This window comes from Kribbella pratensis (assembly GCF_004366075.1).
GTDB lineage: Bacteria > Actinomycetota > Actinomycetes > Propionibacteriales > Kribbellaceae > Kribbella > Kribbella pratensis.
Map to the genome: position 1 here is coordinate 395701 of NZ_SODU01000002.1, position 57671 is coordinate 453371.

At 67.5% G+C, this 57671-nt stretch carries 56 protein-coding genes and 1 pseudogene (2 of these 57 only partly in view); 24 read left to right on the forward strand and 33 right to left on the reverse strand.

The features are described from left to right. On the forward strand, positions 1 to 176 hold the 3' portion of the coding sequence (locus EV137_RS16895; RefSeq protein ID WP_134129938.1) for a DUF4188 domain-containing protein. It extends 307 nt beyond the left edge of the window; 176 of the gene's 483 nt are visible here — the last part of the coding sequence; its start codon lies off the left edge, out of view; it ends in the stop codon at positions 174 to 176. Positions 177 to 203: 27 nt separating this feature from the next. Here EV137_RS16895 and EV137_RS40580 read toward each other — a convergent pair whose 3' ends face one another. The 3 genes from EV137_RS40580 to EV137_RS16910 all read right to left on the reverse strand — a co-directional run bounded on the left by EV137_RS40580 (position 204) and on the right by EV137_RS16910 (position 3824). Beyond that, entirely contained in the window at positions 204 to 977 is a 774-nt protein-coding gene (locus EV137_RS40580) for a 5'-methylthioadenosine/S-adenosylhomocysteine nucleosidase family protein (RefSeq protein WP_166679911.1), read from the reverse strand. Positions 978 to 2046: 1069 nt separating this feature from the next. Continuing rightward, positions 2047 to 2511 carry a DUF7768 domain-containing protein gene (locus EV137_RS16905; RefSeq protein WP_134129940.1) on the reverse strand — a complete coding sequence of 155 codons (465 nt, stop codon included), beginning with the start codon at positions 2509 to 2511 and terminating at the stop codon, positions 2047 to 2049. Continuing rightward, entirely contained in the window at positions 2508 to 3824 is a 1317-nt protein-coding gene (locus EV137_RS16910; protein WP_134129941.1) for an NAD(P)-binding protein, read from the reverse strand. The genes EV137_RS16905 and EV137_RS16910 overlap by 4 nt, the downstream gene beginning before the upstream one ends. Positions 3825 to 4007: 183 nt before the next feature. On the opposite strand from EV137_RS16910, the gene EV137_RS16915 reads away from it, so the two are divergent. Both EV137_RS16915 and EV137_RS16920 read left to right on the forward strand, forming a co-directional pair. Further along, positions 4008 to 4505 carry a hypothetical protein gene (locus EV137_RS16915; protein ID WP_134129942.1) on the forward strand — a complete coding sequence of 166 codons (498 nt, stop codon included), beginning with the start codon at positions 4008 to 4010 and terminating at the stop codon, positions 4503 to 4505. Between the two features lie 117 nt (positions 4506 to 4622). Then, complete coding sequence (locus tag EV137_RS16920; RefSeq protein WP_238175516.1) at positions 4623 to 5963, forward strand: MFS transporter; 1341 nt, start codon at positions 4623 to 4625, stop codon at positions 5961 to 5963. On the opposite strand, the gene EV137_RS16925 is transcribed toward EV137_RS16920, so the two are convergent. The 4 genes from EV137_RS16925 to EV137_RS16940 form a co-directional block, all read right to left on the reverse strand. Further along, entirely contained in the window at positions 5865 to 7052 is a 1188-nt protein-coding gene (locus EV137_RS16925) for an ABC transporter permease (RefSeq protein ID WP_238175378.1), read from the reverse strand. The two genes, EV137_RS16920 and EV137_RS16925, sit on opposite strands and share 99 nt — an antisense overlap. A 74-nt stretch (positions 7053 to 7126) precedes the next feature. After that, a complete protein-coding gene (locus EV137_RS16930) occupies positions 7127 to 7816 on the reverse strand; it encodes an ABC transporter ATP-binding protein (RefSeq protein WP_133996415.1) in 690 nt (229 codons plus the stop codon). After that, the gene (locus tag EV137_RS16935; protein ID WP_134129945.1) at positions 7813 to 9108 is read right to left on the reverse strand and encodes a peptidoglycan-binding protein; all 1296 of its coding nucleotides are present in this window, start codon (positions 9106 to 9108) and stop codon (positions 7813 to 7815) included. The genes EV137_RS16930 and EV137_RS16935 overlap by 4 nt, the downstream gene beginning before the upstream one ends. Beyond that, positions 9105 to 10154 (reverse strand): hypothetical protein, encoded by a 1050-nt coding sequence (locus EV137_RS16940; RefSeq protein ID WP_134129946.1) that lies wholly within the window; start codon positions 10152 to 10154, stop codon positions 9105 to 9107. Before EV137_RS16940 ends, EV137_RS16935 begins: the two co-directional genes overlap by 4 nt. Before the next feature lie 113 nt (positions 10155 to 10267). On the opposite strand from EV137_RS16940, the gene EV137_RS16945 reads away from it, so the two are divergent. From EV137_RS16945 to EV137_RS16960, 4 genes are read left to right on the forward strand one after another with little or no spacing between them, the layout of a single operon-like run. Further along, positions 10268 to 10966 carry a response regulator transcription factor gene (locus EV137_RS16945; protein ID WP_133996424.1) on the forward strand — a complete coding sequence of 233 codons (699 nt, stop codon included), beginning with the start codon at positions 10268 to 10270 and terminating at the stop codon, positions 10964 to 10966. After that, positions 10956 to 12842, forward strand: a complete 1887-nt coding sequence (locus tag EV137_RS16950; RefSeq protein WP_134129947.1) for a sensor histidine kinase — start codon at positions 10956 to 10958, stop codon at positions 12840 to 12842. Before EV137_RS16945 ends, EV137_RS16950 begins: the two co-directional genes overlap by 11 nt. After that, positions 12839 to 13567, forward strand: a complete 729-nt coding sequence (locus tag EV137_RS41050) for a hypothetical protein (protein WP_202871022.1) — start codon at positions 12839 to 12841, stop codon at positions 13565 to 13567. Before EV137_RS16950 ends, EV137_RS41050 begins: the two co-directional genes overlap by 4 nt. A gap of 20 nt (positions 13568 to 13587) precedes the next feature. Continuing rightward, positions 13588 to 14010, forward strand: a complete 423-nt coding sequence (locus tag EV137_RS16960) for an MmcQ/YjbR family DNA-binding protein (RefSeq protein ID WP_134129948.1) — start codon at positions 13588 to 13590, stop codon at positions 14008 to 14010. On the opposite strand, the gene EV137_RS41055 is transcribed toward EV137_RS16960, so the two are convergent. The 6 genes from EV137_RS41055 to EV137_RS16990 are packed head-to-tail and all read right to left on the reverse strand — an operon-like array spanning position 14007 to position 19475. Continuing rightward, complete coding sequence (locus tag EV137_RS41055) at positions 14007 to 14957, reverse strand: LLM class F420-dependent oxidoreductase (RefSeq protein WP_134129949.1); 951 nt, start codon at positions 14955 to 14957, stop codon at positions 14007 to 14009. The two genes, EV137_RS16960 and EV137_RS41055, sit on opposite strands and share 4 nt — an antisense overlap. Next, the gene (locus EV137_RS41060; protein ID WP_134129950.1) at positions 14958 to 15701 is read right to left on the reverse strand and encodes an SDR family oxidoreductase; all 744 of its coding nucleotides are present in this window, start codon (positions 15699 to 15701) and stop codon (positions 14958 to 14960) included. Between the two features lie 8 nt (positions 15702 to 15709). Next, positions 15710 to 16363, reverse strand: coding sequence for a histidine phosphatase family protein (locus EV137_RS16975; protein WP_133996442.1), 654 nt, complete (start codon positions 16361 to 16363; stop codon positions 15710 to 15712). Further along, positions 16364 to 17413 (reverse strand): phosphotransferase family protein, encoded by a 1050-nt coding sequence (locus EV137_RS16980; RefSeq protein ID WP_166679912.1) that lies wholly within the window; start codon positions 17411 to 17413, stop codon positions 16364 to 16366. A 5-nt stretch (positions 17414 to 17418) separates the two neighbouring features. Next, complete coding sequence (locus EV137_RS16985) at positions 17419 to 18237, reverse strand: SDR family NAD(P)-dependent oxidoreductase (RefSeq protein ID WP_134129952.1); 819 nt, start codon at positions 18235 to 18237, stop codon at positions 17419 to 17421. After that, positions 18234 to 19475, reverse strand: a complete 1242-nt coding sequence (locus EV137_RS16990) for an acyl-CoA dehydrogenase family protein (RefSeq protein WP_134129953.1) — start codon at positions 19473 to 19475, stop codon at positions 18234 to 18236. The genes EV137_RS16985 and EV137_RS16990 overlap by 4 nt, the downstream gene beginning before the upstream one ends. A gap of 57 nt (positions 19476 to 19532) precedes the next feature. Between EV137_RS16990 and EV137_RS16995 the strand changes: the two genes are divergently transcribed. After that, positions 19533 to 20120, forward strand: coding sequence for a TetR/AcrR family transcriptional regulator (locus tag EV137_RS16995; protein WP_238175379.1), 588 nt, complete (start codon positions 19533 to 19535; stop codon positions 20118 to 20120). Positions 20121 to 20193: 73 nt separating this feature from the next. Here EV137_RS16995 and EV137_RS17000 read toward each other — a convergent pair whose 3' ends face one another. Then, entirely contained in the window at positions 20194 to 21654 is a 1461-nt protein-coding gene (locus EV137_RS17000) for a M81 family metallopeptidase (RefSeq protein WP_134129954.1), read from the reverse strand. A 39-nt stretch (positions 21655 to 21693) separates the two neighbouring features. Continuing rightward, positions 21694 to 22722: a LacI family DNA-binding transcriptional regulator gene (locus EV137_RS17005; RefSeq protein ID WP_134129955.1), complete on the reverse strand. Its 1029-nt coding sequence runs from the start codon at positions 22720 to 22722 to the stop codon at positions 21694 to 21696. Between the two features lie 114 nt (positions 22723 to 22836). Between EV137_RS17005 and EV137_RS17010 the strand changes: the two genes are divergently transcribed. Then, positions 22837 to 24732, forward strand: coding sequence for a discoidin domain-containing protein (locus EV137_RS17010; RefSeq protein ID WP_134129956.1), 1896 nt, complete (start codon positions 22837 to 22839; stop codon positions 24730 to 24732). Here the strand turns inward: EV137_RS17010 and EV137_RS17015 are convergent. Continuing rightward, positions 24723 to 25949 (reverse strand): amidase, encoded by a 1227-nt coding sequence (locus EV137_RS17015; protein WP_134129957.1) that lies wholly within the window; start codon positions 25947 to 25949, stop codon positions 24723 to 24725. The genes EV137_RS17010 and EV137_RS17015 overlap by 10 nt on opposite strands. 68 nt (positions 25950 to 26017) lie before the next feature. On the opposite strand from EV137_RS17015, the gene EV137_RS17020 reads away from it, so the two are divergent. Next, positions 26018 to 26467: a GNAT family N-acetyltransferase gene (locus tag EV137_RS17020; protein WP_166679913.1), complete on the forward strand. Its 450-nt coding sequence runs from the start codon at positions 26018 to 26020 to the stop codon at positions 26465 to 26467. Here the strand turns inward: EV137_RS17020 and EV137_RS17025 are convergent. Further along, positions 26464 to 27075 carry a YgjV family protein gene (locus tag EV137_RS17025; RefSeq protein WP_134129959.1) on the reverse strand — a complete coding sequence of 204 codons (612 nt, stop codon included), beginning with the start codon at positions 27073 to 27075 and terminating at the stop codon, positions 26464 to 26466. The genes EV137_RS17020 and EV137_RS17025 overlap by 4 nt on opposite strands. 18 nt (positions 27076 to 27093) lie before the next feature. Here EV137_RS17025 and EV137_RS17030 point away from each other — a divergent pair, with 18 nt between their 5' ends. Beyond that, positions 27094 to 27867: an aminotransferase class IV gene (locus tag EV137_RS17030; RefSeq protein WP_166679914.1), complete on the forward strand. Its 774-nt coding sequence runs from the start codon at positions 27094 to 27096 to the stop codon at positions 27865 to 27867. Between the two features lie 9 nt (positions 27868 to 27876). On the opposite strand, the gene EV137_RS17035 is transcribed toward EV137_RS17030, so the two are convergent. Beyond that, positions 27877 to 29337 (reverse strand): CCA tRNA nucleotidyltransferase, encoded by a 1461-nt coding sequence (locus EV137_RS17035; RefSeq protein WP_370341980.1) that lies wholly within the window; start codon positions 29335 to 29337, stop codon positions 27877 to 27879. Between the two features lie 24 nt (positions 29338 to 29361). Here EV137_RS17035 and EV137_RS41065 point away from each other — a divergent pair, with 24 nt between their 5' ends. The 8 genes from EV137_RS41065 (at position 29362) to EV137_RS17075 (ending at position 39290) form a co-directional block, all read left to right on the forward strand. Continuing rightward, positions 29362 to 31668, forward strand: coding sequence for a DUF6049 family protein (locus EV137_RS41065; RefSeq protein WP_202871023.1), 2307 nt, complete (start codon positions 29362 to 29364; stop codon positions 31666 to 31668). Continuing rightward, positions 31661 to 33307: a murein biosynthesis integral membrane protein MurJ gene (murJ, locus tag EV137_RS17045; protein WP_134129961.1), complete on the forward strand. Its 1647-nt coding sequence runs from the start codon at positions 31661 to 31663 to the stop codon at positions 33305 to 33307. Before EV137_RS41065 ends, murJ begins: the two co-directional genes overlap by 8 nt. A gap of 102 nt (positions 33308 to 33409) precedes the next feature. Beyond that, positions 33410 to 35068, forward strand: coding sequence for a protein kinase family protein (locus EV137_RS17050; RefSeq protein WP_134129962.1), 1659 nt, complete (start codon positions 33410 to 33412; stop codon positions 35066 to 35068). Then, positions 35065 to 35793, forward strand: coding sequence for an RNA polymerase sigma factor SigM (sigM, locus tag EV137_RS17055; RefSeq protein WP_238175380.1), 729 nt, complete (start codon positions 35065 to 35067; stop codon positions 35791 to 35793). Before EV137_RS17050 ends, sigM begins: the two co-directional genes overlap by 4 nt. 114 nt (positions 35794 to 35907) lie before the next feature. Continuing rightward, on the forward strand, positions 35908 to 36669 hold the full coding sequence (locus EV137_RS17060) for an anti-sigma factor family protein (RefSeq protein ID WP_133996488.1): 762 nt from the start codon (positions 35908 to 35910) through the stop codon (positions 36667 to 36669). A 119-nt stretch (positions 36670 to 36788) separates the two neighbouring features. Then, the gene (gene trxB, locus EV137_RS17065; RefSeq protein ID WP_134129963.1) at positions 36789 to 37772 is read left to right on the forward strand and encodes a thioredoxin-disulfide reductase; all 984 of its coding nucleotides are present in this window, start codon (positions 36789 to 36791) and stop codon (positions 37770 to 37772) included. Positions 37773 to 37815: 43 nt separating this feature from the next. Further along, entirely contained in the window at positions 37816 to 38133 is a 318-nt protein-coding gene (trxA, locus tag EV137_RS17070; RefSeq protein WP_166658562.1) for a thioredoxin, read from the forward strand. A 32-nt stretch (positions 38134 to 38165) separates the two neighbouring features. Beyond that, complete coding sequence (locus tag EV137_RS17075) at positions 38166 to 39290, forward strand: N-acetylmuramoyl-L-alanine amidase (protein WP_134129964.1); 1125 nt, start codon at positions 38166 to 38168, stop codon at positions 39288 to 39290. A 333-nt stretch (positions 39291 to 39623) separates the two neighbouring features. Here EV137_RS17075 and EV137_RS17080 read toward each other — a convergent pair whose 3' ends face one another. Next, positions 39624 to 41753, reverse strand: coding sequence for an MMPL family transporter (locus EV137_RS17080; protein ID WP_134129965.1), 2130 nt, complete (start codon positions 41751 to 41753; stop codon positions 39624 to 39626). Positions 41754 to 41826: 73 nt separating this feature from the next. Here EV137_RS17080 and EV137_RS17085 point away from each other — a divergent pair, with 73 nt between their 5' ends. Then, positions 41827 to 42153 (forward strand): PadR family transcriptional regulator, encoded by a 327-nt coding sequence (locus tag EV137_RS17085; protein ID WP_134129966.1) that lies wholly within the window; start codon positions 41827 to 41829, stop codon positions 42151 to 42153. Here the strand turns inward: EV137_RS17085 and EV137_RS17090 are convergent. Genes EV137_RS17090 through EV137_RS17105 form a run of 4 tightly spaced genes read right to left on the reverse strand, consistent with a single transcriptional unit; the run spans position 42133 to position 44099 of the window. Beyond that, positions 42133 to 42771, reverse strand: a complete 639-nt coding sequence (locus tag EV137_RS17090; protein WP_133996505.1) for a permease prefix domain 1-containing protein — start codon at positions 42769 to 42771, stop codon at positions 42133 to 42135. The two genes, EV137_RS17085 and EV137_RS17090, sit on opposite strands and share 21 nt — an antisense overlap. Positions 42772 to 42800: 29 nt before the next feature. Continuing rightward, positions 42801 to 43190 (reverse strand): DUF2784 domain-containing protein, encoded by a 390-nt coding sequence (locus tag EV137_RS17095; protein ID WP_134129967.1) that lies wholly within the window; start codon positions 43188 to 43190, stop codon positions 42801 to 42803. Positions 43191 to 43193: 3 nt separating this feature from the next. After that, a complete protein-coding gene (locus tag EV137_RS17100) occupies positions 43194 to 43847 on the reverse strand; it encodes a GNAT family N-acetyltransferase (protein WP_133996511.1) in 654 nt (217 codons plus the stop codon). Positions 43848 to 43898: 51 nt separating this feature from the next. Further along, positions 43899 to 44099: a hypothetical protein gene (locus EV137_RS17105; RefSeq protein ID WP_133996514.1), complete on the reverse strand. Its 201-nt coding sequence runs from the start codon at positions 44097 to 44099 to the stop codon at positions 43899 to 43901. A 194-nt stretch (positions 44100 to 44293) separates the two neighbouring features. Here EV137_RS17105 and EV137_RS17110 point away from each other — a divergent pair, with 194 nt between their 5' ends. From EV137_RS17110 to EV137_RS17125, 4 genes are all read left to right on the forward strand, one after another. Further along, positions 44294 to 45604: an aminotransferase-like domain-containing protein gene (locus tag EV137_RS17110; RefSeq protein ID WP_133996517.1), complete on the forward strand. Its 1311-nt coding sequence runs from the start codon at positions 44294 to 44296 to the stop codon at positions 45602 to 45604. Between the two features lie 134 nt (positions 45605 to 45738). Further along, entirely contained in the window at positions 45739 to 46686 is a 948-nt protein-coding gene (locus EV137_RS17115) for a D-alanine--D-alanine ligase family protein (protein WP_133996521.1), read from the forward strand. Positions 46687 to 47093: 407 nt separating this feature from the next. Continuing rightward, on the forward strand, positions 47094 to 47945 hold the full coding sequence (locus EV137_RS17120; protein ID WP_238175381.1) for an SURF1 family protein: 852 nt from the start codon (positions 47094 to 47096) through the stop codon (positions 47943 to 47945). Further along, the gene (locus tag EV137_RS17125) at positions 47942 to 48295 is read left to right on the forward strand and encodes a DUF3817 domain-containing protein (protein ID WP_133996524.1); all 354 of its coding nucleotides are present in this window, start codon (positions 47942 to 47944) and stop codon (positions 48293 to 48295) included. The genes EV137_RS17120 and EV137_RS17125 overlap by 4 nt, the downstream gene beginning before the upstream one ends. 1027 nt (positions 48296 to 49322) lie before the next feature. On the opposite strand, the gene EV137_RS17130 is transcribed toward EV137_RS17125, so the two are convergent. From EV137_RS17130 to EV137_RS40590, 10 genes and pseudogenes are all read right to left on the reverse strand, one after another. Then, entirely contained in the window at positions 49323 to 50108 is a 786-nt protein-coding gene (locus EV137_RS17130) for a RibD family protein (protein ID WP_166679915.1), read from the reverse strand. Between the two features lie 100 nt (positions 50109 to 50208). Beyond that, a complete protein-coding gene (locus EV137_RS17135) occupies positions 50209 to 51174 on the reverse strand; it encodes a ParB/RepB/Spo0J family partition protein (protein ID WP_133996530.1) in 966 nt (321 codons plus the stop codon). Between the two features lie 114 nt (positions 51175 to 51288). Continuing rightward, the gene (locus EV137_RS17140; RefSeq protein ID WP_305000158.1) at positions 51289 to 52224 is read right to left on the reverse strand and encodes a ParA family protein; all 936 of its coding nucleotides are present in this window, start codon (positions 52222 to 52224) and stop codon (positions 51289 to 51291) included. 500 nt (positions 52225 to 52724) lie between these two features. Next, on the reverse strand, positions 52725 to 53396 hold the full coding sequence (gene rsmG / locus EV137_RS17145; RefSeq protein ID WP_134129969.1) for a 16S rRNA (guanine(527)-N(7))-methyltransferase RsmG: 672 nt from the start codon (positions 53394 to 53396) through the stop codon (positions 52725 to 52727). 10 nt (positions 53397 to 53406) lie between these two features. Continuing rightward, positions 53407 to 53928 (reverse strand): Jag family protein, encoded by a 522-nt coding sequence (locus tag EV137_RS17150; RefSeq protein ID WP_445991793.1) that lies wholly within the window; start codon positions 53926 to 53928, stop codon positions 53407 to 53409. Positions 53929 to 54239: 311 nt separating this feature from the next. Further along, a pseudogene (yidC, locus tag EV137_RS17155) lies at positions 54240 to 55220 on the reverse strand (membrane protein insertase YidC); the annotation flags it as partial. A 9-nt stretch (positions 55221 to 55229) separates the two neighbouring features. After that, positions 55230 to 55544, reverse strand: a complete 315-nt coding sequence (gene yidD, locus EV137_RS17160) for a membrane protein insertion efficiency factor YidD (RefSeq protein ID WP_311136377.1) — start codon at positions 55542 to 55544, stop codon at positions 55230 to 55232. Continuing rightward, on the reverse strand, positions 55541 to 55882 hold the full coding sequence (rnpA, locus tag EV137_RS17165) for a ribonuclease P protein component (protein WP_133996540.1): 342 nt from the start codon (positions 55880 to 55882) through the stop codon (positions 55541 to 55543). The genes yidD and rnpA overlap by 4 nt, the downstream gene beginning before the upstream one ends. Positions 55883 to 55908: 26 nt before the next feature. Further along, entirely contained in the window at positions 55909 to 56046 is a 138-nt protein-coding gene (rpmH, locus tag EV137_RS17170) for a 50S ribosomal protein L34 (protein ID WP_130386492.1), read from the reverse strand. 1238 nt (positions 56047 to 57284) lie between these two features. Continuing rightward, positions 57285 to 57671: the 3' portion of a hypothetical protein gene (locus EV137_RS40590; protein ID WP_166679917.1), read on the reverse strand. It continues 42 nt past the right edge of the window; the window shows 387 of its 429 coding nt (coding positions 43-429); the start codon falls outside the window, past its right edge; the stop codon is at positions 57285 to 57287.

Sequence of the window (57671 nt, forward strand, 5' to 3'; positions counted from 1 at the left end):
CGTTCAAGAGCGGCGCGGTCGGCATCTGGCACGAGACGTACGTCGTACCGGCCGGCAACACCGAAACCATCTACGGCAACATGCCCCTCCTCGGCCTCGGCTGGGTGAAGAGCGTCGAGCCGGTGAACAAGCGAACCGAAACCGCGGCCGATCGCCTCCATCACAGAGAAGATTGACGCACGCAATATTGCCGGCTGCGTGATCTACAACCCTTTTCGCAATCCACCCTGACTTATCACATGCACGACCGCCCGAGCGGCGGAATCTGCAGCTACCGCCTGCCGCTTGATCTTATCTGAGCTTTTACCAAACGCATAATCACAAACGGCCTTGACGACTAGCCACTGCGTTCCCTCTCGGTCCGCTGCCGCCTGAATTCCGGCACCTTCCATCTCACCGCCAATTGCTTCCGGAAAGCGCTTAGCGAGCGCCTCGCGAAAATCCAGATTATCGACGAGCTTATCTCCGGAAACTACCTGTCCGAATTGGACATCGAATCCGTGTTCCGCAAGCGAGGCTGCCAGGAATCGCCCAAGGATTCGCGGATGGGCATCGACTCTCGAGCCTCGCTCGATTACCTGAAGACGTCTTCCGACCGTGCCGACTCTTTGTAACTCGTAGTCGGCCAACTGGCGAGAAATGAGGACCTGACCGATAGGCTGCGACTCCTTCATGCCGAACGCAACTCCTACCCCGATCACATATGCCGGCCGAAGATCATCGATAGCCTCCTGGACCGTCAGGGTCGATCCGCTCATTCCACGGCTGCTCATTCCTGATCTGACGGCTGCCACAACGGAGCCAGCAACGCCGGTGTAAATTTGGTATGTGTTATTGGCGTAGAAGACGGTTCGACTCCTGAAACCGACTTCTTGAAGGGCAACGGTGAGCGCACTGGTCTCGGCGTCATTTACCGTCACGAGCAACACATCGACCTGCTCCACGGCCTGCCCCCAATGAGTCTGTTCGTAGATCATCCGAAGGTCCGGGTGGCGGTCGCCAAGCACACGCGCCAACCGAGCAACTCCGTCAGTTATATGTGCTCCAACGGCCTCCGGTTGCGGTGGGGCATCGAGAGGCATCACTCCAGTTGCTCGCGCCGCGTACTGCAAGATTGCACGTAATCGTGCTCGCATGACGCCCTGACCGGGCGTCGGCTCGACGACACCAGTCGGCGATCGAGAACTCACACTCCATCGACTCAGACCATCGATCAGCCAACGCACGCCCGCTCCCGCAGAGTTGAGATGTACTCCACGTCGACTCAGAATCAGTGGCTCGAATGCATCTAGCGGTGTCGCCTGCAAGTCTATGAGATCCGAGCAACCCAGGATGTACGAGAGATATCCCAAAACGGGTGCATCATATATCGGAAACGTAGTAGACAAGTTATCAAAGAACTGAAGACCAGGGATTCCGGTGACTATATCACCGTTACCGACCTGCATATAATCCTTGGTGAACGCCTCACTGATCTTCCGGCGAACCCGATACTCCACGGAGGGTTTCTGGGCTAAATCCCCCAATTCGGGACGGAAATACGAAAAGGTAATGGCCTGCCCTTCCCGCCGCCGCAAAGCGTCGCCGACTGGACCAGCAAGCCCTAGCGCGACTGGCTGCCACTTTCCGTTCGTTCTCGGTAATTCGTCTGCCCAAGTCGTGAGCTCCCGATGGAGGGGTGCTGTGCTTCCCAGACGCTTCCACCTTGTCGGCGCAAAGAGTGGGACTGAATCGCGTGTTGAGAAGTAGTTCGGGTATCGTTCCGCATCATGCTCATAGGCAATGCGCCGAGACTCTAAGAACTCATCCCGACCCAACTCGTGGCTGAAAGCTGCCAGGTTGCCGGTGCGGGTCAGCAACTCCAGCTCGCGTAGCACGGGTCCATCAACGGCGTCATTCTCATATAGCGCGGACAAACCACAGTAGAAGTCTGCATCAGTGAGTAGCGACAGAAGTCTCAGGAGGCGCACGATCTCCGTTCGGGCGGGTCGCCACGATGCAGCCTGGGCTAGCTCACGATCCAGGAAATGCAGATAGAGGGCATTCTCATACAGCGCCCGGCACCTCGGCTCTGCGACCCAGAGCCGTGGCAACGAACTCCGTCGATCCATTGAGGAGATACTTCAGGATCTCCTGCCGGCCCATGCCACTGGTCGAATAGACCTCGCGCTCGAAATCCAGACGATTTGGCGCCAATTCCCGAATACAATCAGCACGATTGTCAACTGAGAAGTATCGTATAGGCATCTTGGCATGTTCTGCCTGTGCGATCTCAATCAGAACGCCGTCTGCAAGCGTTTCACCGAACACCCATACTTCATCACTCAGGCTGAGCAGGGCATGGTTCGCATCACGTACCGCGTCCCGCGGAACCCGGTCGGACAGAAAGTAGTCGAAAGCTCGGAATGGATTGAGCGGAACTCCACCCTTCTGAAACACAAACTCACAGATAGCATCTCGGCAATAGAAGTACTGCTTCGACTGTGCTGTGTAGACAACAGGGCCACTCATTCGTCTACCCCATCTGACGGCCTTAACACTGCATTACCCACAACGTATCCGCTGATCAACGCTGCAGTGAGACCTCTAAAGTCCCCTGCCGAATCGCCCGCCACCCAGAGTCCTGGCAGCGGAGTCTTCAGTCGTGAATCGTGTCGAAGATACATTCCCACGCCCTCCACGGTCGGTCCAGCGATGGATGCCTGTTCGAGCCGCCCCTCTGGGAAGTCTTGCACCAGTGCAGCAAGTCCCGCGGACAGGCGCGCCGACATCGCTCGCCCTAGCACTTCGGCGAGCATAGCGGTTTCAGACGGTAACCGGGTACGTTCATCTAGTAACGATCCCAACTTCGATTGCACAGGCGCATGCGTGCGAGTCAAGCGCTCGCGCATGCGGGGCCATTCAGCCTCGATCGACCGCCTATCCAGAATACGGACGTTGAATCCAACGTTTGAATGTGCGGTTGGAGGCCCATCGGCATGACCCGAGACACTCTCAATGCCATACGACCGCCCGGTCACAACTGCGCCATTTCTACAACAACAGAACGTTCGCCATTCAATCGAGCGATCGCTACTTCGATAAATCAGCTTCGGATCAAGTCTCGGATGGTTCTTCAGGAAGAAATGCTCGGCAGGCTGCTCAATTCTGACACCCACCTCAACCCTGATTGGTGTTTGAGCCCTCTGTGGCAAGCAGTCCTGAACGAGAAGGGAACCATATCGACCGGCGGCAATTACGAGGTTCTTGCAGATGACTCTCAATCCATCACCATGCGTCTCACCATGGAGCATCCATCCAGGCGAACGAGCAGCGATGCGGCTGACGCGCGAGGCGGTCAGGATATCAACGCCGCTGGATAGTTCCGATATCATCCGGGCCCGGACGTCCAGCGGCACGTAAATCGACGGATAGTGTTTGTCAAAACGAGTATGCATGATCGTCGTCGGCAATATGCTAGCGGTGGCGTCGCCGATCGAGGCTACGTCGATGCCATGCCGAGTAAGTAGACCGTCGAGTGATCGACGAGCCTTATCAAGTAGACGCGGATCTAGTTCCCAGACAACCGTGGCGGACGGCCAGAAGGAAAACTTGCCGTCCGAGTACAAGCCCGCACCCCCCACCCCTTCAAGCAAAGTCGCTGGATCCTCCTGCGACCTGTCGCCGACCACCGGCCCTGCCTCGAGGACCAGAACGTCTGCACCTCGAAGCACCTGAGCGGCGGCCAGACCGGCTGGCCCAGCACCTATGATCGCCGTTTCCACAGACACCTGTTGCATCCCGATTCCCCCCATCGAGCAGACCATGTCCGACGTCAGTGACACGTCTGTGCGAACTCTGGTCCGACCGTAACGCGACGCTGCCTTCTACAACAGGGTTCAAAGGGGTTCGATGGGAGCAACAACCACTGGCAGCACGATCGACCAACCGATTGGATTTCGATGCGATTCACCAGCCGGCCTCGCCGTCCTCGGAACCCCCTCTTGAACAGTGCGGAGTATTCCGCTTTGAAGAGCGAACAGCTTGAGCGGATAAAGCAGCGTGACAGCTTCTTGAATCTGAATGTCGTCGCGATCGGTCTGACAGCGTCGCTGGCGATTCAACTCGAAGGGCGTCAGCATGCGTGGCTGCTGATTCCATGGATCACGACAATTCTTGGATGGGCGTATCTATCCAACGACGACAAAGTCACCGCAATTGCGCGACACCTAGAGCAGAATGCCGGGATTTCCGAATCCTTGGGATTATGGGAGTCGAGCACCAAAGGTTTAACTCCCAGCGCTCTACGGCGCACGGCGGAGATCGTCGTGTTCCTAATCGCGTTCGTGGCCCCAACACCGGTCTCCGTGGCTTTGTACCTCAGCTCCTCTCATGCAGATCCAATCAGACCTCTCTCGTGGATTTTGATCGGGTCCGGATCCCTCCTGACGGCCGGACTCGCGCTGACCTACTCTTCGTCACTGGTTGGGAGGTGGCGTTCGAAACTTCCTCCCTTGGTGTCCTGAATCCTAAATCTCCATTCGACTGTTTTCGCACGGGCGCGGTCCGAGACCCGGGGCGTATCGTGGTTCCCAGCGCGCCGTTGGCGCGGTTGCCTGCATTACAGTGCAGTCGTGCGGTTCATGCGGGACTTGCGGAGGCTGTTGCGGCGGCGTGATTTCCGGCGGTTGTTTGCGGTTCGGCTGACGTCTCAGTGTGGGGACGGGGTCTTCCAGGTCGCGTTGGCGTCGTACGTGCTGTTCTCGCCGGAACGGGCGCCGGATGCGGCTGCGATCGCGGGTCTGTTCGCGGTCTCGCTGCTGCCGTACTCGATCCTCGGACCGTTCACCGGCGTACTGCTGGACCGCTGGTCGCGCCGCCAGATCCTGTTCGCCGCGAACCTGACCCGGGCCGCGCTCGTCATCGGCGTCGGCGCGATCGTCGCGGCCGGGAACGCGGGCGTGCTGTTCTACCTCGCCGTACTGCTCACCCTCGGCGTCAACCGCTTCCTGCTCTCCGGCCTCTCCGCCGGCCTCCCGCACGTGGTCGAACGCGACGAACTGGTGATGGCCAACGCGGTCACTCCAACGAGTGGTACGGCGTCCTTCCTGATCGGCGGCGGGATCGGCGCCGGAGTGAAGCTGCTAGTCGACTCCGACCTGATCGTCCTCGGGCTGACGGTCGTCATCTACACGGCCGCCGCCTTCCTCGCTCTCCGGCTCCGGCGCGACCAGCTCGGCCCGGACCTGAACGGCGACGAGCCCGGCATCGCCGAAGCACTCCGCACGATCGCGACCGGCCTCGTCGACGGCGGGCGGCACCTCCGCGAGCGCCCGCAGCCCGCACTCGGCCTCGCCGCGATCGGATCGCTGCGGTTCTTCTTCGGGTTGATGACGGTCGCGATGATCCTGCTGTACCGCAACTACTTCTACGGGCCCGGCCAGCTCGATCAGGCCTTCGGTGCGCTCGCGATCGCGACGGGTGCGGTCGGTGCCGGCCTGTTCGTCGCCGCACTGGTCACGCCGTGGGGCACTCGGGTGATGGCGCTGCGGCAGTGGATCACGGTGCTGTTCGCGGCCGCCGCGGTGGTGAGCGCCGTACCGATCGGGCTCTACACGAAGCCGGCGATGGTGATCGGCGGGTTCCTGACCGGGTTCTGCGCGCAGGGCATCAAGATCAGCGTCGACACCCTCGTCCAGACGGGTGTCGACGACGTGTACCGCGGGCGGGTGTTCTCGCTGTACGACATGATCTTCAACGTCGGGCAGGTCTCCGCGGCCGCACTCGGCGCGGCGATCCTGCCCGACAGCGGGAAGTCCTACCCGGTGCTCGCGCTGATCGTGGTCGGCTTCGCGGTGAGCTCCCTGGTGTACGGGCGCCTCAGTTCACGTGCCGCGCAGCGCGGTGATCGGCTGGATGGCGGAGGCCTTCCAGGCGGGATAGGTGCCGGCGACCAGACCGATGAACGCACCCAGCAGGGGTGAACCGAACGCCAGCCGGTTGTCCAGGATCGGCGTCCAGTCGCGGACCCAGGACACCCCGACGGTCAGGATGACGCCGACCGCCGTACCGAGCAGACCGCCGAGGAAGCCGACGATCACGCTCTCCACCAGGAACTGGACCGCGATGTGTCTTCGGGCCGCGCCGAGTGCCCTGCGCAGACCGATCTCCGAGATGCGTTCCAGGACGGACAGCAGAGTCACGTTGGCGATGCCGAGTCCACCGACCAGGAGCGCGACCGCACCGAGCAGCAGGAACAACGCGTTCAGGTCGGACTCCACACCCTTGCGTACGGCGCCCTGCTTCGGCGGAGCGTCCACGGTCAAGGTGCTCGGGTTGTTCGGCTCGATCGCGATCGGAGCCTGCTCCGCGATCAGTTGCGCGGCGCCGACCGCCGTACGGATCTCGACCGCGTCCGGGGACTCGAGGTTGTAGGCCTCCTTCGCCGTACCGTTCGGCATGATCACCGCGTCGTTGAGGTCGGCGCGGCCGGTGACCGAGTCGAGGATGCCGATCACCGTGTACGGCTCGTCGCCGATGAACACTGCCGGCTGCGAGTCGACCCGGTTGATGCCGAGCCGCTCCGCCGCGTGTTTGCCCAGGACAACCACCTTGTCGGCACGCTGGTCGTGACCGTCGTCGAAGAACCGGCCGGTCTTGAGCACCCCGCGTACGGCGTCCCAGAGGCCGGAGGATCCGGCCATCACCTGGAGCGCCTTGCCCGTACCGCCGTTCAGGCCGGTGACGTTCTCGACCAGGTCGTCACCGATCTGCAGGCTGCTGACGGTCCCGACTGCTTCGACACCGTTCAGCCGCTTGATCCGGTCCGGCGCGTCCCACGGCAGTTGTGTCGCCGCCTCTCCTTCCTGCCCACCCTTGTCGTCCGGCTGCACTACGACTCTCGTCGCTGCGGCCAGGTCGAACCGCTGCGTGATCTGCCCGGCCGCCGTCTGCCCGAGCCCGACCGTTCCCACCAGCGCAGCGACGCCGAGCACGGTGCCGAGGGTGGTGAGAATCAGCCGAGTCGGCCGGGCGGCAACACCCGCCAGCGCTTCGTCGAGCAGGTCCCGCACTGCGGGACGAGATCTGAGCCGGCGTCGCCGGGACGTGGACGGCCCGCCGGTCGGGTCCGGGGGGCCTGCTTGGGTTACCACTTGAGGGTTCCGTCGACGATGCGGACCTGGCGTTGCGCCCGGCGGCTCACGTGGTCGTCGTGGGTGATGACGGCCAGCGTCATACCCTCGGAGTGCAATTCGTCGAACACCTGCAAGATCGCCTCCGCGTTCGCACTGTCCAGGTTTCCGGTCGGTTCGTCCGCGAGCAGCAGACTGGGTTCCGCGACGAGCGCCCGCGCGATCGCGACGCGCTGGCGCTCACCACCGGAGAGCGTGGTCGGGGCGAACTCCATCCGGTGCGACAGCCCGACCCGTTCCAGCGCCACCCGCGCCCGCGCCATCCGTTGCCGTCGCGGCACTCCGACGTACACCATCGAGAGCGCCACGTTCTCCAGGACGGTGCGATGGTCGAGCAGATGGAACGACTGGAACACGAACCCGATCCGCTCCCCCCGCAGTACGGCGCGCCGTCGCTCGCGCAGGCTCATCGTGTCCACGCCGTCGAGCCGGTAGACACCGTCCGTTGGGTTGTCCAACAACCCGAGCAGGTGCAGCAACGTCGACTTCCCGGACCCGGACGGCCCGACGATCGACAGGTACTCCCCCTGCCCGATGGTCAGGTCGATCCCGTTGATCGCCTGTACTTCGGGCGGCCCCGGGAAGAACCGTCGTACGCCGATCATCTCGACGACCGGCGCCGGCAACGCGACAGCGGTACTCATCGCCCGACCACCACCTGGTCGCCTTCGGACAACTTGGCGTCGCCCTTCGGCGTGACCTGCGCGAACCCGTCCGCGGTGAGCCCGACCGTGACCGGGATCAGCTCCACCTTCCCGTTCCGCAGTACCTCGACCCGCGACGCACCATCGGATCCGGACGACAGGGCAGCCACCGGTACGGCGAGCACCTTGCCGCTGGTGCTCTTGATCGGGATCGTCACCCGCACGTTCGCGTCCCGCAGCAGCGCCAGCTGACTCGCCGTCAGCGTGTTCGGCGCGACCACCACGTCGTACTGGTTCCCGTTCTTCGTGACTCGACGGACCTTCCCGGCGACGGACACGCTGTCACCGAGATCGAGCGTCGCCGCCATGCCTGCCTTCAGCCGCTGAGCGGTCTCTGCGTCGACCTTGACCGTGACAACCAACGAGGCACCGCTGGCCGACATCACTACACCACTCACCGTCCCGCCACGCTCGACCTTCACGTCGTCGACACGGCGCGGCAGCGTCTTCACGTAGACGACTTCGGACACGGGCAACGGCGTACCGGCCTTGAACTCGGCCTCGTTCTGCGCTTCCTGCGCGTCCGCGAGGTTCTCCTCCGCGTCGTCGACAGCGCCTTGCTGCACCGACGTGTCCTTCGCCTTCGCATCCTTGGCGGCCTTGAGCTGCGACTGGGCCTGGCGGAGCTGCTTCTTCGCCGCGTCGACCTGCTGCTTCGACTGGTCGACGGCCTGCGTGAACTTCTCGTCCGGCTCCGGAGCTTCGTATCCGGCGTTCTCGTACAACTCCTCCACCGCGGCCGACGTGTCCAGCGTGTACTCGTCGTCGACCGTCCCCGGGTCGTATCCAAGCCGGTCGAGCGTCTGCTCCAGCTGCAGCACGTCCGGACCCTTGGACCCCGGCGAGAGCGTCCGGTACATCGGGAGTACGCCGGCCAGTCCGATCACCGGCCGCCCGGTGATCTCGAGCAGGGCCTTGCCCTCGGTGATCGTCGACCCGACCGCGGGCACCTTCCCCGTGACGATCGGCGGTGTCGTCAGCCCGCTGGTCTCGACCCGGATGTTCACCGCGCCGTCGAACGACGCGTCACCCCGGCCGACCACCTTGCTGGACAGCGCCTTCTTCGCCACCGGCACGGTGATCTGGGACGCCTTCGGTGCCGCGGTCTTCGCGGCGGCGTCCTCCGGCGAGCTGATCCGGCTGCCGACCCCGACCCCGACTCCGAGCGAGACGGTCGCGACCGCGGACACCCCGACCAGCACCCGGCGGCGGGACTTGGGCGAAGCGGTCACCGGTTCGCCGTCTCGTCGCGGTACGCCTCGAGCTCGGCCTTGTGCTGCTCGACGAACTCCTTCTCGGCGGCGTACTGCACCTTCTTGTACGCGTCGTCGTACCCACTGGCCTTGCACTTCTGGTCCGCCACCGCGAGCGCGATCTCCGACTTGCGCAGCTCGGACAGCTTCGCCGAGTCGACCTTGTCGAACGACGGCGGGCCGGTGATCGTCTTGGACGGACCGCTCTTCGCGGGCGGCTTGTTCCCGGTCAGCGTGTCCAGTTTCTGCTGGATCTGCTCACGCGGGTCGTCGACCTTCGTGAACCCGGAGTGCCCGGCGTCCGCCATGCAGTCGGCCCACGCGCTGGTGGCGTCCACCACCCGCTGGTCGGTGTCGATCCGCTTCTGCAGCGCCTGGATGTCCTTGAACAGGCTCTCGAACTTCTTGAAGTCCATGCCACGGTCCTGGCCGTACACCTCCTTGATCGCCTTGCCGCGACAGCCGAGCTCCTGCTGACCGCTCGAGCTCGGGCCGTCCTTGCCGCCCTCGATGACGATCGCCCCGTTGCCGGTCGCGTTCGGTCCGTTCAGCGCCTTGTCGTACGCCTTCTGTGCGGCCGTCGACAGCGCACTGCGGATCTTGGTGTTCGGGTTCGAGTCGTCGTCCCCGCCGGCCTTGGACCAGTCGATCGTGCTGATCCCGTACCCGTACTGCTCGGCGAACTTGTCCGGCGGCAGGTTGAACGCTTCGCTGAACTTGCTCTTCGCGTTCTGCTCCGGCGGTACGGCGACGTACTCGAATCCGGCCGTCTTCATACAGGCGGCGGTGGCGTCCTCGACCTTGCGCTGCTTCGCCAGATCCTCCTCGGACGGTTGCCGCGCGCCGCCGGCCCGGACCGCCATCTTGAACCCGCCGCCGGACGAACTGACGAAGCCGTCTCCCATGTACTCCGCGAGCGGACTCTTGTCGCTCTGCTGATCGGACGCGACCGGCGCCTTGTCGTTCCCGCAGCCGGCGAGTGCCAGTACCGCCATCATCGCGAGCGCTGTTCGTGAGGTCTTCATGGCAGTGGAGCGTGCCGTCGCGGCCGTGAAGAACCTGTGAAGGTCCCGTTTGCACCTGATGCTCTCAGCCGATCTTCATCGGATTCTCATCAACTTCGGGGACATTGAGGACTATGCCAGCGCGGATCCTGGTCGCCGAAGACGACCTCAAGCAGGCGGAGTTGATCCGGCGGTACCTCGAACGGGAAGGGCACCTGACCGTCGTCGTGCACGACGGCCGGGAAGCGATCGACGAGGCCCGCCGGCGCAGTCCTGACCTGCTGGTGCTCGACGTGATGATGCCGAAGGTCGACGGTCTCGACGTCTGCCGGGTGCTGCGCGCAGATGGCGACATCCCCATCATCATGCTCACCGCCCGCTCGACCGAGGACGACCTGCTGCTCGGGCTCGACCTGGGCGCGGACGACTACCTGACCAAGCCGTACAACCCGCGCGAACTGGTCGCGCGGGTCCGATCGGTACTGCGCCGGACCCGGAGTAGAGCAGAAGGCGAGGTGTACCGCGTCGGGGAGCTCGAGATCGACCCGGCCCGGCACGAGGTCCGGTTGAGCGGGAAGCTGATCGAGCTGACACCTGCCGAGTTCAAGATCCTCGCCTGTCTGGCGGCGTCGCCGGGGCGGGCGTTCTCGCGGCAGCAGTTGCTCGAGCACGCGTTCGGCTTCGACCACTACGTGTTCGACCGGACTGTCGACGTACACGTGATGAATTTGCGGAAGAAGATCGAGCCGTCATCGGGCGCACCGGCGTACCTGAAGACCGTGTACGGCGTGGGGTACAAACTCGCGGACAAGGCGGTGAGTCATGCGTCGTAGCGTGCTGGTCAGGTTCCTCGGGCTGTCGCTCGCCGTCGCGCTCGGGGCCGTGATCGCCACCGCGGTGATCGCGACGTACAGCACGACGGAGAAGCTGCAGGGCGAGATCGACGCGAACACGGGACAGCTGCAGGTCGACGGTGAGATCTACGGCGAGTTGTCGAAGTACGCCGCGGATCATCCGACCTGGTCCGGTGTGGACAAACTGGTGCACGAGCTGGCCGACAAACTCGGGCGCCGGGTCGCGGTCACCGCCGACGACGGCTCGGTGATCGCGGACTCGGCGCGGATGCTCGGCGCCGCGCCGGAACTCCCGTCGGTGCCGGCGGCAACCATCGACGTCCGGAAGTCCAGTGGTGCCAAGCTGGCCGGGATCTCGAGCGCGTTGAACGTGTACACCGCCCGCAAGACGGTTGCGGCCGGGGCGGCGAACGGGTTCGTCACGACCGCGACCACGATCCCGCCGTTCGTGGGCGCCCTCGAGTGGGGGTTGACCGAGGAGGAGCAGCGGAACAAGGCGAAGCTCGCCCAGCAGGCAGCCGACTGCTACACCGCGAAGGGCAGGCCCGCGACCGTCGCGCAGATCAGCGGGGCGGTCCCGCAGGTGATGATCGAGTCGACGCAGTCGGTCGCCGGCGCGCGCGTGATGGAAAAGCCCGGGGTCGCGTCGAAGAACGACACCTGTATCCCGCCCGGCCTGTACGCCCCGAGCGCCAAGGCCAAGATCGTCAACGACGACGAGATCCGGCGCGCGATCGCCTGCCTCGATACGGCCGGCATCAAGTACCAGATCAACGATTTCGGGGGACTGAAGTCGGTCGAGCCCCTGGCCAAGGGTGACTTCACCGACAAGTTCATCGACTGCAGCAACCAGGCCCGCGTGCAGGCTTTGACGCCGTACGTCGCTCCGCCCGCGAAGCTGTATCTCGGGGCGAAGAGCACGTTCAACGTCTTCTCCGGTGAGGGACTGTTGCGGACGGCCGCGACCGCGCTCGGTGTGCTGCTGATCGCGGCATTGGTGATGTTCTTCGCCGGGCGTCGACTGATCCGGCCGATCGTGGCGTTGACCGGTGCGACGCAGCGGATGCGGAACGGAGACCATGCGGCGCGGGTGCCGGTGAGCGGGAAGGACGAGGTGGCGCGGCTCGGACATGCGTTCAACGACATGGCCGAGTCGATTCAGCGACACGACTTCCAGCGCAAGGCGATGGTCAGCGACGTGGCACATGAGCTGCGGACGCCGCTGGCGAACATCAAGGGGTATCTGGTTGCGTCCGAGGACGGCGTCGTACCGCTCGATCAGTCGCTGGTCACGTCGCTGCTCGAAGAGACCGGGTTGCTCGAGCACTTGGTCGCCGACCTGCAGGACCTCGCCCTCGCGGACGCCGGCATGCTCCGGCTGCACCCGGCATCACGCGACCTCTCTGAGGTGGTCCAGCAGGTCGTCTCTGCGCATGGGCCCGCCGCGGAGACAGCCGGGGTCTCTCTCACCGCTTCGGTCGCCGGCCCGTGTCTTGCCATGGTCGACAGCGCACGCATTCGCCAGGCCCTCGGAAACCTGGTCTCGAACGCTATCCGCTACACGCCACCCGGCGGCCAGGTGATCGTCGGCGTACGACAGGTCGACGGCGGCTACAACCTGACCGTCACGGACAACGGCGCCGGCATCGCCGCGGACCACCTGCCGCACGTCTTCGACCGCTTCTACCGCGCCGAACACTCCCGCAGCCGCACCACCGGCGGCAGCGGCCTCGGCCTCGCGATCACCAAACACCTCGCCGAGGCTCACGGCGGCCGGATCACGGTCACCAGCCGCCTCGGCTCCGGCTCGACCTTCACGATCTGGATCCCTGGAGCTGCCAAACTGTCGCCGTGACGCAGCCCCCGAACCCCTACGGCCCCCCAAACAACGGCTGGCAACAACAACCCGTCCAGCCCACGTACGGCGCCCCGGGCCCAGCGGCCCCCGGCCCCGGACCGAGCTACGGACCGGGTGGACCGGGCTATGGGCCGGGCTACGGACCGGGTGGACCGGGCTACGGGCCGGGCGGTTACGGGCCTGGCGGGCCGCGGCGGCCGCGGACGCTGCTGTACGTCGTGATCGCGGTCGTCGGCGTCTTCGTGCTGCTCGGCGCCGTCGCCCTGATCGTCCCGGGGCTCATCGGCAGCGACGACGACCAGGGTGGCCCGACTGCGCCGTCCCCTGCCTTGAGCCAACCAGCAGGCTCGCCGCAGCCCACCTCCGAACCGTCGCCAGCAACCTCGTCCGCACCGTCCACGCCCGGACCGCGCCTCACCGAGGCCAGCACGCTCGCCACCAGATTCCTCGCGTTCCTCAATGCGAACGACCAGACGCACGCGGTGGCACTCGGTTGCGCGGACAGCAGGAACCTGCTGGCCGGCCAACTAATCGTCATGGTCGACCCACCGACGAAGCTGTCGGTCAGCGGACCCGCAGCCTCGGTGAGCAGCTACTACCCGCGGATCTCGGTACCGTTCTCGGGCACCACGAAGGGCGGCGCGCCGCTGGCCGGTACCGTTGACATCATGGACGTGCCGTCCGAACCGCTCTGCGTGCGCCTGACGTCGCTCGCGCGCTGATCGGCCCTGGACTGATTCGGATGGCACCGCGAAAGGCCCGCGTGGCCGACGTCCACGAGATCGCGTCGGCGATGCCGCACGTCACCAAGTGGGAGCGTGACGACGGGACGGATCGACCTGTGTACCAGGTGGGTGGGAAGTCCTTCGTGTTCTTCCGTACGCCGCGACCCGACGCGGTGGATCCGGTGAGTGGGGACAAGTACGACGACGTGATCATGATCTGGGTCGAGTCCGAGAACGAGAAGCTCGCACTGCTGTCGGACGACTCGAACCCGTTCTTCTCCACTCCGCACTTCGACGGCCACCCGTCGGTCCTCGTCCGAGCCAGCCGACTGGGCGAACTCACCAAGCAGGAACTCACCGAGATCATCCAGGACGCGTGGCTCTCCAGAGTCTCCAACCGCCGCGCAACGACGTGGCTACGAGAACACCGATTGAGCTAGCTCTGTGGCGCGAGGGAGCGGGCGGTTTCCAGTAGGTTGGTGCCGGTGGGGAGGGTGGCGATGATGGGGGTGTCGAGGCCGTTCTCTACGTAGCGGTTGATGTGGGCGCGGCATTCGGTGGCGGTGCCGTGCACTATCAGGGCGTCGATGAGGTCTTCGGGGATGGTGGCCATGGCGGCGTTGCGGTCGCCGTTCGCCCAGGCGTCGCGCATCGGCTTCATGATGTCGCCGCGGCCGAGCCAGTCGTGGAAGGCGGCGTACCCGGGCACGGTCAGGTACGTCGCGATCAGGAAGCGACCGATGTTGCGGGCCATCTCGGCGTCCTCGGTGACGCAGACGAAGATGCGGGCGGCGAGTTCCTTGTCCGGACCGAGTTCCTCGCGGACCCGGCGTACGTCGTCGGCCGACAACCAGTTCGTGATCGCACCGTCGGCCTCGCGCGCGGCCAGTCGCAGCATCTGCGGACGGAGCGCGGCGAGCATGATCGCGGGCGGTACGTCGGGTGCCTTCTCCAGCCGGAACCGCCGGATCGTGAAGCTGTCGAACTCCCCGTCGACCTTCTCCCCCGCGAACGCCTGCCGCAGGAACCGCAGTACGTCGCGGGTCCGCGCCAGCGGCGGGTCGTACGCGATCCCGTTCCACCCGGTCACGATCGTCTCCGACGAGGCCCCGATCCCGAGCACGAACCGCCCCGGCGCGAGATCCGCCAACGCCGCCGCGCTCATCGCCAGCGCAGCCGGACCGCGCGTGTGCACCGGTACGACCGCCGTCCCCAACCGCAACGCAGAGTCCCACTCGGACGCAAGCACCAGCGGCGTGAACGCATCCGCGCCGGCGACCTCCGCCGACCACAGATCCGTGTACCCCAACTCGTGCAGCTCCGAGATCAGCGCACGGTGATCACGCAGCGGTACGCCGGTCAGCGGAACGGTCAGACCCCAGCGCATTCAGATCATCCTCTTCAGCAACGGCAGCGGCGCGAACCGCATGACCTGGGCGAGCGGCCACCACGGCCGCGCCGGCACGTACGCCTTCGCCTTCTCCGCCTCGATCGCGGCGACCATCGCGCGCACCCCCGGCTCGGTGTCGACGATGAACGGCGCGTGCGCCACCCGCTCGTTCATCTCGGACCGGATGTAGCCGGGGTAGATCGTGCTGACCTTGATCGGCTTGCCGAGGAGCTCGAGCCGCAGCCCTTCTCCGAGCGAGGCGAGCCCGGCCTTCGTCGCGGCGTACGTCGTGACCGTTTTCGGGAATCCGCGCAGTGCGGAGATCGACGCGATCAGCACGAGGTGGCCGGCGTTCCGCGCCCGGAACAACTCCATCGCCGCCTCGGCCTGGGCGAGCGCGCCGACGAAGTTGGTCAGTGCGGTGTCGCGGTTGGCGTCGAACCGGCCGGTGCCGAGCGGTGCGCCCTTGCCGAGTCCGGCGTTCACGACGATCCGGTCCAGCGGCAGTTCGGCGTCGACCTCCCGGAACACCTTGAACACCTGGTCGTGGTCGGTCACGTCAAGGCTGTGGATAGCCACCTTGATCTGTGGATAACTGGCGGTCAGTTCGGCGCGCAGCGCCTCCAGCCGCTCGGTACGCCGGGCAGTCAGCGCGAGGTCATGCCCCTTCGCCGCGAACTGCCTGGCCATCTCCGCACCGAGCCCGGAGCTGGCGCCGGTGATCAGGATGTTCCGTCGCATCGGGAGTCCTATCTGTACGTGAGCAGGTCGGCACCGACGTGGACATGCTCGTTGTAGCTCACCACAGTCAGCCCGCTGCGGCCGGACACGACCTTGGTGATCGCGGTGTTGATCGTCACCGGGTTCAGCTTCGCCCACAGCCCGTCGCCACCCGACAGCAGCCGGCTCACCACGGCCGCGATCGGCCCGCCGGATGTGAAGACGAGCGCCGCCTCACTCTTCCCGAGTCGCTCGGCGGTCCGTCGTACCGCCGCCTCGGACCTGTCGCAGAACGCCTGGAACGTCTCGGTGTACCCGTCGCCACCGTCGATCCACCGCTGGGTCGCCGCGGTGAACACGTCCTGGAAGGCACGCTTCGGATTTCCGGTGCGCGCGAGGTCGGCCACCATCACCGTGTGCCGCCTGTACGCCGGTTTGTGCGCGACGAGCACCTCCTGGTGGTCGAACTCGTCGAAGCCCGGATCCACCTCCGCGGTGAATCCCGCCAGCGACGCGGTCTGCTGGTGCCGGTGCATCGAGCCGGACATCACGAGCTGCGGCTGGACCTCCGCCAGTGTCTGCCCGAGCCGCTTCGCCTGCTGCTCGCCCAACTCTGACAGCTTGTCGTAGTTGCGTGCACCGAACGATGCCTGCGCGTGCCGAATCAGGTAGATGACCGCCACTCACGCCTGCCGGATGATCTTGCGGCAGCGCCGCTCGAGGAGATTCACCGGCAGCCAGAAGTTCTTGAACCGCGGGTTGCGGGTCTGCTTGTGGTGATAGCGGTAGTAGATCTGCTGCGCGATCACCGCCAGCCGGAACAGCCCGAACACCTCGTAGAACGCCCAGTTGTCCGCCTCGAGCCCGGACCGCTTCACGTAGTACTCCACGATCTCGTCCCGCGTGAGCATGCCCGGTGCGTCCGACGGCTGTAGCCGGAACCGGCGGAACGCCCAGTCGTCGTCGGCCTGCACCCAGTACGCGAGCGCACTCCCGAGATCCATCAACGGATCCCCTAGCGTTGCTAGCTCCCAATCGAGTACGCCGACCACGCGGAGCGGATCGTCCGGCGCCAACACGACGTTGTCGAGCCGGAAGTCGTTGTGGATAACGCAGGTGCGGACGTCGGCCGGCTGATGAGCGGCGAGCCACTCCATCACGCGCTCGTAGCTCGGTACGTTCCACGTCTTCGCCTTGCGATAACGCTCGGACCAGCCGGTGACCTGGCGTTCGACGTACCCCGCACCCCGGCCGAGGTCGGACAGCCCGGCCGCCGCGGGGTCGACCGCGTGCAGTTCGGCGAGCGTGTCGATCAAGGTGAAACCCAACTGCCGGGTCTGCTCCGGAGTGAGGTCGACGCCCAGCGCGTGATGCCCGGGGATCGTCCCGACCACCCGCTCCATCACGTAGAACTCGGAGCCGACAATCGTCTCGTCCTTGCAGTGGGCAACCATCTCCGGCACGTACCGGAACACCGGCTTCAGACCGGCCTGGATGCGGTACTCGCGGCCCATGTCGTGCGCGCTCCTCGCCTTCGTCCCCGCCGGTGGACGGCGCAGGATCAGATCGTGGCCGGGATAGCTCAACAAGTACGTCAGGTTCGACGCGCCGCCGGAGAACTGCTTCACCTCCGGCAACCCGTCCGGAACCGAGGCGTGCTGCCGCAACCACGCGTCGACCGCAGGTACGTCGAAGGTGTCCTCGTCGCGCACAGCGCGAGCGCCGTCCGCCACCCCTGTCACCGCCCGTCCGGCGGACGGGTCTCCACCCCAGCCGCTCCGCTGGCACGCTCCGCCCGTTCACGCGCGCGAGCGGCGATCTTGCGCATCTGCCGGTCGTACAGCGGCCGCGCGAAACGCTTGGTGCGCCACGCCAGTGCGGCCGGCCGGTCGGGGATGATCAGGAACCGCTTCTTCTTGATTCCGTCCAGGACCGCGGCGGCGATGTCGTCCGCGGACCGCGGTGACTTCTCGATCAGCTGGCGCGCGGTCGCACCCATCGCGCTGTCCGCGCCGCGGATCGAGTCCGCGAGGTTGGTCCGGAAGAACGACGGGCAGGCCACCGACACGTTCACGCCGTACGGATGCAACTCGTGCGAGAGCGTCTCGGAGAGCGCGACGACGCCGGCCTTCACCGTGTTGTACGAGCTCATCATCGGCGGGTGGACGAGGCCGGCCGCGGACGCGGTGTTGACGATCTGACCGGAGCCCTGCCGTTTGAACAGCGGTACGAACGCGCGGCAGCCGCGGACCACGCCCATCAAGTTGATGTCGACGACCCGGTCCCATTCGTCGAGCGTCTCGACGTCGATCCGCCCGCCGGTCGCGATCCCGGCGTTGTTCACCAGGATGTCAAGGCCGCCCCAGTTCTGCTCGCACCACGCGACCGCGGCGTCCCAGTCGTCCGGGCTGCGCACATCGAGCTTGAGGTACGCCGTACCGCCGTCGAAGTCCTCGGCCATGTCCGTGCTGAGCACCTGGTGGCCGTCAGCAACGAATCGCGCGACCAGCGCGGCACCGAGCCCACTGGCCGCGCCGGTAACGAGGACCCGGCTCACTTGGCCTCCTGAACCGCCGAGAGGTACGACGCGAGTTCGATCCTCGCGATCACCCCACGATGCACCTCGTCGGGCCCGTCGGCCAGCCGCAACGCGCGGGCGCTCGTCCACGCCGCCGCGAGCGGGAAGTCGTCGGACAGCCCACCGCCGCCGTGCAACTGGATCGCCATGTCGATGACGTCCTGCGCCATCCGCGGTACGGCGACCTTGATCTGACTGACCTCGCTCAACGCGCCGGCGAGTCCCTGCGTGTCCAGCAGGTACGCCGTCTGCAGCACGAGCAACCGTGCCTGGTTGATCGCGATCCGCGCGTCCGCAATCCGCTCGCGGTTGCCGCCGAGGTTGACGAGCGGCTTGCCGAACGCGGTCCGGCTGGTGCCACGCTGCAGGGCGAGCTCGAGTGCCTTCTCGGCCAGGCCGATCAGCCGCATGCAGTGGTGCACGCGGCCCGGTCCGAGCCGGCCCTGGGCGATCTCGAACGCCTTGCCCGGTCCGATCAGGATGTTCGCGGCCGGCACGCGCACTTCGGTGAACGACACCTCGCCGTGGCCGTGCGGCTCGTCGTACCTGCTCATCGCGGGAAGCAGGCGCTCGACCTTCACACCCGGGGTGTCCCGCGGGACCAGGACCATCGTGTGGCGTGCATACCGGTGGGCGTCGGGATCGGTCAGGCCCATGAAGATCAGCAGTTGGCAGTCGGGGTGGCCGACGCCCGTGCTCCACCACTTGCGGCCGTTGATCACGACCTCGTCGCCGTCGAGGACGGCAGTCGCCTGCATGTTGGTGGCGTCGGAGGACGCGACGTCCGGCTCGGTCATGCAGAACGCGGAGCGGATCGTCCCGTCCAGCAGCGGTTCGAGCCAGCGCTTCTTCTGGTCGTCGTTGCCGTACCGGAGCAGGACCTCCATGTTCCCGGTGTCCGGCGCGTTGCAGTTGAAGATGTACGGCGCGATGAACGAGCGGCCGGTCAGCTCCGCGATCGGGGCGTAGTCGAGGTTGCTGAGGCCTTCGCCGTACTGCTCGTTCCCCGGCTCGGCCGGTGGGAGGAACAGGTTCCACAGGCCTGCGTCACGGGCTTTCGCCTGCAGGTCCTTGATCATCGGTTGCGGCTGCCACGGGTCACCGGCGGTGCGGATCGCGGTGTGCAGTTCTGCCTCGACCGGCTCGATCTCGCTGCGCAGGAAGGTATCCACGCGGGCGATCAGATCCTGAGCCCGGGCCGAAGGTTCGAACCCCATCAAGACTCCTCCCTCTCGCCTTGACCGTAGCTCAGCTTCTAAGCAATGCTCAATGGCATGGATCACCGGCTGTCAGCGGAGGACCGCAAGAAGCAACTGGTCAAGATCGGCCTGATGATGCTTCGCGACCAACCGATCCATGAGCTGTCCGTCGACGCGATCGCCGCCGAGGCCGGGATCTCCCGCGGGCTGCTGTTCCACTACTTCCCGAGCAAGCGTGACTACTACCTCGCCGTCATCGCCGCGGCCGGTCGACGCCTGCTCCGGGTCACGAAACCGGCCGAGACGCTGGCGCCGGAGGAGCAGCTCCACGAGATGCTGGTCCAGTTCGTTGCCTTCATCGCTCGTCGGCGTACGGCCTATATCTCGTTCGTCCGCGGTGCCGCCGGCGGCGACGACTTCGCGGTCGAGGTGTACGACGAGACGCGCGCGGGCCTGACGAAGCGCATCCTCACCTACCTCGGCACCCCCGAGGTCGCCGACGAACCCGCGTCCCGCGAATACCTCCGCATCCACGCGTGGCTGTCGTACGTCGAGGACCTCGCGATCGAATGGTCCGGCCTCCCCGAGTCCGACCGCCCGTACACCGCCAACGAACTCGTCGACCACTCGATCGAGGCCCTGTACCTCCTCCGCAAGCTGTAACGCGGTGGGTTGGGGAGGATTGTTGCCCGATCCGGGTAGAAAACCCTCCCCAACCGCCCATTCCGAGGCGCGATCAGGCCGGCGGGAGTAGCTCTACCGTCAGTTCTGGGTCGGTCATGTCTGGGTCGAAGGGGAAGAGGGGGCGGCGTACGGCGTGGTGGCCCAGGCGGAGGAGGTCTTGGTCTACGCCCCCGGGGGTGAGCGCGAGGAGCCAGTCGGCGGCGAGGTTGTAGAGCTCTGGTTCCAGGTAGCCGATCTTGACGATGACCAGGTCGGTGGCCGCGGGGTCGAGGCCGAGGAGGGTGAAGTCGGCGAGGTGGTGGTACGGCTTGCGGCGGGTCGTGAGGATCGAGTGCAGCCCACCGACCTGCACGACCGCGACGGTGCCGCCGACGGGATCCTCGGAGATCGAGAACACGGTGCCGGACAGTGCGACCGGACCAGCGGGACCCGAGTCGACCTTGCCGCCGGCGGTGACCTCGACCGGATTCCCGACACCCGCCGCGACACAGGCGTCGACCGCCGCGGCGTCGGCGATGCTGGCGTGGATCGCGGTGGCCTTGCCGGAGGTCAGTTCTTCGATCGTGAGCAGCTGACCGAGCGTCCATGACGTGTCACCCGCGCCACCGGCGGTCGGGTTGTCACCCGAGTCGCTGATCAAGAACGGACGGGCATCACTCGCGAGCCCGGCAGTGACGCACTCGTGCAGCGTTCCGGTCGGCGCGACGAAGGCGAAGCCGTCACGGGCGTCCCAGTAGGCCTTGGCCAGCTCGGCGGCGTGCTCCGTGATCAGCGCATGATCGTCGCCCGTCACAACCACGGCCGCACGACACCGCGGCTCGTCGGCCCACGCGTATCCGACCCATACAGCGGCATCCAGTACGCCGGGCTCGTCCGCGATCTCGCCCACGCGCCGATAGATCGACTTGGCCGGCTCGAGTCGCGTCGACGTCTTCTCGCCCGGCAGCAGCACCGGCACCTGGACCCAAGCCTTCCCGGGCTTCCCGAGTCCGGACCGCAGCCGCTCCACCAGGTTGCGCAGCGCCCGCTCGCGGCTCTCCATCGCGTCCTCGTGCGGCGCCATCCGGTAGCACGTGATCAAATCGACCGCCGTACCGAGCTCGCGGGACACGTTCCCGTGCAGGTCCATCGACGCCGACACGAGGACGTCGGGACCGAGCACGGAACGGATCCGCGTCGCCAGGTCGGCCTCCGCGTCCTGCCGCCCGACGACGCTCATCGCGCCGTGGATGTCGAAGAACAACCCGTCCAAAGGCCCGGCGCCCTCGAGGCGCGTGATGATCTCGGCGGATAGGTCGTCGTACACCTCCGGCAGCACCGCGCCGCCGGGGAGGGACCGCGCGTGCAGCAGCGGGACCCACTCGATGCCCTGCGCCCAGTCCTTGCCGAGGAAGTCGTACCGCTCCAGCAGGTGGTCACCGCGCCGTACGTCGAAATCGGCCAGGCCGGCCCGGTGGGGCGAGAACGTGCTGGACTCGATGGCGATCCCGGCAATGCCGATCCGAAGGTTCATGTCTAAAACCTGCCACAACCGAGCCGTTTTGCGCACGGTCTAACTGTCGATTGTGGACACTCTCGGACCGGTGGATCCTCGAACGACGAGCTCGGTGGCCAGTTCTACGTGGAGGGCCTCGACCTCGTGGCGGTCCAGCAAGCGGATCAGCAGGCTGACCGCCATCCGGCCCATCTCCTGCAGCGGCTGGCGGACGGTGGTGAGCTGGGGAGTGGTCACGCGCGAAAGGTCGAGATCGTCGAAACCCGCGATCGAAACATCGGTGGGTACCGAGAGGCCGCGCTCGCGAGCGGCTTGCAACGCACCGATGGCGGCCTTGTCGTTGAACGCGACCAGCGCGGTCGGCGGTGGATCTAGGTCGAGCAGCTCACCTGCGGCTCGGTACCCGTGCTGCGTCGTCGGCTGGTCGTGCCGGACCAGCGACGGGTCGGGCAGGATGCCGACGTCCGCGAGCGCAGCCGAGTGACCGCTCAGCCGCGCGTCGGCAGCGAGCCACTCACGCGGACCGGCAATCACACCGATGCGCGTGTGCCCGAGCCCGGTCAGGTACGCCGTGAGTTGCCGAGCGCCGGAGTGGTGAGCCGCGGACACCGAGGGGATGTCACGAGGCAGCGCCGTCCGCGGATCGACGACAACGAAGGGGAAGCGCCGCGAACTCAGCCGGACCAGGTCCTCGCTCGGCTCCGGCGGAAGGATCAGGATCGCGCCGCCGATCTCGCGACGGGCCGGCAGGCTCGCGAGCGCCGGGTCCTGCTGCGTGGACTCGCCGGCGTTGAGGACGACCTGCCGGCCGTGGCGGTCCAGCGTCTCCGCGATCGACGACACGATCAGCCCGAAGTAGTCCGTCAGCACGTACGGACAGCGCACGTAGACGGCTCCGTCGACGGGTTTCGCCGTACCGCCACGGGGTGCGGGCGCGCGCAGGCCGAGATTCTCGACCGCCTGCTCGACGAGCTGCCGTGTCTCGGGCGCCACGCTGCCCTGCTGGTTGAGCACGCGGGACACCGTCGCGATCGACACCCCGGTAGCGGCCGCGACGTCCCGCACGGTCGCTCTACCGCGCGGCATTTGTTACATCCCGATGTTTCACGCTCAGCACTCTAGTCCCACGCTCCCAGACCTTGACAGTCCTCAGCACCGAGCGTTCTCTGAGGACGTTTGTTTCATCAAGAGGAGTGAGCGATGAGAACACCCGCCCTCGGCGTCGCCCTTGCTCTCGCGGCGACATCACTCAGCGGTCCCGCCCAGGCCCATCCCCCGACGACTCAGGTCAACGTCTGGGTCACCACGCCCGACCGGGCCGAGCTGCTCCACGAGCGCGCGCGCGTCTCGTTCCAGGACGGCGCGAGCGATCGGACCACGATCACGGTCGACCCGCGCACGACGTACCAGACCATGGACGGCTTCGGTGCCTCGATCACCGACTCGTCCGCCGCCGTGCTGTACCGCCTCAGCCCGGCCGACCGCGAGCAGACGCTGCGCAAACTGTTCGACCCGCAGCAGGGCATCGGCGTCAGCTTCCTGCGGCAGCCGGTCGGCTCGTCCGACTTCACGGCCGCGGCCGAGCACTACACGTACGACGACGTACCCACCGGCCAGACCGACTTCAGGCTGCGGAACTTCAGCATCGCGCACGACGAGCAACAGGTGCTGCCACTGCTCCGCCGCGCGAAGCAGCTCAACCCGGCGCTCAAGGTGATGGCGACGCCGTGGAGCCCGCCCGCCTGGATGAAGACCGGCGACTCACTCGTCGGCGGACGGCTGAAGGACGACCCCCAGGTGTACGACGCGTACGCGCGCTACCTGGTGAAGTTCGTCCAGGCGTACACGCGGGCCGGCGTACCGGTCGACTTCCTGTCGATCCAGAACGAACCGCAGAATCGCAAGCCGAGCGCGTACCCGGGCACGGACCTGCCCGTCCGCCAGGAAGCCGCAGTAATCACCGCCCTGGGTCCGCTGCTGCAGAAGGTCAGCCCGCGGACGAAGATCCTCGGGTACGACCACAACTGGACCACCCATCCCGGTGACATCGCCTCCACCCCGCCTGGTGAGGATCCGGAGACCGACTACCCGTACAAGCTGCTGCAAACCTCGGCCGCGAAGTGGATCGCGGGTACGGCGTACCACTGCTACTCCGGCGACCCGTCCAAGCAGACCGACCTGCACAAGGCGTTCCCCTCGAAGGGAATCTGGTTCACCGAGTGCTCCGGCTCGCACGGGCCGAACGACACCCCGCCACAGATCTTCCGCGGCACGCTCACCTGGCACGCACGCACGCTGATGCTCGGCACGACGCGCAATTGGGCGAGGTCGGTCGTCAACTGGAACATCGCCCTCGACTCGACCGGCGGCCCGCACCTCGGCGGCTGCGACACCTGCACCGGCCTCGTCACGCTGCAGCCGGACGGGACGGTGTCGACGGATGCGGAGTACTACACGATCGGCCACCTGTCGAAGTTCGTGAAGCCGGGTGCGGTGCGGATCGGGAGTACGTCGTACGGGACGACGGGATGGAACGGGCAACTGATGTCGGCCGCGTTCCGCAATCCCGACGGTACGACGGCGCTCGTGGTGCACAACGAGAACGACGCGCCGCGGTCATTCGCGGTGGCGGTCGGGGACAAGTCCTTCGAGTACGAGCTGTCGGGTGGGTCGATCGCGACGTACACCTGGGGACCGACTTCGGCGGACGTGCCGCACGAGCTCTCGGCTGTGAGCGCGACCGCGAGCGTCAACGGAGCCGTTGCCGGCCTGCTGGTCGACGCGGACGGGTCGACCGTGTGGCAGAGCAAGGCGGCGCAGGCCCCCGGTCAGTGGGTGCAGGTCGACCTCGGAAAAGCGCAGACGTTCCGGCAGGTCGCGTTGGACAGCGGCGGGAACCTCGGCGACTACGCTCACGGTCAGTCGGTTGCTGTCAGCAACGACGGGAGCAGCTGGCGGACGGTCTCCGACGGTAGGTCGAGCAGTCAGTTGACGACGATCGACCTACCGCCGACGCGGGCGCGTTACATCCGGATCACGCAGACCGGCAGTTCCGGCAATTGGTGGAGCCTGGCCGACCTGCGGATCTACCGCTGAGCCTCGATCCAGCACGCGACCGCAGCCGCCTGTTCGTTGCTTGCAGCAATGACCTGGAGGCCGACGGGAAGGCCGTCAGCCGGAATCGGCAGGCTGACGGCCGCGTGCCTGGTGAGGTTCGCGAGGCGCGTGTTGTTGAGGAGCTGCCGGCGTACGTCGACATCGGCCGCGGTCAGCGGCGGCGCGGTGGTGAGAACTGTCGGGGTGAGTACGGCGTCGACGTGCTGGAAGACCGCATCGAGCTCGGCGGTGATACTCGCGGCGTCTTCTTGTGCACGTCGATAGTCAGCCGGTTTCACCTGTGCCGCTTCGATCAGACGCTGACGTACGTCGGGTTGGTATCGGTCCTGTGAGCGGCCGCGGTGGTTGGCCACCGCTTCGGGTCCTTGGATGTTGGCTGCGGTCGAGAAGCTGTGCGACCAGTCCGGGAGCCGCACGTCGAGGGTATCGAGTCCCTCCAGCGCAGCAGTCCATGCACTGCGGGCCTCAGGACTCAGTTGCAGGTACTCGGGGTTCGTCGGCACTCCGAGGCGGGGTCTGCGAGTAGTCACAGATCCCATGCCTGCCAGCACACTCAGGGCGTAGGCAGCATCTGCTGCGGTGCGAGTCAAAACGCCTACGTGGTCGAGGCTCTGGGACAACGGGAAGACCCGATCGGTCGGCAAGGTGTCGTACGACGGTTTGAAGCCGACGACCCCGCACAACGCCGCAGGGATCCGCACCGAGCCCGCCGTGTCCGTCCCGAGCGCCAGCGGCACCACGCCGGCCGCGACAGCAGCAGCCGAGCCCGAACTCGATCCACCGGTCATCCGCGACGGGTCGTGCGGATTCCGGCACGGTCCGACGCGGTTCGACGTACCCGTGCAGCCGTAGGCGAACTCGTGCGTGTGGCTCAGCCCGATCACGATCGCGCCGGCAGCACGCAACCGGCGTACGACTTCCGCGTCCTGTTGCCCGATCTCGTCCATGGACGCGGACCCGCAGCGGTACGGCAGGCCTTCGACCTCGATGATCTCCTTCACCAGCACAGGTACGCCGGCCAGCGCACCGGTCCGGGCGTGTGCGGCGGCCGCCTTCCGCGCACCGTCGACGTCCAGGTGCACGATCGCGTTCAGGTCCGCCGTGTCGGCGGCCCGCGCCAGCGCGTCCTCGACCAACTGCACCGGATCCAGCGCACCGTCCCGTACGCCGGCCGCGATCTCCTCCAACGTCCTCACTCCCCCATCAGACCACGGAGAGAAGACGGAAACAGGAGCGTCATGCCATGTTGCTACCGTCCGATGGCATGGTGATCGACGGAGTGGAACTGCGGCCGGCGCCGCCGACCGACGCGGATGTGCTGGCCCTGACCACCGCGCAACAGGCCGAACTGGCAGCGATGTACGGCGATGACCAGCCGCTCGTCGGCCTGCATCCTGACATCACGTTCACGGTCCTGACGCTGGAAGGAACACCGGTCGGCTGCGTCGGCCTCCAGCCGGTCGGGCCTGGGCTGGGCGAGATCAAGCGGATGTACGTCGTACCGTCGGCCCGCGGCTGGGGCCTGTCACGCATGCTCCTCGAGGTCGTCGAACAGCAGGCCCGCACAGCAGGCCTCACCAGACTCCGCCTTGAAACCGGCACCAAGCAGGTCGAAGCGATCGCCCTCTATACCAACCACGGCTACCAACCGACCCCGCCGTACCCACCCTTCGAAAACGAGATCGTCTCCCTCTGCTACGCCAAGGATCTCTAGAGGTTCAGCACCAGGTCTTCGCCTTCGCGGTGGAAGCCCAGGTTTTCGAGGTACGGCGTGGAGTCGCGCATTCGGGGTGGGGCGATGACCTGGTGGAAGCCCTGATCGGTGAAGACATCGCTGCGGCGGTAGACGAACTCTCCGGGCGTGAAGTCGCGGTACTTCGGCACCACGTAGTCGAGGTCGATCTGTGCGCGGCCGGTGCCCGCGTCGTGGGCAAGGACGACGCCGACGGTGCGGTCGCCGTGCTGGACCAGGAACGCGTACGGGCTGGTGGCGAGCGTGAAGCCGGGGTTGAACCGGGTGATGTCCTTCTGGTGCCGCTCGAGGATGTAGCCGAGGTACGCGTCGGCCGAGTTCACCGGGAGCACCTGGTACTCAGCCTCGTCGTGCCGGTGCCGGAGCAGTCGCCAGAGATGTACGACGTTGATGACCGCGAGGACCGCGTTCATACCGACCATCGGCCACACGCCGACGGCCGCGTTGAACCCGACCAGGATCACGCAGCCGATCAGGTTCAGGATCCGCAACCGAAGGATCCGGGTCTGCAGCAACGACCACACGACCAGCGCGGATCCGCCCCACCCGATGATGCTCCACACGTCCACACCGCGAGACTAGTGTGCGTGAACGATTTCCTGTTGCTGGACGGCGCCCTGTTACGGCTGGTCGACCCGAGGTTGCTGCGAGCAACGTCGTACGGTCACTTCACCTCGATGCAGGTGCGCGACGGACAGGTCGACGGGTTGGACCTGCACTTCGAGCGGCTGGACCGCAGTACGCGGGAGGTCTTCGGCCGGCCGCTCCCCGAGGACCGTGTCCGCGCCGACCTGCGCGCAGCGCTCGACCAGGCGGGCTCCGGCGACCTCTCGATCCGCGTCAACGTCTTCGCCGACGACGAACTCCACCTACTGACCCGCGTCGGCCCGCCGATGGCTCCTGGCACCCAACCGCTCCGCCTGCTCGCCTATCAACACGAACGCGCCGTCCCGCACCTCAAGCACACCGGCACGTTCGACCTCACCTACTACGCCCGCGCCGCCAAGCAGGCCGGGTACGACGACGCCGTCTTCCACACGGCAACAGGCGAACTCTCCGAAGCCTCCATCTGGAACATCTGCTTCGCCCGCGGCCCGCACCTCGTCTTCCCCGCCGCGCCGACCCTCCCCGGCATCCGCCAGCAGGTCCTCCAACGCGGCCTGGAGTCCTTCGACACAGCCCCGATCCCCCTCGCCGACCTCCCGACGTACGACGCCGCCTACCTGACGAACTCCATCGACCCCGCACTCCCCGTCGCGTCGATCACGACAGCCGCCGGCACCACGACATACGCCCCGCACTCACCCTCAGCGACCACCATCACCAAGGCCTACGCAAGCCTCCCCGCCCAACCCATCTGACCGAAACGGCTAGGTGCGGTCGGCCCACCAGCGGAGGAGGGCTTCGCGGGCCTGGTCTTCGCCGAGGGGGCCCTGGTCGAGGCGGAGTTCCATGAGGAACTTGTAGGCCTCGCCTACTTCGCGGCCGGGGGAGATGCCGAGGATCTGCATGATCTGGTTGCCGTCGAGGTCGGGGCGGAGAGCGTCGAGTTCCTCCTGCTCCTGGAGGCGCTCGATGCGGGATTCCAGGTCGTCGTACGCGGCCCGGAGCGACTCCGCCTTGCGGCGGTTGCGGGTCGTGCAGTCGGCGCGGGTCAGGATGTGCAGCCGCTCGAGCTGGTCACCCGCGTCCCGGACGTAGCGGCGTACGGCGGAATCCGTCCACTCGCCGTCGCCGTACCCGTGGAAGCGCAGGTGCAGCTCGATCAGCTTGCTCACCTGCTCGATCTGCTCGTTGCTGAACCGCAGCGCCTTCATCCGCTTCCGCGCCAGCTTTGCCCCGACCACGTCGTGGTGGTGGAACGTCACCTTCCGCGCACCCTCGAACTTCAGCGTCTTCGGTTTCCCGATGTCGTGGATGAGTGCCGCGAACCGAACGACGAAATCCGGCGTCGGAACAGACAGACGAGATTCCAGGTCGATCGCCTGATCGAGGACGGTGAGTGAGTGCTCGTACACATCCTTGTGCCGATGGTGCTCGTCCTTCATCAGCTGCAGCGCCGGCAGCTCGGGCAGCACGTGCTCGGCCAGCCCGGTCGAGACCAGCAGGTCGAGCCCGATCCGGGGGTGGTCGGCGCAGATCAGCTTCTCCAGCTCGTCACGGACCCGTTCGGCGGACACGATCGTGATCCGGTCGGCCATCGCGGTCATCGCCGTCACCACGGCCGGGTCGGGCGTGAAGCCGAGCTGCGCCGCGAACCGGGCCGCCCGCATCATCCGCAGCGGGTCGTCCGAGAACGAGTCCTCCGGCGTACCGGGGGTCCGGATCCGCTGGTGCGCGACGTCCTCCATCCCGCCGTACGGGTCGACGAACTGCCGCGACGGCAGTCGGACCGCCATCGCGTTCATCGCGAAGTCCCGGCGGGCCAGGTCCCCCTCCAGGCTGTCGCCGTACGCCACCTCCGGCTTGCGCGAGGTGGGATCGTAGGTCTCCGACCTGTACGTCGTGATCTCCAGGACCCACTCGCCCTTCCGACAACCGATGGTGCCGAACGCCTTGCCGATGTCCCAGACATGGTCCGCCCAGCCGGACAGCAGCCGCTCGATCACGTCCGGGTGCGCTGACGTGGTGAAGTCGAGATCCTTGCTCCCCCGGCCGAGGAGAATGTCCCGGACAGGACCGCCGACCAGCGCGATCTCGTGGCCTGCGTCGGCGAACCGGTGGCCGAGTTCGTCGACCACCGGGGCGAGTTCCAGCAGGGCCTGGACTGCTCGTCGCTGTACGGCGGGCAACGATCCGGCGGAGGCTGACTGGTCGGCAAAGGGTGACACGGGGATCTAGGTTACGGTGACGGCGTGTTCAGACGGCGACTGAGGCTCTCCGCGGTGGCGGGCGCCTGCCTTGTGGTTGCTGCCTCGGCAGCGACTCTGGGCGCTCCCGCCGAGGCGGAGGCGGCGCCCACCGACGAGCCGGCCGTCCAGGTCACCATCGATTCGTTCGGCCCGACCGCGCCGAAACCCGGCCAGCCGGTCGTGATCAAGGGCCGGGTGACGAACACCAGCTCGGTGACGTTCGAGGAACCGCAGGCCCTCGCCTGTATCGACCGGACCCGCCTGGCCAGTACGTCGGCGCTGGACGCGATCTCGACCGAGCAGAACATCCCGATGAGCGAGCGCGACAGCTGCCGCAACCTGACCAACGACGAGCAGACCTTCCAGCCGTTCGATCAGCCGCTCGCGCCGAAGGAAACCGTCGACTTCACGCTCACGGTGCCGTGGAAGGAATGGCGGATCAACGACCAGACCGGCGTGTACGTCGTCGGCGTGGCGTTCCGGGGGCAGCCGCCGAACAGCTCGCGGATCATGGCCGGCCGAGCCCGCACCCTGATGCCGGTGCTCGGCAAGGAGCCGCTGACCCGTCCGGTCAACACCGCTCTCGTCGTACCGCTGCGGCATCGCCCGACCCAGCTCGGAGGCAAGAACTTCGCCAACGACTCACTGGCAACGTCGCTGGCTCCGGCCGGATCACTCGGCCGGCTGCTCGCCCTCGGCCGGCAGCACCAGGTCACCTGGCTGGTGGACCCGGCGATGCTCGACGAGATCCGGCAGCTGGCGAAGGGGTACGTCGTCGTCGGCGAGAACGGCCAGACCACGATCGGGACCGGACAGACTGTCGCGACCACCTGGCTCAAGGAGTTCGACGCCGGGCGGGCCCGCGGCAACCAGGTCGTGCTGCTGCCGTACGGCGACCCGGACGTAGCCGGTCTCCTGGACTCTGGTGAGCCGCTGAAGAAGCTCGTCGCGCAGGCCCGCACGAAGACCGAACGGTCCGGTGGCGAACTGGCCCCGGGCTTCACCAACGGGCTGTCGCTCGAGGGCGGCGCGGCCGCCGGCCGCTACCTGGCCGCGGCATCCGGCGGTTTCACCGGCGCCACCACCGACGATCTGAACCTGGTCAGCAGCTCGTCGTGGTCGGCCTCAACCCGCCCGGTGCTGACCAGCACCCCCGTGTACGACGTACTGACGCCCGAAGGCCCTGATCAGATCGTCCGCACGGTGATCGCCAACTCGTCCCTGACCACTGGCGGCCCGGATCCGGAGACCGCCGAGAGCCCGCTGCAGGTCCGGCAACGGTTCGCGGCCGTGACCGCGCTGATCGCGGCCGGCGGCAAGGGCGCCGCGTCGGTGGTCGTCGCGCCGCCGCGCGGCTGGGACAGCGACGGCCGCGCAACCGCTGCGCTCGCGGGAAGTCTGTCGCTTCCGTGGATCAAGGCCACCGACGTGGCCGACGTGGTGGCTGCCAATCCGAAACCGCTGACCACCAAGGCACCGGCCGCGGCGAAGACGAACGGCGTACTGACCGAAACGCAGCTGGACGGCATCAGGCAGCTCGACGACGCGACCACCACGATGCAGAACCTGCTCGTCGACGGGAACGCGTTGCCGGAGGTGATGACGCAGGCGCTGCTGCGGTCCACGTCGTCCGGCTGGAACGGGCACCCGGAAGAGGCTCGCCGCTTCAGCGCGATCGAGCTCGGCTCGGCCAACCAGCAGCTCGGCAAGGTGCACCTGGTCAACGCGAGCGTGGATCGCGGTCTGCGCAAGGAGATCAAGGTCAACCTGGCCGGCAGCAAGGGCACGTTCCCGCTGACGATCACCAACGACACCGACTGGTCGGTCCGGGTCGGCATCGTGGTCAGCTCGGCGAACCGGTCCGACCTGAAGATCAAGCGGCTGCCGACCGCCGTCCTCGGACCCGGTCAGAAGTGGACGCCCAGGATCACCGCGAGCGCCGAACAGAACGGTCTGATCCGGGCCACCGCGCAGGTGACCAACGCGGACGGCAAGCCGGTCGGCAAGTCCCAGGAGCTGCTGATCCAGGCCAGCCAGTACGGCAGCGTCGGCTGGATCCTGGTCGGCGCCGCCTGCGCCCTGCTGTTCGGTACGTCGTTCGTCCGCATCTACCGCCGGGTCCGCACCGAGCGCCGCAACACGGCCGCCGCGACCACCGCCGCCACCACCGACAGCAGCACCGACGGCAGCACCGACAGCAGCACCGACGGCACGACCGCTGATCCCGCCCACGATCGCCCCGAGGCGAACGGCGTACCCGAAGCTCCGGATGCGTCCCTGAAAGAAGGAGTCGGTTCGAAGGATGGCTGACCGCACCCTGCGCTCCGCGGCGGTGATGGCAGCCGGAACGGTGCTGTCCCGCCTGCTCGGATTCATCCGGATCGCCCTGCTCGCGGCCGCCATCGGTACGGCGCTGCGCGGCGACATCTTCACCGCCGCGAACACGATCCCGAACAGCCTGTACATCCTGCTGGCCGGCGGCGTCTTCAACACCGTGCTGGTCCCGCAGCTGGTGCGCGCGATCAAGAACCACGACGACGGCGGCCAGGACTTCACGAACCGGATCCTGACCTTCGGTTTCGTCGTCCTCGCGATCGTCACGGTGGCCTGTGTACTGCTGGCGCCGGCGATCGCCGAGCTGTACCTGCCGAAGGAGCTGCACGACCCGTCCCGGGTGACCGAGAAGGCGAACATGATCATGTTCGTACGGCTCTGCCTGCCGCAGATCTTCTTCTACGGCGCGTTCGTCCTGGTCGGGCAGGTGCTGAACGCGCGTCGCCGGTTCGGTCCGATGATGTGGGCGCCGATCGCGAACAACATCGTCGCGTGCGCATCGATCGTGGTCTTCCTGCTGATCTACCGGGTCGGCGACAACCCGCCGACGTACAGCCACGGCGAGGAGCTGCTGCTCGGGCTCGGGCACACGGTGGGCATCGCCGTACAACTGCTGGTGCTGCTGCCCTATCTGAAGGCGAGCGGGCACACCTACAAGCCGAAGTTCGGCCTCCGCGGAACCGGTCTGGGACACACTGCCCGATTGGGCATCTGGACAGTTCTCTTCGTCGCCGTGAACCAGGTGACGCTGGTCGTCGTCACCCAGCTCGCGATCGCCGGTAGCGCCTCGAGTGATCCCGGCGCGAAGGCCGGTCTGTTCGCGTACAGCACCGCGATGCTAATCATCCTGGTGCCGCACGGCATCGTCACGGTGTCGCTCGCGACCGCGGCCCTGCCGCAGATGTCGGCGCTGGCGGCCGACGGGGACACCGCCGAGGTGGGGCGGATGTCCGCCCGGTCGATCCGGCAGACGCTCGCGATCGTCGTACCGGCGGCCGCCGCGATGATCGCGTTCGCCTATCCGATCGTGACGATCATCGCCGGGTACGGCTCGGGTAAGAACAACCTGACGCTGATGTCGTACACGTTGATGACGCTGGCGCTCGGGATCGTGCCGTTCACCGTGCAGTACTTCCAGCTCCGCACGTTCTACGCCTTCGAGGACACCCGTACGCCGTTCTTCCTGCAGTGTGTGATCGCGGCCACGAACATCGCGGCAGCCGTGATCGGGGTCCGGGTCCTGCTGGACCAGGCGCACCTGCGGTTCAGCGGTGTGGTGCTCGGCGGGGCGTACGCGCTGGCGTACCTGGTCGCCGTACTGATCTCGCGGCCGGTCCTGCGGCGCAGGGTGCCGCGGGTCCCGGGCGCCGGGATCGGGCTGCCGCTGCTCGCGATGGTGATCGCCGCGGTGGCCGGCGCGGGTGCGGGCCGCGTGGTGCTCTGGCTGCTGAGCCTCGCGATCGACTGGTCCGGACCCCTCGGCGCCGTCCTCCAACTGGCCGCTGCGGCGGCCGTGATGCTGCCGGTGTACGCCGCCGTGTCACGGGTACTCCGTATTCACGAGGTCAACGACGTGGTGTCCATGGTCACATCGAAGTTGCCGATCCGCCGCTGATCCGGACCGCTTGTGCGTTAGTGCACCACCCGTCCGGTCGGTGGGGCACTAACATGGGGCCTGCGATCAGGCCGCTGGGCATCAAGGAGGGCGAGAGACACCGTGTCGAACCAGACCGTGAGTCCTGGTGCCCTCTTGGCCGGGCGGTACCGGATCGCCGAGTTGCTCGCGGAGATCGACGGTGCCCGGGTATGGCGTGCCGTGGACGAGGTTCTCAGCCGCGCGGTCGTCGTCGACGTCCTGCCGGTCGGTGACCCCCGGACCAATCTGCTCTTCGACGCCGCCCGCCGGGCCGCCGCGGCGAACGACCCGCGGTTCCTGCGGGTGCTCGACTGCGACATGCACGACGGCGTGACGTACTGCGTTCGCGAGTGGGCGGGCGGCCGGACGCTGGAGCGGATGCTCGACAGCGGACCGCTCACCGGACAGCAGGCCGGGTGGCTGGCCCGCGAGGTGTCCGAGGCCCTCGAGAACCTGCACCGCACCGGTTACGCGCACGGTGCGATCAGCCCGGCGACCGTGGTGATCACGGACGCGGGCGCGATCAAGGTCATCGGTGTCGCCACCGAGGCGGCGCTGCGGTCGTCCGGTGCCGGTTCGCCCGAGGAGGACGTGCATTCCCTCGGCCAACTGCTCTACGCGTCGCTGACCGGCCGCTGGCCCGGTCCGGCGCCGGCCTGGGGCATGCAGCCCGCGCCCGTCGAGCACGGCCGGCTGTTGAGCCCGCGCCAGGTGCGCGCCGGCGTACCGCGCTCCCTGGACGACATCTGCGACCGCCTGCTCGGTGACCCGCCGCGGCACCACGCGCCGCCGATCACCAGCGCGGCCGGCCTGTCCGCGGCGCTGTCCGGTGTCGTCGGCAGCTCGCACGAGCCGCCGAACCAGATGGACGAGACCGTCCAGGTCGCCCGGCAGAACGGCAGCGTCGACGACGCCACCCAGGTGGTGCCGCAGGCCCCGCCGCCGGCGATCGACCCCTCCCCGCAACCGGCGTATGAGGCGGAGCAGAACGGCTATCAGCCCTCACAGGCGGCGTACAACCCGGCCACCGACACCCGTCCGATACGCCGGCAGCCACCGCCGCCCGCGAACGGGAACGGCCGGCGCCGGCACGAGGAGCCGAAGGCCAAGGGCGGCTGGGGCGGCCGGATCCTGATCCTGCTCGCGATCCTGGCCCTGCTGTCGGTGATCGCGATGGCGCAGTTCCTGCTCAAGGGCGCGATGAACAACGACCAGGGCGGCGACGGCGGCACGAAGAGCAGTGCCCCGCCGCAGACCAGCACCACCCCGTCGGCGACCACCGGCGGGAAGGCGACGATCGCGAGCGCCAAGGACTTCGACCCGGACGGCAACGGCAACGAGCATCCGGACGACGTTGCGAACACCTACGACGGCAAGGCCACGACGACCTGGACGACGATGTCGTACAGCCGGGCGAACCTCGGCGGCGAGAAGCCCGGTGTCGGTATCTACTACGACCTGGGCTCGCCCACGAACGTGTCGAAGGTGCAGGTCGCGCTGAAGGGCGACGGCACCAGCGTCCAGCTGATGGTCCCGAAGAACGACGGCGGCGCGGCGCCGACGGCGACCGACGGCTGGAAGCCGGTTGCCACCCAGGAGAACCAGCCTGAGGGTACGGTGACTCTGACGCCCTCGGCACCGACCGAGACGCAGTACGTGCTCGTCTGGCTGACGAAGCTTCCGAAGGAAGACGGCGGCAAGTACCGGGGCACGATCTCGGAGGTCACGATCCAGAAATGACCGCTCACGTGGACTCGGGCAATCCGCCGCCCCGGCCGGACGTCCCGCGCATCGGCGCGGACGAGCCGGTCCCGCAGGGCGCGGCGCAGCCTGCCCCAGCGAGCGGACCGGTGAGCTACGACCAACTGGACGACCACGAGCTGCTGCGGATGCACGTGTCCGGCAACCCGGACACATTCGGGTTCCTGGTCAAGCGGCACAGGGACCGGATGTGGGCGGTTGCGATCCGTACCCTCGGTGAGCCCGAAGAAGCCGCGGACGCGCTCCAGGAGGCGTTCATCTCGGCGTTCCGCCGGGCCGACTCGTTCCGCGGGGACGCGAAGGTGACCACCTGGCTGCACCGGATCGTGGTGAACGCCTGCCTGGACCGGATCCGCCGCCGCCAGGTGCGTGCCGCCGACCCGCTGCCCGAGGACGAGGACCGCGCCGCCGAGCTGGCCGGGCCGGCCGAGGACGACCCGGCCGAGGTCCGGGAGCGCCGGCTGGACGTGCTGAACGCGCTCAAGCAGATCAACGAGGACCAGCGCGCCGCACTGGTCCTGGTCGACATGGAGGGGTACTCGATCGAGGAGGCGGCCGCGATCCTCGACTGTGCCCCCGGCACGGTCAAGTCGCGCTGCGCCCGCGGTCGCGCCAAGCTGCTCCCGCTGCTGCGTCACTGGCAGACGACCCGGCAGTCCGACGTACCGGAGAAATCCGCCGCGGAAGCGGTGGGAACCGAATGACCCGGTTCCCCGTCCTAGCGAAGTCGCCTGCCTCTGGCGACCGGACGACTGACGCCTTCGACCGGAGCTTCATATGACCACCCCGCGCACCTCCCGTGAGGAGGCGAGCCCCTGATGACCGATCCCGGTCTGCCGACCAGTGAGCACCTCGAGCACCTGGACACGGACACGATCGCCGACCTGATCGAGAACCTGTTGCCTGCCCCCGAGGCGCATCGCGCTCGTGAGCATGTGAAGGCATGCCCGGAGTGCCAGCAGACGTACGACGCCCTTCTGCAACTGACCACCGACCTGGCCGAGGAAGGCCGCAGCGACATCCCGATGCCGACCGCCGTCGCCGAGCACCTCGACTCCGTGATCGTGTCCGAGTCGGTGCTGCGCGCGTCCACCGTCGGGGTGCACTCGCTGGCCCAGATCCGCGAGGAGCCGCGCCGGCACCTGCCGAAGCTGCTCGGCGCCGCGGCCGGTGTGGTGCTGATCGCCGCGCTCGGCGTCGGCGTGGTGATCGCCACCAAGGACCAGGCGAAGGAGGGCGCCGCCTCCGCCGACCCGAATACCCCACCGGCCGACGCGGTGGCGGTCAGCACGAAGGACATCGGTCCGTCGACCCAGCGGTGGCTGGACCACACCCCGAATTCGATCCTGCACGGCTCGGCCGACGAGCAGTCGTGCGCCCGGTCGTTCGCGGTCGCCCAAGCGAGTTCGAACGTGCGGCTGGTCCAGCCCGCCAAGATCGACGGCAAGCGGGCCACGATCATCGGGTTGCAGGGTTCGGGGCCGGGTGAGATCCAGGTCTTCGCGGTCACCGGATGTAGCGTCCCCGGCGGTGTAGCGAGCTCGTTCTTCGAGACCACGGTCACGCTGCGCAACCGCTAAGTCCACACGCCGTACGGCGATGCGGTACGGCGGCCCGCCGATGGGTACCGTGGGAATGGTCGGCCTCTAGGATCCGTTGAGTACGACGTCACTGTCTCGACGACACGAGGAACGCCTGCATGAGCGACACAGTTCGCAACGTCATCATCGTCGGCTCCGGCCCGGCCGGTTACACCGCAGCGGTGTACGCCGCCCGCGCGGCACTGGAGCCGTTGGTCTTCGAGGGCTCCGTCACCGCTGGTGGCGCCCTGATGAACACCACCGAGGTGGAGAACTTCCCTGGCTTCTCGCAGGGCATCATGGGCCCGGCGCTGATGGACGAGATGCGCACGCAGGCCGAGCGTTTCGGCGCCGAACTGGTGGCCGACGACGTGACCAAGGTCGACCTGACCGGCGAGATCAAGGTCGTCACCGACTCGGCCGGTACCGAGCACCGCGCCAAGGCCGTGATCCTCGCGATGGGTTCCGGCTACCGCAAGCTGGGCCTGCCCGACGAGGACCGGATGTCCGGGCACGGTGTGTCCTGGTGTGCGACCTGTGACGGCTTCTTCTTCCGTGACCACGAGATCGCGGTCGTCGGCGGCGGCGACTCCGCCGTCGAGGAGGCCACCTTCCTGACCAAGTTCGCGAAGAAGGTGCACCTGGTGCACCGCCGTGACGAGCTGCGGGCCTCGAAGATCATGGCCGACCGGGCGTACGCCAACGACAAGATCGAGTTCCACTGGAACTCCGCGGTCGACAAGATCCACGGTGACGAGAAGCTCACCCACCTGACGTTGAAGGACACCGTCAGCGGCGAGACCCGGGAGCTGCCGGCGACCGGTCTGTTCATCGCGATCGGCCACGACCCGCGCTCGGAGCTGGTCAAGGGCCAGGTCGAGCTGGACGCGGAGGGGTATGTGCTGGTCAAGCCGAACAGCACCGAGACCAACCTGCCCGGCGTGTTCGCCGCCGGCGACCTGGTGGACCACACCTACCGGCAGGCGATCACCGCGGCCGGCACCGGCTGTGCGGCCGCCCTGGACGCCGAGCGCTTCCTGGCCACCCTCGAGGACGCGGCGACCGCTGCCGCCGCGGCGGCCACCCAGCCCGTCTCTGTCTGACCTGACACCACCACCTGAAGGAGATACGCCCGTGGGCGAGAAGATGAACGCTGTCACCGACGCCGAGTTCGACGCTACGGTGCTGAAGAGCGACAAGCCGGTCCTGGTCGACTTCTGGGCCGAGTGGTGTGGCCCGTGCCGCCAGGTTTCCCCCATCCTGGAAGAGCTGGCGCAGGACCACAGCGACAAGATCACGTTCCTGAAGATGAACGTGGACGAGAACCCGGTTACCCCGAGCAACTACCGGGTTACCGGTATCCCTACCATCAACGTCTACGTGAACGGTGAGCTGGCCAAGTCCATCGTCGGCGCCAAGCCGAAGGCGGCACTGCTGAAGGAGCTCGCCGACTTCACCGCCTGAAAGTCCGCCACACCGGCAAGGAGTCACATCTGATGGAATCCCCGCACGGCGTCTACCGGATCGGAGACAGCGGTGAGGCCGTCGCCGAGATCGTCGGCAAGCTGCAACGGCTCGGGCTGCTGACCGGCGGCCACGACGTCTACGACGAAGCGACCGCGAACGCCGTCCGGGGATTCCAGCAGGAACGTGGGTTGATGATCGACGGGATCGTCGGCCCACAGACGTACCGGGCGATCGACGACGCGCGCTGGCGGCTGGGCGACCGGTTGCTGACGTACGTCCCGTCGCACCCGATGAGTGGTGACGACGTCCTGAGCCTGCAGGCGAAACTGCAGGAGCTCGGGTTCGCGGTCGCCCGGATCGACGGGATCTTCGCCGCGGACACGCAGCGCGCGGTGACCGAGTTCCAGCGCAACATGGGTCTGCCGGCCGACGGCACGTGTGGGCCGTCGACGTTCAAGGCACTGCAGCGGATCCGGCCGATGGCCACCGGCGGCCGTCCGGACGCACTGCGCGCGAGAGAGGCTGTCCGCGCCGCCGGCCCGCGACTGTCCGGGAAGACCGTGGTGATCGACCCGGGTCACGGCGGCTTCGACTACGGCTGGGAGGGCTACGGCCTGCGCGAGTCCGACATCGCGTACGACCTTGCTGCCCGGATCGAGGGTCGCCTCGGCGCCACCGGCGTACGGGCGTATTTGTCGCGTGGGCGCGATCAAGGGCCGGACGAGTTGGCCCGGGCCGCGTTCGCGAACGAGACGGACGCGAACCTGTGCGTCTCCCTGCACACCGACGGGTCGATGAACCCGGCCGCGCAGGGCGTCGCGACGTACTTCTACGGCAACGACCTGCACGGCGCCACGTCGAGCGTCGGCGAGCAGTTCGCCGGCCTGGTGCAGCGCGAGATCGTCGCCCGCACCGACCTGCTGAACTGCCACACCCACGCCAAGACCTGGGATCTGCTGCGCCGGACCAAGATGCCCGCGGTGCGCCTCGAGATCGGGTACGTCACGAACCCGCACGACTCCGCCCGCCTGGCCGACCCGGCCTTCCGCGACGTGATCGCCGAAGCGATCGTGGTCGCCATCCAGCGCGTCTACCTCCCCCCGGACCAGGACGCCGCCACCGGCATGCTCCGCTTCGGCCAACTCACGGTCTAGCTATTCGGCCCTCCTGTCCCCACCCACCAACTCCTGTCTCCGGTCCCCATCGCCCCGCACCCACACCCCATTTGCCTGGCAGACCCACCAACTCGGGGCTTCTACACCCGGAATTCGGCTCACGAACCCCCGAACTGATGGGTCTGCCAGCGAAATGGGGTAGGGGCTGGTACGCCGGCGTCGCACAGGTGCCACCAGGCGGGCTCATCCTTGCGGGACGGAGGGGAGCGGGGAGGATGCCTGCCCGATCCGGGGAGCAGATCCGCCCCAGTCCCCCATCCCTGGCTCCCCGAGCAGTGCCGAGATCTGCAAGGCCCGCGTCTGGAGTTCGCGCTATGAGTGATCCTCGAGTTTGATCTTGGGGAGGGCGCGGTCGAGGCTGCTCGGTAGCCACCAGGCGTGGTTGCCGAGTAGCCGGAGTACTGCTGGGACGATGACGCAGCGGATCAGGAGGGCGTCGAGCAGCACGGCGGTCGCCAGGCCCAGGCCGAACTGCTTCAGCATCCGGTCCGGGCTCAGCAGGAACGCGCCGAAGACCACGATCATGATCGCGGCCGCCGCCGTGATCACGCTGCCTGTCGTCGCCAGCCCTTCCCGTACCGCGACCTGTGCATCGCCCGTACGCCGCCACTCCTCGTGGATCCGGGACACCAGGAAGACCTCGTAGTCCATCGACAACCCGAACACGATCGCGAAGATCATCACCGGCACGAACGCCTCGATCGGTCCGGACTGCGCACCGAACCAGCCCTGCTGGAACACCAGCGTGATCACCCCGAGTGAGGCGCCGATGCTGAGCAGATTGAGTACGGCGGCCTTCAACGGGATCAGCACCGACCGGAACACGGCCATCAGCAGCAACGCGGACAAGCCCACCACGACCAGCACGAAGATCGGCAGCCGCTTGCTCACTGCGGCAGCAAAGTCGTCCGCAGCCGCCGTCGACCCACCGACCAGGTACGTCGCATTGGTCCGTGACTCCAACGCAGGCAAGGTGTCGTCGCGCAACCGCTGCACGAGGTCGCTCGTCGCCGCGTCCTGCGGAGCCGACCTCGGGAACGCCAGCACCGTGGCGATCTTGCCGTCCGGCGTCATCTGCGGCGGCGTCACTGCGGCGATCCCGGGATCAGCGGCCAACGTCTGGCCGAGTGCCTGGGCCGCGGCCTGATCCCCCTCGGACACCACGACCAACGGACCGTTGAACCCGGGCCCGAAGCCTTCCGCCAACAGGTCGTACGCCTTCCGGCTCGTCTTCGCCGGATCGTCCGTTCCCGCGTCCGCGAACCCGAGCCGCATCCCCAACGCCGGAAGCGACAACGCCACCAGCGCGAGAACGCCGAGCACCAACGGCACCCACGCCCCACGCTGCACAACGCCGGCCAGCTTCCGCCAACCGTCGCCAGGCGTCCGCCGCTGCTTCGCGGCATGCTTGCGCACGCTCCGCTCGATCCGCTTCCCGAACAGCGTCAGCAACGACGGCAGCAACGTCACTGCCGCGAGCATCGTCATCAGCACCGTCAACGTGACGCCGAGCGCCACGCCCTGCAATGAACCGAGTCCCAACGCCAGCAGGCCGAGCAGCGCGATGACGACGGTACATCCGGCGAACATCACCGACCGGCCCGCGGTGTCCAGGGCCACGACCTTCGCGTCGGCCTCGCCGTTCAGCAACTCGTGGCGATAACGCGAGAAGATCAGCAACGCGTAGTCGATGCCGACACCGAGCCCGACCAGCATCATCACCGGCGTCGTGTACTCCGGCACCGTGAACAGGTGCGACGCGAGCATCAGCAACGCGACCGTGCTGCCGACCGCGAACACCGCGGTCAGCAGCGGAAGCGTTGCCGCAAGCAACGACCCGAAGAGGAACACCAGGATCACCAGCGCAGCCAGGATTCCCGCACCCTCGGACGCGCCTCCCGAACTCTCGGCAGCGTTCCGGGCCAGATCTCCGCCGGCCTCGACCTGGAGCCCCGGCCGCGCGAAGTCCTGCGCCCGATGGATGATCGTCCGGACGTCGTCCACCGGCATGTCCGCCACCGCGACATCCAGTCCGACCGTCGCATACGCCGTACGTCGATCTGTCGACATGGCACCCGGACCGGCGAACGGGTCGGCGACCGAGACGACGTGCGGGAGCCCGCGGACCACCGCCAGCATCGACGCGACCCGCGACTTCTCCGCGTCGAGGCCGCCGTCGGCCCGGAAGACGAGCTGGACCGAGGCCGTGTCCCCCTTCGGCTGGTGCGCCGTGAAGATGTCCGTCACCCGCTGGGAGTCGGTGCCGGGCAACGAGTTGTCGTTCTTGTAGTTGGCGCCGACCACCGTCGCCGCCGCGGTGACCGCGGCCAGCACGAGCACCCAGAGCAGGAGCGCCAGGCCGGCGTGCCACATCGCCCACCCGGAGACCCGGTGCAGCAGACCGGGCCGGGTGGCTTGTCGGATCTCGGTGTCCATGGTCATGGTGAATCCTTGATAAGTAGAATGGCTACATGTTGCCTCTCGACAGTAACAGGTATATGAGTAGACTGGCTACATGAAGGCGGATGCGCTGCGTGGACACCTGGACCCGATGATCCTGGCGGTCGTCGAGCACGAACCGCTGCACGGCTACGCGATCATGGAGGCGTTGCTGGAGCGCAGCGGCGGCGAGCTCGATCTGCCCACCGGCACGCTCTACCCGGCGCTCCGGCGGCTCGAGCGGGCCGGTTACCTGGCCAGCGAGTGGAGCACGGTCGGCGGGCGGAAACGCCGTACGTATCAGCTCACCAGCGCCGGTACGAAGATGCTTGCCTCAGGCAAGCAGGAGTGGTTGACGTTCCGCGCAGTGGTGGAAGGCGTGCTACGCCCGGGCCAGGCGTAGGCAGCGTCGCGCGTGCAACGCCACCAGGAACAGCGGCAGGACGACAAAGCCGACGACCACGGTGAGATCGAGTGATCCGACCGGGCTCTGGCTGCTCACCGGCATCGCGAGACTGATGAGGCCGACCGCCGTCGCACTGACGAGCGCGAAGATCCCGGTGACGCGGCTGACATGGTCCCGGACGACCGGGTGCCGCATCCCGATGCCGGCCGCGAGGACAGCCAGCACCGCGCCCACGATGACCACGGATCCGACGCCGCGGACAAGTTCCTGGAGGAAGTCGTTCAGCGGGGACCTGCCCGGCGCGTCCTGGCTCCAGGCCCAGACTCCTTGCCGCCAGATGAGCGGCTGGACGATCAATGACGCGAACAGCAGCATCGCGGTTCGCCGGCCCTGGCTGACCGCCAGCTCGGCCCGATAGCCCGGAGCGACCTCCTCGAGCGTCCCGAACTCGGCCACCGCGTGCTTCTCCGCGTCGTACCTGTCCAGCCCGTCGGCCTCGAAGGCCTCGGTGGCGTCGGTCAGGTGGTCGCGGGCCTCGGCCAGCAGGTCCGCCTTGCGGCGCCGAGGCCCCCAGAGTTCCTTGCTCAGGGCAGCCAGGTACTCGTCGATGGGCACCCCTCCAGTATGGGGACGACGCCGGGGTTTCACGTCCGGGGTCCCACTGACTCGCCCCTGAGCTTCGTCGTACGGCGCCGTACGACGAAGAATCCGGCGTACCCGATCACCACCAGGACGAACCCGACCTTCTCCGCGACAGGCGTCGCACCGTCGGGCCACAGCCGGCCGTCGACGTAGTGCTGGATGTATCCGCCCGCGTACACACTCTCGCCGCCTTCGCGGCGGAAGAACTTCTCGGTCGCCGTCACCGGGCAGCCGAAGTCGACCAGCACGATCACCAAGTTCCACGCCACGATGCCGAGGTGGATCCAGATCAGCCTCGGCCAGCGCCACGCGAGGAACGCGCCGACCGCGAAGAACAGCAGCAAGGCACCGTGCACGATCATCACCACGTCGGCCAGCGCCCGCCAGATCATGGGCTACTCCGGGCCTGATCTCAGGGCGTCACGAACCGTCACTGGTCCCGGCGGGGCCGGCTCCGGCCTGATCGCGCCCATGAGGCGTTCGACGGCGGCCTCCATCTCGCGGCGCCAAGTGATCGCTGAACGCAGGTCCAGCCGCAGCCGCGGATTGCGCGGGTGCTCTCGTACCACCGTGAAGCCCACCGCGCACAGGAAGTCGGTCGGCCAGACACAGCCGGGCCCGTCCCACCGCGAGTCCCCGAACGCCTCCACGGCCCGGAAGCCGCGCTTCAGGACGTCCTTGGCGACAGCCTGGACCAGGATCTTCCCGAGCCCGAGGCCCAGGTACCGCGGGAGGATTCGGCCGGTCGCGAGGACGACGGCGTCCGGGCTGACGGGCGCGGTCGGAAACGCCTGAATCCGGGGCAGGTACGTCGCCGGCGCGTACACCGCGAACCCGGCCGGCTCGTCGTCGACGTACAACACGATCCCGGCGGTTCCCCAGTCGAGCAGCAACTGGGACAGCCAGGCTTCCTTCTCCAGCGCGGTGTCACCGTCCCGGGCGGCCTGGCGCGCGGCCACCGGGTCCAGTTGCCAGAACACACAGTCACGGCAGGGCACCGGAAGCTCGCCGAGATTGGCGAGCGTCAGCGGTTCCACCCGTCGGGCCATCAGCGCATCCGATCGGCAATACAGGCTGTTAGCTTCGTCACGGTCCGTATGTCATCGGGCGGCTGGCTCGGCCGCGGGTTCGGGGACGGGGGACGGAGTCCGCGCGTCCGTGGTGCGGGTCGCCTCAGGGGCGACGTACCGCTGCTGCACCTTCCCTGCGGGTTGCCGCCTGAACAGCTCGCCCGCGAACCCGGCCAGCACGCCCACCGCCAAACCACCGAGCGTCCAGCCGGCTGTCCTGCCCACGCTCATCCTTGATCCGCCTTCCGAGTCCACCTCTCAGGCCGCACCATCCCGGCCGGCTGTCTCAGCAGCCAGATTCCGGCATGGTCGAACCTGCCCCTATAAGGCATGGTAGTGAGAGGTCACGCCGATCCCCAGCCCCGACCGGGGTCTGTCGACGTAACCTGGTGACTTCCCCCTCGATCACCGTTGGAGTGGCCCCCGTGAGTGCTGACGTGCCCGATGTCCGGCAGACCCGACTCGACAACTACGTCGAGGCGTACGCAGCCCGGACCAAGGGCATGACCGCATCGGAGATCAGAGCGCTGTTCTCGGTCGCCAGTCGGCCGGAGGTGGTGTCGCTCGCCGGCGGCATGCCGAACATCGGCGGTCTGCCGCTCGACGTGGTCGGCGGCGCGGTGCGCGACCTGGTGACCGACAACGGCGCCACCGCCATGCAGTACGGCTCCGGCCAGGGCGACCCGACGCTCCGCGACCAGATCTGCGACATCATGCGGCTGGAGGGCATCGAGGCCCATCCGGACGACGTCGTGGTCACGGTCGGCAGCCAGCAGGCGGTCGACCTGGTGACGCGGGTGTTCTGCGATCCCGGCGACGTGGTGATCTGCGAGGCGCCGTCGTACGTCGGCGCGCTCGGCGTCTTCCGGGCGTACCAGTGTGAGGTCGTGCACGTCGCGATGGACGACGACGGCGTCGTACCGGAGGCGCTGGAGCAGGCGATCGCGTCGGTGCGCGCGGCCGGCAAGCGGATCAAGTTCTTCTACACGATCCCGAACTTCCACAACCCGGCCGGGGTTTCGCTGTCCGACGAGCGGCGGGCGCGGGTGCTGGAGATCTGTCAGCAGGCCCAGCTGCTGATCCTCGAGGACAACCCGTACGGGTTGCTCGGGTTCGAGGGCGAGCCGCAGAAGGCGCTGCGGGCGGCGGATCGCGAAGGCGTCATCTACCTCGGGTCGTTCTCGAAGACGTTCGCCCCCGGGTTCCGGGTCGGCTGGGCCGTCGCGCCGCACGCCGTACGGGAGAAACTCGTGCTGGCGCAGGAGTCCGCGACGCTGTGCCCGCCGACGTTCAGTCAGCTCGCGATCTCGTCGTACCTGGTCCGGCACGACTGGATGGGGCAGGTGAAGCAGTTCCGGGAGATGTACCGCGAGCGCCGCGACGCGATGCTCGCGGCGTTGACGGAAAAGATGCCAGCGGCAACCACCTGGACCCGGCCGCGGGGTGGGTTCTACGTCTGGCTGACGTTGCCGGAAGGGCTGGACGCGAAGGCGATGCTGCCCCGGGCGGTCACGGCGCGGGTCGCGTACGTGCCCGGAACGGCGTTCTTCGCCGACGGTTTCGGCTCCCAGTGCATGCGACTGTCGTACTGTCATCCGACGCCGGAGCGCATCACCGAAGGCGTCGGCAGGCTCGCCGCGGTGATCAACGAGGAGCTCGAACTCCGGCAGACGTTCGGCCCGCTGACACCAGGCGCCGGCCACGGCTACGACGCCCCAGGACCGGAACTGAGCTAGGTTCCGGTTCGCAAAGGTTGCGCAAGGGACCTACGGGCGGGCGGGGGTCCAGGATGCGGTAGGGGTACCGTTCGAGTGGGCCTCGGGACCGGCGACCGTGCCGGAGTCGCCCACGAGTGATCGGGATATTTGTGATGAGTGATCTGGGTCGAGTGCTGGTACTGGCAGGTGGACTGTCGCACGAGCGGGACGTCTCGCTGAGGTCCGGGCGCCGAGTGGCGGACGCCCTGCGCAGTGTCGGCGTGGAGGTCGAGCAGCGCGACGTCGACGCCTCCCTGGTCGATCGTCTGCGCCAGGATCCCCCGGACGCGGTCTTCCCCGTCCTGCACGGCGTCACCGGCGAGGACGGCGCACTCCGCCAGGTCCTCGACCTGTACGGCGTTCCGTATGTCGGAGCCGACGCGGCAGCGTGCCGTACGGCGTTCGACAAGCCCGTGGCCGCGACGGTCGTCGGCGCTGCGGGACTGCACACGCCTGCATCGGTTGTGCTCGGGCATGACACGTTCCGCGAGCTGGGTGCCGCTGCGCTGATGGAGGCGGTGATCCAGCAGATCGGTCTGCCGCTGGTCGTGAAGCCGGCGCGGGGCGGTTCGGCGCTGGGTGCGTCGATCGTGCGGTCTGCCGAGGAACTGCCGTCGGCGATGGTGAACTGCTACGCGTACGGTCCGGTCGCGTTGATCGAGCAGTACATCGACGGGACCGAGGTGGCCGTGACGGTCGTCGACGTCGGCGACGGTCCGCGGGCGCTGCCTGCTGTGGAGATCCGGCCGGACTCGGGGTTCTACGACTACGAGGCGCGCTACACGGCTGGGGCGACGCAGTTCGTCGTACCTGCGCGACTGGAGCCTGAAGCCGCCGGTGCGTGCGCTGCAGCCGCTGTGCAGGCGCACCAGGCGCTGTGCCTGCGTGACCTGTCCAGGACGGACCTCGTGGTGGACGCGGCCGGTGTGCCGTGGTTCCTCGAGGTGAACGTGGCACCCGGAATGACCGAGACGTCACTCGTCCCGCTGGCCGCCGAGGCAGCCGGGATCGAGCTCGGCGTCCTCTGCCGCGACCTCCTCGCCACCGCAGCAGCCCGCTGAGAAGTACCTCAATGCCCGACCCCCACGATCCGCCCTCCACCGACCCCGCCACCCTGACCGATGCCGGGATCCCCAGCACGACAGATGTCGCTGGCTCCGGCGCAGCGGGTCCCAGGAAGTCCGACACCGCGGCTGGTGGGAGCTCCGGCGCCGCGGATAGTGCGAGCTCCGACACGGCGGGTAGAGGGAGCTCCGACACCGCGGGTGGCGGGAACTCCGATGCCGCGGGTGGTCCGAGCTCCGACGCAGCGGGTAGTGGGAGTTCCGACGCGGGTAGTGGGAGCTCCGACGCGGGTAGTGGGAGCTCTGGCGCTGCGGGTGGTGCGGGCTCCGATGCCGCGGGTGGTGGGAGTTCTGCTCGGCCGTTGTGGCGGACGGCGTTGGCGCCTCGGTGGGTCGGTCTTCTCGTGCTCGCCTTGGCGCTCGCATCGGTCATGACGGTCATGGGCGTGTGGCAACTAGGTGTGTATCAGTCGAAGACGGCCGACGCCACCGCCCAGCGCGCTGCCGCGCCTCCGGTCCCGCTGCAGTCGTTGTTCTCGATCGACGAGGGCCTCCCATCGAAGGCTGTCGGCCGTCGAGTGACCGTGGACGGCACCTGGGGCCCGGCCGCGGACCAGGTCCTCGTCGCCGACCGCCTGCAGGACGGGCGAGCTGGACTGTGGGTCGTTTCGCCGTTGAAGCTCTCCAGCACCGACGCGGTGATGATCGTCCGCGGGTGGGTTGCCTCACCTTCTGACCCAGCCGTCACGCCCCCCTCAGGACCGGTGCGGTTGAGTGGCTCCGTGGTGGCCTCCGAAGCTGAGGACTCGTCGGACGATGCCGCCAAGGGACGAGTGCTGTCGTCGCTGCGGATCCCGACGATCGTGCACCTGGTGAACTACCGGGTGTACGACGCATTCGTCGTACAGTCCGCTGTGGACTCAGGCGTCGTACCCTCCCCCGCACCCGCGGTCGTCGCACCACCCCCGCCCCCCACAGACCACGCCGGCCTGCGCAACGTCGCATACGCCGTCCAGTGGTGGATCTTCGCCGCCTTCACCCTCTGGATGTGGGCCCGCATGGTCCTGGACGCCCACCGCGACCCGAAAGACCCCACGACAACCACCTCCGCCCCAGGCGCCCCCGGGACAGATGACTCTGGGCCAGGCACCTCCGGGACGGGTGGCCCCGCGACAACCGCCTCCGGGCCAGGCGCCTCCCCGACGGGTGACCGTGTCGGGGAGGCTGTGGAGTCAAGCGGTACCGTTTCAGCGTGACTTCCTCTGCCGACCCCGCCACCTCCGCCGGCGCGCAGCCGCTCACACCGGCCGTCCGCGGCGCGCTGACCCGCTACCGCGTGATCGCGTACGTCGTCGGCGTGATGCTGCTCCTGCTGCTGTTCGTCGCGATGCCGCTGAAGTACCTGGGTGACAACCCCGGCGCGATGAACGTGATCGGCCCCCTGCACGGCTTCCTGTACGTCGTGTACCTGCTCGGCACGTTCGACCTGTTCCGCCGAGTCCGCTGGTCCTTCCCCCGCCTGGTCCTGATGGCCGTCGCCGGAACGATCCCTTTCCTCTCGTTCTACGCCGAACGCAAAACCACCCACGAACTGCTCGGCCGCTAACCCCGTCACACCGCCCTCTGAGGCACTACCGCGAGCACTCTCGCCCGCCCGTCGCACGGATCCACTCCAACCACTTGCGGGCTGTATGACCGGTAGCGGGCTACATCCCGCCACCGATCACATAACCCGCCTCCCGGAGGCCGTCACCCGCGGCGCAGGACGCGAGACACGCGGCGCAGAGTGCGAGACCTGCGGCGCAGGACGCGAGACCCGCGGCGCAGGACGCCAGACTCGCGGCGCAGGACGCCAGACTCGCCGCGCAGCACGCGAGATCCGCGGCGCAGCACGCGAGGCCCGCGGCGCAGCACGCGAGACACGGGGGCGCAGCACGCGAGACACAGGGGCGCGAGCCCAGGGGCGCGAGCCCAGGGGCGCGAGACACAGGAACCGGAGGCGCGGTGCACGACGCGGACGACGGCGGTCGGGACTGGGGACAGGAAGCGGCTACTGGGCACCTGCTATTTCAGGTCCCCAGTAGCCGTTTCCTGTTCCCACCCTCCACCTGTGCCCCACCGCAGCCCCCGCCCTCGAATCCGCCCGCGTACTGCTCCGCGGTCGACGACTCGGTCCACTCGAATGCAGAGCTTGACCCGCGATCTGCACAAGGCCGTCGTGGACTCGATATCGATGGCCGCGCTACCCCCGCTGGAGAGCGGCTGTCCCGCTGGAGCGGCTGTCCTGCTAGAGCGGCTGTTCTGCTAGAGCGGCTGTTCTGCTAGAGCGAGCGGCGGTCGTACTACGGGGTGTTCGCGTTCGACAACCCTCCAGCGCCGGACAGGACACCTGGCCGACACCCGCGCGGAGTGGGCGGCACCCACCTTCTCAACCCACCCGCCACGCAATGTTTCACATGAAACATTGCGTCAAGTGTCGACATTGATTTGTCGACATATCTCCCTGGCGATCTATTGCACTAGTTCGCACCACGAACTAGCTCTGTGAGCGCGATCCTAAGCCATCTCGTCGAACTTACATCCCTGTGATTCCCAAGACCGATCCCTCCGAGAGCCGCCTCGGCAACCCCGTTTCACGGCCGCTCGGCTCCGGATTCACGTCGTACGGCGTAGTGGAGGCGAACCGCACCGGCCGCATCCGACTGCGCCGAGAGCAACTGCAGTCGCGTCGGAAACTCACCGACCGCGAGCGGCGATCCGTCCATGACCGACGGCGTCCCGAGTCCGCCGACCAGTGCGGGCGCCAGCTTCAGGTGCAGTTCGTCGATCAGATCTGCCCGCAACAGCGCACCGTTCAACCCGCCGCCGGCGTTCGACAGGATGCACGTAACGCCGAGTTCCGTTCCCATCGCGGCCACAGCTCGGCTCAGATCGACACGCTCTTCGCCGACAACGAGGTAGCAGATGCGTTCCCGGCGGAGGTACCCGAGGTAGTCCGCGGGAGTCGACCGCGCCACCAGAACTAGTGCGTCCCAGTTCTCGTGTCTCTCCGTCCAACGCACTCGTCCGCGACTGTCGACGACGGTGAACCACATGTGCAACGGCGACCGCTGCTCGATGACATCCACCGGAAGGAAGTGTTCGTAGAGCCCGACCGGGTCGCCGTCGTACGTGGGCAGCCGGGCAGGGATCTCGTCCTCACTCACCAGGCTGCCGCTGCCTTCCAGGACGGCATTACACCCATACCGCTGCCTGACGCTCTCCATGACGTCGATCGCGACCGAGTCCGGCGACTGCGGCGTCATCGATGCCCACAGTTCCGAACTTGGCCGATGCATCAAGAGTGCGTTCCGGGTGAGCGCGACCTTGCCGTCGGCACTCGCCTCCACGTTGACCACCACACGCGGTCGCTTCTGCACTGCGTCCTCCCCCGGCTCGCTGGATGGGTGGACGCCAAGTTCTACCAGCGGCCGCCGACAATTCGGCAGGCATGTTCGCAGCTGGACCGCGGGGGTGAGGTCAGTCGTCGGTGGACTTACCCGGGTCCATCAGGCTGACGATGCGCTCCAGGTCGTCCACCGAGGCGAACTCGACGGTGATCTTGCCCTTCGTCTTGCCGAGGTCGACCTTGACGCGGGTCTCGAACCGGTCGGAGAGTCGGTCGGCCAAGTCGACCAGCCGCGGTGCGACCGGCTTGTTCCGGCGGCGCGCCGGTGTGGGATCCTCGGCGCTCATGTCGCCGAGCGAAACGATCTCCTCGACCGTCCGCACCGACAGGCCCTCGGCAACGATCCGCTGCGCGAGCCGCTCGATCGCGTCTCCGCTGGGAAGACCGAGCAGCGCCCGCGCATGGCCGGCGGACAGCACGCCGGCCGCGACCCGACGCTGAACGGAGGCCGGCAGCTTCAGCAGCCGCAGCGTGTTGGAGATCTGCGGCCGGGACCGCCCGATCCGCGTCGCGAGGACTTCCTGCGTGCACCCGAAGTCGTCGAGCATCTGCTGGTACGCCGCCGCCTCTTCCAGTGGGTTCAGCTGGCTCCGGTGGAGGTTCTCCAGGAGCGCGTCCCGCAGCATCGCGTCGTCCGACGTGTCCCGCACGATCGCCGGGATCGTCGCGAGCCCGGCCTGCTGCGTCGCGCGCCAGCGTCGCTCGCCCATGACGAGCTCGTACGAGTCGCCCTCGAGCCGGCGTACGACGATCGGCTGGAGGAGTCCGATCTCCTTGACGGAGTGGACGAGCTCCTCCATCGCCTCCTCGTCGAAGACCGTCCGCGGCTGCTTCGGGTTCGGCGTGATCTTGTCGACGTCGATCTCCGCGAACGACGCCCCCGGCACCGCGGCCAGCTCCGGTCCCTGCGGCTCCGCCGGCGTCGTCACCGGGGGTGCCCCCGGGATCGAGCTCGACTTGCTGCCGAGAGTGGTGGTGCCAGGCGCCGGCGAGCTGGGGATCAGCGCACCAAGTCCGCGTCCGAGTCGGGTGTTCATCGCGCTCCCTCGAGGTCGACATCCTGCTGAGCTACTGCTGGCCTACCACAACGCACACCGGACTCCGCTACTCCCGTACCGGCCCTCGTGTCCCGTTTCACGTGAAACGGTGCGTCAGGCGTTGTTCCGCATGGCGATCTCGCGGGACGCCTCGAGATAGGACAGTGCACCGGCCGACGCCGGGTCGTACGCGAGCACGGTCTGCCCGTGGCTCGGAGCCTCCGAGATCCGCACCGAACGCGGCACGGCGGTCCGCAGTACGGCGTCCTTGAAGTGGCCACGCACCTCGGCGGCGACTTCACCAGCCAGCTTTGTGCGGGCGTCGTACATCGTCAGCAGAATCGTCGACACGTCGAGCCCGGGGTTCAGGTGGGACTTGACCATGTTGATGTGGCGGAGCAGCTGCGACAGGCCCTCCAGTGCGTAGTACTCGCTCTGGATCGGGACCAGCACCTCGCGCGCCGCGGTCAGGGCGTTCACCGTCAGCAGGCCGAGCGACGGCGGGCAGTCGATGAAGACGTAGTCGTACTTCTCACCGGCGGCCTCGGTCTCGGCCAGGTAGGCCTCGAGCACGGTCTTCAGCCGGCTCTCCCGCGCCACCAGGCTGACGAGCTCGATCTCCGCGCCGGCCAGGTCGATCGTTGCCGGAACCACCTGGATCCCGGGGTGTTCCGCGCACGGCTGGATCAGCTTGCCGAGCGGCTCACCTTCGATGACCGCCTCGTACACCCCCGGCGTACCTTCGGCGTGGTCGATACCCAGGGCCGTCGACGCGTTGCCCTGCGGGTCGAGATCGATGACCAGGATCTTCGCGCCGTACAGAGCGAGGCCGGCTGCGACGTTGACCGTCGTCGTGGTCTTGCCGACACCACCCTTCTGGTTGGCGACGACGAAGACTCGGGTCTGGTCGGGCAGCGGGAACTCGCGGCCCATCGTGCGTCCTTCATTCACCAGCAGGGTCCGTTCGGTCGCGGCGGCGATCGGAGTCTCGAGGAGTCGTCGCTGAAGCTCGTCCGACGTGGCCCGCGCGGCGATCTGTGCGGCAGTCATAGCGCCCATTCCAATAGGTGCGGGACTTGGCCCGAAGAGGATGTCTGTAGGGGTCGGGGCGGGTCTACCCCCAGCTCCGTCCACAGGCTTCTGTGGACGAATTCCCGTCTGCGGGGGCAGTTTCATGTGGTCGTCATCCACAGGCGGTGGAGACTCCGAAAGGTCCGGCTCGACGTCCACCAGTGACGCCGAATCGGGCCCGGAACCATCATCCCGCATGTCCGGCGTTTCACGTGAAACGGACGCCGGGTCGTCAGCCACCGGAACGTCGAGACCGGCTGCCGCAGCGGCCTGGAGTCCCGAAGTGTCGATCGGCGGCGACAGGGGTGGCTGCTCGGCAGCCGGTGTCGAAGAGGTCTGTGCTGGGGAAGTGGGAGCGGGCTCTTGACTCACCACCTGAACGGCGGAGTCCGGTTCGGTCGGCCAGCCGATGCCCTGTGACGACGTCGGCACGCCGGTGCTCTTCTCGGGCCACCCGAGGGCACGACTCACCAACCCGCTCACCTCCCGTGTCTTCCGTGCCGGGATCCCCCTGCAGCACGTCCGGCCACAATACTCACCACAGTCGTGGGGTTGGCCAGTTCATCGCCGCCGAGTTGGTGAATATGACAAAGCTCTGCGCCGAGCTTCATCAATTCGCGCTCTGAGGCGTCCAGTTCCTCCTCTGCAGACGCCCCTTTCATCGCCAGCATGAGTCCGCCCTCGACACACAACGGCAGACACCACCTGGCCAACTTGGCCAACGGAGCGACGGCCCGAGACGTCACCACGTCGTACGACGCCGGCGGCAGGTCCTCCGCCCTCGCCCGGACTACGGTCGCGTTCTCGAGCTCGAGCAGGTCGACCGCTTCCTCGAGGAAGGTGGTGCGTCGCAGCAACGGCTCGACGAGATCAACCTGGAGATCGGGACGGACGATCGCGAGCACGATGCCCGGTAGGCCCGCACCGGTGCCGACATCGGCGACCGATGACTCCTCCGGGATCAGCCGCTCGACGAAGGCACAGTTCAACAGGTGCCGATCCCAGAGCCGCGGGACCTCGCGCGGGCCGATCAGTCCTCGCAGGGTCCCCTCGGTCGCCAGCAACTCGGCGTACACCGAAAGCGGCACCGCCGCCCGTGGAAACAGCTTCTCCACGAGCGGCGGTGTTTCACGTGAAACGTAATTCGTCATTGCGGCATCGTCATGGCTGGATCACCACGCGGCGGCGGGGTTCTTCGCCCTCGGACTCCGACGTCAGGCCGGCGGCCGCGACGACGTCGTGCACGACCTTGCGCTCGAACGGCGTCATCGGGTCGAGCCGTACCGGGGTGCCGGTCGCCTTCGCTTCCTCGACCGCCTTGCGGCCGACCTCTTCGAGCTCCGCCTTCCGGTTGGCTCGGTAGTTCGACACGTCGAGCATCAGCCGCGACCGCTCACCGGTCTCCCGGTACACGGCCAGCCGGGTCAGCTCCTGGAGCGCCTCCAGCACCTTGCCGTTCTCGCCGACCAGGTTGTTCAGCTCGGCGCCGACGATGGAGACCGCAGCCCGGTCGCCGTCGATGTCCATGTCGATGTCGCCGTCGAGATCGGCGATGTCGAGCAATTCCTCGAGGTAGTCCGCCGCGATATCGCTCTCGGCCTCGAGCGCCTTCAGGCGGTCGCTACCGGAGTTCGTACTGGCGGACTGCTCCGCCGTGTCGGTGTTCTGCATGCCGTCAGTCACGGGCACTCCTTCACAATGTCGGGATCCGCCTCACGGGGACCCGGGGCATTCAAAAGCAAGAGAGGAACTCGGGGTCCGCGGGGTCAGCGCGAGCCGCCGGAGCGCTTCTGCGCCGCCTTCTTCTGCGCGGCCGACTTCGCCGCGGGCTGGCGCTTCGCTCCCGTACCCTTCTTGCCGGCCGGCTGCTTCTTGGCAGCACCGGCCTGAGTCTTGTTCGGAGTGTCCTGCGGCCGCGGGGCGTCCTCCGGAGTCGACGAGGACGTCTGGCCGTTGTTCGCCGCGGCCGCGCCACCTCCCGCCGGACCGGTGGTCTTCCGGTCGCTGCGCGACTGCCGCTTCGGCTGCTGTCGCTGCGCCGGACGACGGTCCGTGGTCTCGGTGTCGGTCCCCTCGTCCGCCGTACCCGGGACGCCCTCGTCGGCCGAGCGGCCGTGGCGCAGGTTGCTCTCGCGCTTCCGGGCCTGCATCGCGTCGTACGCCGGAGTGCCCGGAGCGGGGTTGCGGCGGATCACGTAGAACTGCTGGCCCATGGTCCACACGTTGGAGACGAACCAGTAGATCAGCACACCGATCGGGAAGTTGAAGCCACCGACGAGGAAGAAGATCGGGAAGACGTACAGCATGATCTTCTGCATCTGCGCGGCCTGGCCGGTGAGGGCCTCCTTCGGCATGTTCTTGCGCATCAGTTGCAGCTGCGTGGTGAACATCGTCGCCGTCATCAGGATGATCAGCACGATCGCGACGACCTTGACGTTGCCGGCGCCGTCGCCGTTCGCCTTCAGGAAGGTCTGCGAGATCTCGGCGCCGAAGATCTTCGCATGCTGCAGCGACTGGACGTGCGGATCCATGATGCTGCTGTGCGTCTTGCCCTTCGACGCGTAGTCGAGCACGCGGAACAGGGCCAGGAAGATCGGCGACTGCAGCAGCAGCGGCAGGCACGAGGAGAACGGGTTGGTCCCGGTCTCCTTGTACAGCTTCATCATTTCCTGACCGAGCTTCTCCCGGTCGTGGCCGTACTTCTTCTGCAGCTCCTTCATCTTCGGCTGCAGCAGTTGCATGTTCCGGCTGGAGCGGATCTGCCGGACGAACAGTGGAATCAGCAGGGTCCGGATGACGATCGTCAGGCCGGCGATCGAGAGCGCCCAGGCCCAGCCGCCGTTCGGGTCGAGCACCTGGCCGAGCAGCCAGTGCCACCCGACCAGCAGTGCCGATACGGCCCAGTACAGCGGCGTCATCACCGTGTTGAACAGGTCTACGATCCCGTCCCACACCGCGAGCCCGGGGATGGCCAGAAGAGTCACTCACACACCTCGCTGCACAGGCCCGGCGTCGGCTGACGGTCCGGGCTGGTTGGCGGAGAGAGACTCTCCGCGCTGGTCGACATCTCTGGGAGGAACGGGGTCGTAGCCTCCGGGGTTCCACGGGTGGCAGCGAAGGAGTCGTCTCCCCGCCAGCCAGCTACCGCGCACCGCACCGTGGCGTTCGACCGCTTCCAAGGCATACGCCGAACAACTCGGGTAGAACCTGCAGACCTGCCCGTAGAGCGGGCTGATCAGCAGCCGGTACAACTTCAGGAAACCGATGATCCCGCTGCGTACGGGATTGACGCGCATCATGGCCGCAGCGCCCGGCTCAGGGCGCCGTCGACGTCGGCCGCGAGCTCGTCGTACGACGCCGCGGCGGACGACGGGAGCGCGCGGACGACGGTCAGGCTGCCGGCCGGGAGATCGGAGAGCCGCGTGGCCATCACCGCACGCAGACGGCGGTGGACCCGGTTCCGCAGAACCGCATTGCCCACCGCCTTGTTCACAACGAATCCGACGCGCGCCGGGCCGGATTCACCGGCCTGCGCCAGCACGTGCAGAACCACCACGCGCCGCGCCGCGCGCCGTCCGGACCGGACGGCGCGACGGAAGTCGTCGGACCGGCGCAACCGGTTCGACGCGGGCAACACGAGGTGGTCACCGTGAAATGGGTCGCTCAGGCCGCGAGGCGCTGACGACCCTTGCCACGGCGGGCGGCGATGATCGCGCGACCCGCACGGGTACGCATCCGAAGACGGAAGCCGTGCTTCTTGTGCCGACGACGGTTGTTCGGCTGGAACGTCCGCTTGCTCACTGGAATGACTCCGGTTACTCGAGAACACAAAATGTCGACAAATCCACTGATTGGATCTGTCCAAGGTGCCTGTCCTGCACACCGTCGGAGAACCAGAGAACAGATCCCGCAGGGAGCGCAGCACGAAACGGCCGGCTCAACACCGACCGATCCACGGTACGTGCCTGCTTGTGGACAGGTCAAACCAGGTATCCCCAGACTTTTCCACAGGCATGTGGACAGGATAGTGGGCAACCGATCGGGCCAGTGTTCGTCACTGTCCGACCGGAACGACGACAGAGAGCGATTTCGCACCACGACTACGCTCCGGCGTCCACCCGACACGCCGCAGGTTGCCCCCAATTTGCTGTTCATAGCCTGTGGATGACGGCTTGAAGGTGCCTGCTCGGACTTGTTAGCGTCACTCCCTCACACCAGAGGTCCCACACCCCGCGATCGGTAACCAACTTGCTCCGGCGGTCGTTCACAACTGTGGACAACCGTGTGGACAGAGGCCGTACGGTGGTCGGGTCGAACGGTCGCGCAGCCCGGGATCAACTCCGGATCGCGCCGGCCACCGCAGCGACGAAATCGGGGAGCAACGCGTGGTCGAGGACCATTCCGCCAGTGCGGAATTCACACCGGTGGAATTCACCCCCGAGTACCGGGCGGAGTACGGCGCGGACGGCCGGCAGGACCTTCGGCCCGAACCCGACGCCGACATCCGTCCCGAGCCCGAGGCGAACTTCCGCACCGAGGTCCGGCCCGTGCCGGAGCCGCTCCCTCGCGCCGAGACCGGGCCGGTGGGGCCACTGCAGCCACCTGCTCCAACGCCGGCACCGACCCAGACGCCGACACCGCGGATGGATCCGGGCGACTATCTGAGCCCGTCGCTTCCGATCCCGATGCCCGAGCCGCCGGCCGCGGGGTACCGCCCCGCACCGCCCGCGTCTCCCTATGGCTACCGCTCCGACCTGGAGCGCGCAGCCACTGATCTTCCGTCCGGCCCAGCTCAGTCCACGGCAGGTACGACGTACTTCGGTGCGGCGCCGGCCGTCAATCAGTACCCCGGTGCGGGCGACGCCTGGGGTACGACGGATTGGGGTACTGGGGGCGGCGATGCACGAGGCGCGGTACCGATCGAGGGGGAGGCACGTGTGGACGATGCAGCCACCAACCAGTGGTCACCCGACAGCCGGCCAACGCAGGAGAGCGCGGCCGCGCACCCAACCGCCGAACACCGTCCAGCCGAGCTCCCCCTACCCGAGCCTGTAGCTCCAGAGCCGGCCACCGACCAACTCTTCTCCGAGGCGCAGCTCCCGGAACAGCACACCCAGGACCACCAGGCGCCCGAACAGCAGGCGCCCACTCAGCAGGCACCCGAGCAGCATGTGCCGACTCAGCAGGCACCTGTCGAGCACACACCTGACCAGCAGCCGGCTGAGCCCACCGCACCGCAAGAGCAGGTGACGCAGCAAGAGCACGTGGCACAGCAAGAGCACGTAGCTCAGCAGCAGGTCCCGCAGCAGCACGCTCCGCAAGAGCACGCCCAGCAAGCACCTCAGCAAGCACCTCAGCACCACGCTCCGCAGGAGCACGCTCAGCAAGAGCACGCTCCGCAAGCACCTCAGCAGCACGTGCCGCAA

Coding starts and splice junctions, on each gene's coding strand:
- EV137_RS40580 (WP_166679911.1), bottom strand. CDS start 977: ATGATCTACGAACAGACTCATTGGGGGCAGGCCGTGGAGCAGGTCGAT.
- EV137_RS16905 (WP_134129940.1), bottom strand. CDS start 2,511: ATGAGTGGCCCTGTTGTCTACACAGCACAGTCGAAGCAGTACTTCTAT.
- EV137_RS16920 (WP_238175516.1), top strand. CDS start 4,623: ATGCGGGACTTGCGGAGGCTGTTGCGGCGGCGTGATTTCCGGCGGTTG.
- EV137_RS16930 (WP_133996415.1), bottom strand. CDS start 7,816: ATGAGTACCGCTGTCGCGTTGCCGGCGCCGGTCGTCGAGATGATCGGC.
- EV137_RS16940 (WP_134129946.1), bottom strand. CDS start 10,154: ATGAAGACCTCACGAACAGCGCTCGCGATGATGGCGGTACTGGCACTC.
- EV137_RS16945 (WP_133996424.1), top strand. CDS start 10,268: ATGCCAGCGCGGATCCTGGTCGCCGAAGACGACCTCAAGCAGGCGGAG.
- EV137_RS16950 (WP_134129947.1), top strand. CDS start 10,956: ATGCGTCGTAGCGTGCTGGTCAGGTTCCTCGGGCTGTCGCTCGCCGTC.
- EV137_RS16960 (WP_134129948.1), top strand. CDS start 13,588: ATGGCACCGCGAAAGGCCCGCGTGGCCGACGTCCACGAGATCGCGTCG.
- EV137_RS41055 (WP_134129949.1), bottom strand. CDS start 14,957: ATGCGCTGGGGTCTGACCGTTCCGCTGACCGGCGTACCGCTGCGTGAT.
- EV137_RS41060 (WP_134129950.1), bottom strand. CDS start 15,701: ATGCGACGGAACATCCTGATCACCGGCGCCAGCTCCGGGCTCGGTGCG.
- EV137_RS16990 (WP_134129953.1), bottom strand. CDS start 19,475: ATGGGGTTCGAACCTTCGGCCCGGGCTCAGGATCTGATCGCCCGCGTG.
- EV137_RS16995 (WP_238175379.1), top strand. CDS start 19,533: ATGGATCACCGGCTGTCAGCGGAGGACCGCAAGAAGCAACTGGTCAAG.
- EV137_RS17000 (WP_134129954.1), bottom strand. CDS start 21,654: ATGAACCTTCGGATCGGCATTGCCGGGATCGCCATCGAGTCCAGCACG.
- EV137_RS17005 (WP_134129955.1), bottom strand. CDS start 22,722: ATGCCGCGCGGTAGAGCGACCGTGCGGGACGTCGCGGCCGCTACCGGG.
- EV137_RS17010 (WP_134129956.1), top strand. CDS start 22,837: ATGAGAACACCCGCCCTCGGCGTCGCCCTTGCTCTCGCGGCGACATCA.
- EV137_RS17020 (WP_166679913.1), top strand. CDS start 26,018: ATGGTGATCGACGGAGTGGAACTGCGGCCGGCGCCGCCGACCGACGCG.
- murJ (WP_134129961.1), top strand. CDS start 31,661: ATGGCTGACCGCACCCTGCGCTCCGCGGCGGTGATGGCAGCCGGAACG.
- sigM (WP_238175380.1), top strand. CDS start 35,065: ATGACCGCTCACGTGGACTCGGGCAATCCGCCGCCCCGGCCGGACGTC.
- EV137_RS17060 (WP_133996488.1), top strand. CDS start 35,908: ATGACCGATCCCGGTCTGCCGACCAGTGAGCACCTCGAGCACCTGGAC.
- trxB (WP_134129963.1), top strand. CDS start 36,789: ATGAGCGACACAGTTCGCAACGTCATCATCGTCGGCTCCGGCCCGGCC.
- trxA (WP_166658562.1), top strand. CDS start 37,816: ATGAACGCTGTCACCGACGCCGAGTTCGACGCTACGGTGCTGAAGAGC.
- EV137_RS17075 (WP_134129964.1), top strand. CDS start 38,166: ATGGAATCCCCGCACGGCGTCTACCGGATCGGAGACAGCGGTGAGGCC.
- EV137_RS17080 (WP_134129965.1), bottom strand. CDS start 41,753: ATGACCATGGACACCGAGATCCGACAAGCCACCCGGCCCGGTCTGCTG.
- EV137_RS17085 (WP_134129966.1), top strand. CDS start 41,827: ATGAAGGCGGATGCGCTGCGTGGACACCTGGACCCGATGATCCTGGCG.
- EV137_RS17095 (WP_134129967.1), bottom strand. CDS start 43,190: ATGATCTGGCGGGCGCTGGCCGACGTGGTGATGATCGTGCACGGTGCC.
- EV137_RS17100 (WP_133996511.1), bottom strand. CDS start 43,847: ATGGCCCGACGGGTGGAACCGCTGACGCTCGCCAATCTCGGCGAGCTT.
- EV137_RS17105 (WP_133996514.1), bottom strand. CDS start 44,099: ATGAGCGTGGGCAGGACAGCCGGCTGGACGCTCGGTGGTTTGGCGGTG.
- EV137_RS17115 (WP_133996521.1), top strand. CDS start 45,739: ATGAGTGATCTGGGTCGAGTGCTGGTACTGGCAGGTGGACTGTCGCAC.
- EV137_RS17135 (WP_133996530.1), bottom strand. CDS start 51,174: ATGAACACCCGACTCGGACGCGGACTTGGTGCGCTGATCCCCAGCTCG.
- EV137_RS17140 (WP_305000158.1), bottom strand. CDS start 52,224: ATGACTGCCGCACAGATCGCCGCGCGGGCCACGTCGGACGAGCTTCAG.
- rsmG (WP_134129969.1), bottom strand. CDS start 53,396: ATGACGAATTACGTTTCACGTGAAACACCGCCGCTCGTGGAGAAGCTG.
- yidD (WP_311136377.1), bottom strand. CDS start 55,544: ATGATGCGCGTCAATCCCGTACGCAGCGGGATCATCGGTTTCCTGAAG.